Origin of the sequence: Pseudoxanthomonas sacheonensis, from assembly GCF_010093305.1 — a bacterium.
GTDB lineage: Bacteria > Pseudomonadota > Gammaproteobacteria > Xanthomonadales > Xanthomonadaceae > Pseudoxanthomonas_A > Pseudoxanthomonas_A sacheonensis.
On the sequence record NZ_PDWS01000008.1, the window covers coordinates 115,344 to 165,077 of the forward strand.

At 64.1% G+C, this 49,734-nt stretch carries 35 protein-coding genes, 3 pseudogenes and 1 riboswitch (1 of these 39 cut by a window edge); of the genes and pseudogenes, 19 read left to right on the top strand and 19 right to left on the bottom strand.

Features of this window, described 5'->3' with window-relative positions; genetic code table 11:
• Positions 1–1,789 carry the 3' portion of an efflux RND transporter permease subunit gene (locus CSC73_RS09070; protein WP_163840115.1) on the top strand. It extends 1,391 nt beyond the left edge of the window, so the window shows 1,789 of its 3,180 coding nt (coding positions 1,392–3,180); the start codon falls outside the window, past its left edge; the stop codon is at positions 1,787–1,789.
• Positions 1,790–2,100: 311 nt separating this feature from the next.
• On the opposite strand, the gene CSC73_RS09075 is transcribed toward CSC73_RS09070, so the two are convergent.
• Entirely contained in the window at positions 2,101–2,601 is a 501-nt protein-coding gene (locus CSC73_RS09075; RefSeq protein ID WP_163840116.1) for a hypothetical protein, read from the bottom strand.
• Positions 2,602–2,905: 304 nt separating this feature from the next.
• On the opposite strand from CSC73_RS09075, the gene CSC73_RS09080 reads away from it, so the two are divergent.
• From CSC73_RS09080 to CSC73_RS09090, 3 genes are all read left to right on the top strand, one after another.
• Entirely contained in the window at positions 2,906–3,136 is a 231-nt protein-coding gene (locus CSC73_RS09080) for a hypothetical protein (RefSeq protein ID WP_163840117.1), read from the top strand.
• Positions 3,137–3,441: 305 nt separating this feature from the next.
• Complete coding sequence (locus CSC73_RS09085) at positions 3,442–3,918, top strand: Hsp20/alpha crystallin family protein (RefSeq protein ID WP_093283433.1); 477 nt, start codon at positions 3,442–3,444, stop codon at positions 3,916–3,918.
• A 59-nt stretch (positions 3,919–3,977) separates the two neighbouring features.
• Positions 3,978–4,244, top strand: a complete 267-nt coding sequence (locus CSC73_RS09090; protein ID WP_093283428.1) for a hypothetical protein — start codon at positions 3,978–3,980, stop codon at positions 4,242–4,244.
• A gap of 21 nt (positions 4,245–4,265) precedes the next feature.
• On the opposite strand, the gene CSC73_RS09095 is transcribed toward CSC73_RS09090, so the two are convergent.
• Entirely contained in the window at positions 4,266–4,961 is a 696-nt protein-coding gene (locus CSC73_RS09095) for an aspartate/glutamate racemase family protein (protein WP_163840118.1), read from the bottom strand.
• 199 nt (positions 4,962–5,160) lie between these two features.
• Here CSC73_RS09095 and CSC73_RS09100 point away from each other — a divergent pair, with 199 nt between their 5' ends.
• Together CSC73_RS09100 and CSC73_RS09105 are read left to right on the top strand one after the other, a co-directional pair.
• Entirely contained in the window at positions 5,161–6,363 is a 1,203-nt protein-coding gene (locus CSC73_RS09100; RefSeq protein WP_163840119.1) for a metallophosphoesterase, read from the top strand.
• A gap of 345 nt (positions 6,364–6,708) precedes the next feature.
• Entirely contained in the window at positions 6,709–7,155 is a 447-nt protein-coding gene (locus CSC73_RS09105) for a DpnI domain-containing protein (RefSeq protein ID WP_163840120.1), read from the top strand.
• 357 nt (positions 7,156–7,512) lie between these two features.
• Here the strand turns inward: CSC73_RS09105 and glpK are convergent.
• The 10 genes and pseudogenes from glpK to ilvC all read right to left on the bottom strand — a co-directional run.
• Positions 7,513–9,000 (bottom strand): annotated as a pseudogene (glpK, locus tag CSC73_RS09110) (glycerol kinase GlpK); the annotation flags it as partial.
• Between the two features lie 343 nt (positions 9,001–9,343).
• Positions 9,344–10,393 carry a M23 family metallopeptidase gene (locus tag CSC73_RS09115; protein WP_163840122.1) on the bottom strand — a complete coding sequence of 350 codons (1,050 nt, stop codon included), beginning with the start codon at positions 10,391–10,393 and terminating at the stop codon, positions 9,344–9,346.
• Positions 10,394–10,621: 228 nt separating this feature from the next.
• The gene (leuB, locus tag CSC73_RS09120) at positions 10,622–11,710 is read right to left on the bottom strand and encodes a 3-isopropylmalate dehydrogenase (RefSeq protein WP_163840123.1); all 1,089 of its coding nucleotides are present in this window, start codon (positions 11,708–11,710) and stop codon (positions 10,622–10,624) included.
• 187 nt (positions 11,711–11,897) lie between these two features.
• A complete protein-coding gene (leuD, locus tag CSC73_RS09125; protein ID WP_163840124.1) occupies positions 11,898–12,482 on the bottom strand; it encodes a 3-isopropylmalate dehydratase small subunit in 585 nt (194 codons plus the stop codon).
• Positions 12,483–12,573: 91 nt separating this feature from the next.
• On the bottom strand, positions 12,574–13,995 hold the full coding sequence (gene leuC / locus CSC73_RS09130) for a 3-isopropylmalate dehydratase large subunit (RefSeq protein ID WP_163840125.1): 1,422 nt from the start codon (positions 13,993–13,995) through the stop codon (positions 12,574–12,576).
• Positions 13,996–14,170: 175 nt separating this feature from the next.
• A complete protein-coding gene (locus CSC73_RS09135) occupies positions 14,171–15,724 on the bottom strand; it encodes a 2-isopropylmalate synthase (RefSeq protein ID WP_163840159.1) in 1,554 nt (517 codons plus the stop codon).
• Between the two features lie 5 nt (positions 15,725–15,729).
• Positions 15,730–16,872 carry a threonine dehydratase gene (locus CSC73_RS09140; protein WP_163840126.1) on the bottom strand — a complete coding sequence of 381 codons (1,143 nt, stop codon included), beginning with the start codon at positions 16,870–16,872 and terminating at the stop codon, positions 15,730–15,732.
• A 207-nt stretch (positions 16,873–17,079) separates the two neighbouring features.
• The gene (locus tag CSC73_RS09145; RefSeq protein ID WP_163840127.1) at positions 17,080–17,340 is read right to left on the bottom strand and encodes an ACT domain-containing protein; all 261 of its coding nucleotides are present in this window, start codon (positions 17,338–17,340) and stop codon (positions 17,080–17,082) included.
• Entirely contained in the window at positions 17,324–19,075 is a 1,752-nt protein-coding gene (ilvG, locus tag CSC73_RS09150) for an acetolactate synthase 2 catalytic subunit (protein ID WP_163840128.1), read from the bottom strand. The genes CSC73_RS09145 and ilvG overlap by 17 nt, the downstream gene beginning before the upstream one ends.
• On the bottom strand, positions 19,072–20,094 hold the full coding sequence (gene ilvC, locus CSC73_RS09155; protein ID WP_163840129.1) for a ketol-acid reductoisomerase: 1,023 nt from the start codon (positions 20,092–20,094) through the stop codon (positions 19,072–19,074). Before ilvC ends, ilvG begins: the two co-directional genes overlap by 4 nt.
• A gap of 414 nt (positions 20,095–20,508) precedes the next feature.
• Between ilvC and ilvD the strand changes: the two genes are divergently transcribed.
• Positions 20,509–22,392, top strand: a complete 1,884-nt coding sequence (gene ilvD, locus CSC73_RS09160) for a dihydroxy-acid dehydratase (RefSeq protein WP_163840130.1) — start codon at positions 20,509–20,511, stop codon at positions 22,390–22,392.
• Between the two features lie 42 nt (positions 22,393–22,434).
• Here ilvD and CSC73_RS09165 read toward each other — a convergent pair whose 3' ends face one another.
• Positions 22,435–24,360: a CASTOR/POLLUX-related putative ion channel gene (locus tag CSC73_RS09165; protein WP_163840131.1), complete on the bottom strand. Its 1,926-nt coding sequence runs from the start codon at positions 24,358–24,360 to the stop codon at positions 22,435–22,437.
• Between the two features lie 154 nt (positions 24,361–24,514).
• Positions 24,515–24,620, top strand: a riboswitch (TPP riboswitch).
• Positions 24,621–24,686: 66 nt separating this feature from the next.
• Between CSC73_RS09165 and thiC the strand changes: the two genes are divergently transcribed.
• The 5 genes from thiC to CSC73_RS09185 all read left to right on the top strand — a co-directional run bounded on the left by thiC (position 24,687) and on the right by CSC73_RS09185 (position 31,214).
• The gene (gene thiC / locus CSC73_RS09170; RefSeq protein WP_163840132.1) at positions 24,687–26,564 is read left to right on the top strand and encodes a phosphomethylpyrimidine synthase ThiC; all 1,878 of its coding nucleotides are present in this window, start codon (positions 24,687–24,689) and stop codon (positions 26,562–26,564) included.
• A gap of 111 nt (positions 26,565–26,675) precedes the next feature.
• On the top strand, positions 26,676–27,272 hold the full coding sequence (locus tag CSC73_RS09175) for a DUF4136 domain-containing protein (RefSeq protein WP_246197455.1): 597 nt from the start codon (positions 26,676–26,678) through the stop codon (positions 27,270–27,272).
• Positions 27,269–27,439, top strand: a complete 171-nt coding sequence (locus CSC73_RS18360; protein WP_170299062.1) for a hypothetical protein — start codon at positions 27,269–27,271, stop codon at positions 27,437–27,439. The genes CSC73_RS09175 and CSC73_RS18360 overlap by 4 nt, the downstream gene beginning before the upstream one ends.
• Before the next feature lie 39 nt (positions 27,440–27,478).
• Positions 27,479–28,177: an ion channel gene (locus tag CSC73_RS09180; protein WP_163840133.1), complete on the top strand. Its 699-nt coding sequence runs from the start codon at positions 27,479–27,481 to the stop codon at positions 28,175–28,177.
• 232 nt (positions 28,178–28,409) lie between these two features.
• On the top strand, positions 28,410–31,214 hold the full coding sequence (locus CSC73_RS09185; protein WP_163840134.1) for a TonB-dependent receptor plug domain-containing protein: 2,805 nt from the start codon (positions 28,410–28,412) through the stop codon (positions 31,212–31,214).
• Positions 31,215–31,247: 33 nt separating this feature from the next.
• Here CSC73_RS09185 and CSC73_RS09190 read toward each other — a convergent pair whose 3' ends face one another.
• Positions 31,248–32,810, bottom strand: coding sequence for a tetratricopeptide repeat-containing sulfotransferase family protein (locus CSC73_RS09190; protein WP_163840135.1), 1,563 nt, complete (start codon positions 32,808–32,810; stop codon positions 31,248–31,250).
• 430 nt (positions 32,811–33,240) lie between these two features.
• On the opposite strand from CSC73_RS09190, the gene CSC73_RS09195 reads away from it, so the two are divergent.
• The 4 genes from CSC73_RS09195 to CSC73_RS09210 all read left to right on the top strand — a co-directional run bounded on the left by CSC73_RS09195 (position 33,241) and on the right by CSC73_RS09210 (position 41,488).
• Positions 33,241–35,508, top strand: a complete 2,268-nt coding sequence (locus CSC73_RS09195) for a winged helix-turn-helix domain-containing protein (RefSeq protein WP_163840136.1) — start codon at positions 33,241–33,243, stop codon at positions 35,506–35,508.
• A gap of 135 nt (positions 35,509–35,643) precedes the next feature.
• Positions 35,644–36,600, top strand: coding sequence for a helix-turn-helix domain-containing protein (locus CSC73_RS09200; protein WP_163840137.1), 957 nt, complete (start codon positions 35,644–35,646; stop codon positions 36,598–36,600).
• Positions 36,601–36,665: 65 nt separating this feature from the next.
• Positions 36,666–39,473, top strand: a complete 2,808-nt coding sequence (locus CSC73_RS09205; RefSeq protein WP_163840138.1) for a TonB-dependent receptor — start codon at positions 36,666–36,668, stop codon at positions 39,471–39,473.
• A 146-nt stretch (positions 39,474–39,619) separates the two neighbouring features.
• Positions 39,620–41,488 (top strand): sulfotransferase, encoded by a 1,869-nt coding sequence (locus CSC73_RS09210; RefSeq protein WP_163840139.1) that lies wholly within the window; start codon positions 39,620–39,622, stop codon positions 41,486–41,488.
• A 55-nt stretch (positions 41,489–41,543) separates the two neighbouring features.
• On the opposite strand, the gene ppa is transcribed toward CSC73_RS09210, so the two are convergent.
• From ppa to CSC73_RS09220, 3 genes and pseudogenes are all read right to left on the bottom strand, one after another.
• Positions 41,544–42,092, bottom strand: a complete 549-nt coding sequence (gene ppa, locus CSC73_RS09215) for an inorganic diphosphatase (protein WP_163840140.1) — start codon at positions 42,090–42,092, stop codon at positions 41,544–41,546.
• A gap of 153 nt (positions 42,093–42,245) precedes the next feature.
• Positions 42,246–42,647 carry an OmpA family protein gene (locus CSC73_RS18460; protein WP_246197472.1) on the bottom strand — a complete coding sequence of 134 codons (402 nt, stop codon included), beginning with the start codon at positions 42,645–42,647 and terminating at the stop codon, positions 42,246–42,248.
• Positions 42,636–44,678, bottom strand: a pseudogene (locus CSC73_RS09220) (sodium-translocating pyrophosphatase); the annotation flags it as partial. The pseudogene CSC73_RS09220 and the gene CSC73_RS18460, both read right to left, overlap by 12 nt.
• Before the next feature lie 263 nt (positions 44,679–44,941).
• Here CSC73_RS09220 and CSC73_RS09225 point away from each other — a divergent pair.
• On the top strand, positions 44,942–45,460 hold the full coding sequence (locus CSC73_RS09225) for a hypothetical protein (protein ID WP_163840142.1): 519 nt from the start codon (positions 44,942–44,944) through the stop codon (positions 45,458–45,460).
• Between the two features lie 197 nt (positions 45,461–45,657).
• On the opposite strand, the gene CSC73_RS09230 is transcribed toward CSC73_RS09225, so the two are convergent.
• A complete protein-coding gene (locus tag CSC73_RS09230) occupies positions 45,658–46,206 on the bottom strand; it encodes a DUF2846 domain-containing protein (RefSeq protein WP_163840143.1) in 549 nt (182 codons plus the stop codon).
• A 2-nt stretch (positions 46,207–46,208) separates the two neighbouring features.
• Entirely contained in the window at positions 46,209–46,937 is a 729-nt protein-coding gene (locus tag CSC73_RS09235; RefSeq protein WP_163840144.1) for a hypothetical protein, read from the bottom strand.
• Between the two features lie 465 nt (positions 46,938–47,402).
• Here CSC73_RS09235 and CSC73_RS09240 point away from each other — a divergent pair.
• Positions 47,403–47,642 (top strand): annotated as a pseudogene (locus CSC73_RS09240) (leucyl aminopeptidase family protein); the annotation flags it as partial.
• A gap of 321 nt (positions 47,643–47,963) precedes the next feature.
• Positions 47,964–49,734: DUF6531 domain-containing protein (locus CSC73_RS09245; protein ID WP_163840145.1), on the top strand; the 1,771-nt coding region annotated here is incomplete at its 3' end.

The window sequence follows — 49,734 nt, forward strand, 5'->3', positions numbered from 1 at the left end:
GCTGTTCCAGGTGGTGACCATCGCGCTGGTGGTGTCGTGGATCGCGGCGGTGCTGTTCATTCCGTACCTGGGCGACAAGATGCTGCCGGACCTGCACCAGCCCAAGCCGCCGAAGCCCGGCTCGCTGGCGGGACGCTGGCATGATTTCCGCGCGCGTCTGGCAGCCCGCTTCCCCGCGTTCTCCAGCGTGCTCGCGCCGAAGGCGCACGACGGCCACGCACATGCCCTCGAACAGCACGACCCTTACCAGACCGCGTTCTATCAGCGCTACCGCAAACTGCTCGACGCCTGCCTGCGCCATCGCTGGCTGGTGATCGGGGTGACGGTGCTGGCGTTCGTGTTGTCGATCGGGCTGTTCCGGTTCGTGCCGCAGCAATTCTTCCCGGATTCGGTGCGGCCGGAACTGATGGTGGACATGGAACTGGCCGAAGGCAGTTCGCTGCGCTCCACCCAGGCCCAGGCCGAGAAGCTGGAAAAAATGCTGGCCAAGCGCGAAGGCGTGGACAATTACGTGGCCTACGTCGGTACCGGTTCGCCGCGCTTCTACCTGCCGCTGGACCAGCAGCTGCCGCAGGCCAATTTCGCCCAGTTCGTGGTCCTGACCAAGGACATCGAAGCGCGCGAATCGATGCGTCAATGGCTGATCGAGGAAGTGGGCCCGCAATTCCCGCAGTTGCAGTTCCGGGTGACGCGCCTGGAAAACGGCCCGCCAGTGGGTTATCCCATCCAGTTCCGCATCGCCGGCGAGCACATCGACCGCGTGCAGGCGCTGGCCCAGCAGGTCGCCGCGCAGGTGCGCGCCAATCCCAACGTCACCAACGTCAATCTGGACTGGAACGAGCCCAGCAAGGTCGTGCGCCTGACCATCGACCAGGACCGCGCGCGCGCGCTGGGCGTAAGCACCGCGGACGTGTCGAACTTCCTCACCAGTTCGCTGTCGGGACTGCGCGTCAGCACCTATCGCGAAGGCAACGAACTGGTGGAGATCCTGCTGCGCGGTCCCGAGGACGAACGCGTGCGTCTGGACATGCTCGGCAGCCTGGCCGTGCCCACGCCCAACGGCAGCGTGCCGTTGTCGCAGATCGGCAATATCGAATACGCGTTCGAAGACGGCATCATCTGGCACCGCAACCGCCTGCCCACGGTCACCGTGCGCGCCGACATCCGCGACGGCATCACGCCGCCGACGGTGGTGGAACAGATATCGCCCACGTTGGACGAGATCCGCAGCGAACTGCCGCAGGGCTACCTGCTGCAGACCGGCGGCACGGTGGAGGATTCGGCGCGTGGCCAGAATTCCATCAAGGCCGGCATGCCGTTGTTCCTGCTGGCCGTGGCCACGCTGCTCATGCTGCAGCTGCGCAGCTTCTCGCGCATGGCGCTGGTCATGCTGACCGCACCGCTGGGCTTGATCGGCGTGACTTTCGCGCTGCTGGTGTTCCGGGTGCCGTTCGGCTTCGTGGCCATGCTGGGCACCATCGCGCTGTCGGGCATGATCATGCGCAACTCGGTCATCCTGGTGGATCAGATCCAGCAGGACATCGACGCCGGCCACGACCGCTGGCACGCGATCATCGACGCCACCGTGCGCCGCTTCCGTCCCATCGTGCTGACCGCGCTGGCGGCGGTACTGGCGATGATCCCATTGTCGCGCAGCGCGTTCTTCGGCCCGATGGCCGTAGCCATCATGGGTGGCCTGACCGTGGCCACGGCGCTGACCCTGTTGTTCCTGCCGGCGTTGTACGCGGCGTGGTTCAAGGTGAAGCCGGAAGAGGATTCGTCAGTCTGAGGCGGGCGCTTTGCCCCCTTCGAAAAAGGGGGCTACGGGGGATTTGCTTTTGGCGCGAAAGGCAAATCCCCCTTAATCCCCCTTTTTCAAAGGGGGAGGAAGTCATGCCGTATCAGTCCACCCGATTGCAGATTGACAGGGGAGCAATCAATGCGAAAGCAAGGTGTTGTCGGCCCCGCTCTTGCTTTGCCCTCTTTGGAAAAGGGGGCTACGGGAGATTTGCTTTTGGCGCGAAAGGCAAATCTCCCTCAATCCCCCTTTTTCAAAGGGGGGGAAGCCATACGTCTCTGCGATAAGCCTCTGCTCGACCTCTATCCTGAGTGCGCTCGGGCCATCCGCCGCGCACGCCGCGCAAACAGCGTGCACACCACCCCGAATACCATGTGCGCCACCACGCTCATCGCTATCGTGTCCAGGTGTTTGAACGAGGGCGACGCACCCACACGCGACAACGGCATCACCACGAAGTTCATCACGACGTATAGCCCCATGCCGTAGAGCAGGCCTGCGGCCACCGGCTTCTCCACCAGCAGGCGGAAACGGAAGCCGAGCGCGACGCAGATCGCGACGAAGGCGATCGCCATGCCGACATGCAATCCGGCGCCCAGCAGCGCCGTCGCTGTGCCGCCTTCGTAGCTGGCCTTGCCCAGCACGCCCATGGCGATGCTCTGGAACATCCGGGTCAGGCCTTTCGCATTCCATTCGAACCACACTGCGATGGCGAAGAGCGCATCGCCCATGGCGATCAGCAGGCCGCCGTAAACGGCCTGTTTCCAGTCGATGCGGCGTTGGTTTGCGGCGGTGGTAGTCATGGAGGGACCCGACGATAGCGGTAAGCCTTGATAGAGCCAGGCGTTTGCCGGGTCAATCGCCGGCGCATCGATACCTGCGAGTCGACACTTTCGGCAAATAGACCGGATCGCCCGAGGTGGGTTCTGTCGGACGGATCGATATTCGCTCGCGGCCGCCCGGAGGGCTTGATGTGCAGCGCACCAATCAGCAGATTGGCGGTGGGGAAAGGCGCCAGGCGCACAATTGCTTTCGGGGGCGGGGATGCAGGCGGGGAGATTGAACTGGAACGGCGCTTCTTTGTGGGTGCTGGTCGCAAGTTGTTGCATGACGATCGATGGGATGCTGGTTTTCCTGGCTACCCGCGTCTGGCCGGTATGGCTGACCGGCGCATTGGTGTTTACCTTCTTAGTGGGGACGCCGTCGCTGATCCTGCGCATATTCATCGGCCATCGCACCGCATTCCGCTTCGGGTCCACTCCGACGCAAGCGGTAGCCGCCGGCGTGGTGGCGTTCTTCTATCTGGGGCTGGTGGCGTTCTTCATCGCGGAGCTGTAGGCCCGCGGGAATGCCGCTTCGACAGTCCAGGCTGGGTTCAATCGCAAGCGAAATCCTTGCGGGTCGGGTCATCCGCTGGTCGAATCGGGGAAATCGCGACCGTCTTGTTTCCCTTGTTTTCACCTTTTTAAACCACGCCAGCATGCGGCAATGTTCTCCGCTCAGCCGCTGCGCCTTTTGGCTGAATACAAGTTCAATGCAGCCGCGGAAGCATCTTTGGACCCTTGAAAAACATGAAGCCGCTCTTAATTGCGGGAAAGGGCGGCGCATAGGGCCGTCCTCATTCGCCAATTGGAGACCTTGCCATGAACAAAATAGTTCGCTCTCCCCAATGGCCTGGCCAAGGCTTTGCGCATGACCCGATCAAGCAAGTCTTCGACCGCCTTTTCGAAGGGAGCATGTTCCAGAACGATTCGACGGACGAGTCGTCCGTGGTGACCAGCCAATGGGTGCCGCGCGTGGACATCAAGGAAGAAACCGACCGCTTCGTGCTGTATGCCGATTTGCCCGGCGTCGATCCGCAGGAGATCGAGGTGCAGATGGAAAAAGGCATGCTGACGATCAAGGGCGAGCGGCGCAGCGAAGAGAAGCTGGAGACGGAAAGCTTCTCGCGCATCGAGCGCCGCCACGGCAGCTTCCACCGCCGGTTCGCCTTGCCCGACAGCGCCGATCCCGATGGCATCACCGCCTCGGGGCACAACGGCGTTCTGCAGATCGTCATCCCCAAGCGCCCGGAAACCACGCCTCGGCGCATTCAAGTGGGCTCGGTATACAACTCGTAATGTCGGTTCCGCTGCCCGGGTTACGCCCGGGCAGCGGTCGTGCCCATGAGGAAGCGGTCATGGATCGAGAGAACGAAGAAGTCATTTGCGACCTGCAGGCGCAGGTCTACGTGTTGCGCGTCGCATTGCGCGCCCTGGCCAATGCCCATGGCGATTCCGACGCGCTGCTGGCGAGTTGGCGCGAAGCGCTGAAGGTCGCCTCTCTGGGCCCGGTGGTGCCCGCCTACGCGCGCCGTAGCGAATATCTGGCCGAGCGATGCCAGGCATTTGCCGAGGATTGGACCGCGGAGCTGGCCGAATTGGCGGTGCCAGCGCGGCGCAACTGACGCGATTGGTTGCGCCGGGGGCTAGCCGATCAGTGCGGTTTCCACCGCCGCTGCCGCATGCAGTGCGGTGGTGTCGAACAACGGCACCGTAGCATCGGAGGCGTCGACGAGCAGCGAGATTTCGGTGCAGCCCAGGATGATGGCTTGCGCGCCCTGGGCGACCAGGGCAGCCATGATCCTGCGGTATTCGGCGCGGGAGGCGGGCAGTGCGTTGCCGAGGCATAGTTCTTCGTAGATGACGCGGTGCACCAGGTCGCGTTCGGCGGGTTCGGGGACGATGACGCGCAGGCCGTGGCGGTCGCGCAGGCGGTCGCGGGAGAAGGCGTCTTCCATGGTGAAGCGGGTGCCGATCAGGCCGACCACGGTATGGCCAGCTTGCTTGATGGCGGTGGCGGTGGGGTCGGCGATATGCAGCAGGGGAATGGACACCGCTGCTTCGATATTGGCGGCGACTTTGTGCATGGTATTGGTGCACACGACCACGAAATCAGCGCCAGCTGCCTGCAGGGCGCGCGCAGCATCGGCCAACATTGCGCCAGCGGCGTCCCAGTCGCCGCTGTGCTGCAGCCGCTCGATGTCGTGGAAGTCGACGCTGTACAGGACGATGCGCGCCGAATGCAGTCCGCCCAGGCGTTGTTTGGTCAGTTCGTTGATCTGGCGGTAGTAGGGAATGGTCGATTCCCAGCTCATGCCGCCGATCAGGCCGATGGTTTTCATGCCGATATCCGTTGGTCTGGAAAGTCTCCTCATAGTCTCGCAGATCGCGAATAACGGAGAGCTGCATAGGGTGGGCCCCGGCCCACCGCCAAGCGTAAGTGGAGATTCACACCGCCGCCAGGTGACGCCCTGGGTTGACCAGCTTCGCTGTCGAAAGCCGCTACGCTCTACCCAGGCAACGTGAGGCACGGAGGTGCGAATGCGCAAGACGATCAAATGGATCGGCATTGTGGTGGGGGCAGCCATCGTGACCCTGCTCGCATTCGTGGTTTTCGGCGGATTCCGGCTAAAGGATCCGCAAGGCAACGTGGCGTTCGGCTGGGACAGCCAGCGGGACCGTTTCCAGATCCTTGAAAAGCCGGAGCTGGCATTGGACGGGCCGCACGTATTCCAGTCGGCGGCGGGTTTTGAAGTCGGCGATACGGTTGCCAGCGGCGAGGGGTGGCGGTTGCGCACCGTCCACGTGCCCGCCCAGCCTTTGCCTGTGCTGACCGTCCGGGTCGACAACGCGGCCAGGACGAGCTTCGAGGTGCAACTCCGCCTGGCGTCAGCGCCTGACGATGCCGTAGTCGCCACCAATCCATCGCGATTGCTGATGGTCTCGGATATGGAAGGCGAGTTCGACAAGTTCGTCGCATTGATGCAATCGCAAGGCGTCATTGACGGGGGGTTGCACTGGCGTTTCGGCGATGGGCACGTGGCCTTGCTGGGCGATTTCGTCGATCGCGGCGGGGACATGGTGCCGTTGCTGTGGTTGATCTATCGGCTCGAAGGCGAGGCGCAACGGGCCGGTGGGCGCGTCCACTACGTGCTGGGCAATCATGAGCAGCTCGGCATGGCCGGCAAGACGAAATACTGGTCCCGTCATCTTGTCGCGACGGCGCAGGCGCTGGGCGATGGCGGGAACGAGCGGATTTTCTCGGCAAGCAGCGTGCTGGGCGCCTGGTTGCGCAGCAAGCCGGTGATCGCCCGGGTGGGCGATCATCTGCTGGTGCATGGCGGCATCAGCCGGAAGTTTCTCGATCTGCAACTGGACATCGAGGCGGCCAACACGGCAGCGCGTCCTTATCTGGATGTGGAGCGGTCGTTGCTGCCTGTTGCCGTGCAACCTCTACTGGGTCGCAACGGAGTGACGTGGTATCACGGGATGGCGTTGCCCGGCGAAAAACGCTACGCCGAAGAAGAGGATGCCGTCGGGCATCTGCGCCAGGTGGTTGCGCGTTATGGGGTGAAGCGGGTGGCGATTGGCCACAGTCTTGTGCCGGATGTCGTATTGGAGCAGCAGGGCATGCTGCTGCGTCTTGACGTGCAGCATTCGGAACAGGTTTCGCAAGCTGCGTTGTACGAATCCGGGAGGCTTTGGCGTGTGAGTGCTGACGGTAGTCGGCAACTGCTTGAGTAGGGCGCTGGGTCGTCAGGCTTTGTAGGATGGTTGGTCTTGGCTCATCGCCTGCGCCAAAGTCGGTATGGAAAGCGGTGGGCTGAAGCCACCCTGCGGGGCCTTACGGTGCTCGCACCGGTCGGCTCGTTTTTGCCACGCCCTGCAGGTAGACGTATCACTCGGCCTGTGCCCGGTATCGAGCCGATGAGCCGTTCGAAGTTCTCCAGCGTGCCGTCGGTGGCTATCAGCTGTCGATATTGAGCGGCATATTTCCCATCTGCGAAGCATGGGGTGGGCGTGAATCCACTCTATGGGACATAAGTTATGGGCTATAACTCACCCGGGATTATGCATGTGGAGAAGCCAATGAAAACTTCAAAGCAACAACTTGGGTCGTGGGGCGAAAATCTTGTGAAGAATAAATGTTCCTGCCCAAAGTGCAAGAAGCAGAAAACTCTCAAGCGACTTCCTGACAACTTCAAATGCGCAGACTTGATTTGCGATTTCTGTGGGTATCTAGCACAAGTAAAATCGACAACTGCAACTGATGTGTCATTGCTTCCATCCACAATACTAGGTGCGGCATGGCTCCCGCAAAAGGAAAGAATGGACGCTGCGATTTACTTTCCGCTGTTCTTTGTTGTAAAGACATCGGCTGAGTATGCGATCTACTACCTGCCAACCGATTTTCAAAGTCCGGCGTTATTTATCCCAAGGAGTCCGCTTGCAGAGTCAGCAAAAAAAGCGGGTTGGCAAGGTTTCAGATATGTACTTTCTGCGCTCAAAAGCGGTTCTTTCGTGCGAATTCTATGACTCATAAAACTCGAACCCCTTAGTTACATTCTGCGTACTTCCAGGAACAAGCGCATCACATGCGCCCGTCGCTCAAGACCACATCCAGTACTTACGGATAACGGCGAGTATGGAGTCTAGGGGTCATATCGCGTAGGTGCGCTGTATGCTCAAAATAGAGGCGTGAGTCCATTCAAAAGAACCCATAAGTGCTTTCCGACGTTCTTCCTTAGCTTCCGTTTGACCTTCGCATCATTAGTGTTATGAACAGCTCCAATGCGGTCGGGGTTGACGGCGGACAGCGCATTCTTGATTGCATTTTCTTCTGCTGTCGGATAAACGATTTGACCAAAAGCTACCGCAAGTGGAAGCTGAGCTGAACGCAAGTGTAGCTTCAATTGCTCGTTTCCACCCGGCATACAACTTCTCCCTATGTTCTCCCCCCATCTCCGGCACGAACGTCCGCTCCACCTGCCGCTGCTGCGCGATCTGCTCCCGGCTTTCCCAGAAGCCCACCGCCAGCCCCGCCAGATATGCCGCCCCCAGCGCCGTCGATTCCTTCACCATCGGCCGCTCCACCGCGATATCCAGAATGTCCGCCTGGAACTGCGCCGTGAAATCGTTGGCGATTGCCCCACCGTCCACCCGAAGCGCCTTCAACGTCAAATCGGCATCGGCCTGCATCGCCGTCAGCACATCCCGCGTCTGATAGGCCAGCGACTCCAGCACCGCACGGATGAAATGCTCCTTGTTCGTCCCCCGCGTCAGCCCGAACATCGCCCCGCGCGCATCGCTGCGCCAGTACGGCGCACCCAGCCCCACGAACGCCGGCACGAAATAAACCCCCTCCGAAGATTGCGCCCGCTCCGCATAAGCCTGCGAATCGCCGGCCTTGCCCAGCATGCGCAAGCCATCGCGCAGCCACTGGATGGCCGAGCCCGCCGCGAACACGCTGCCTTCCAGCGCGTACTCCACCTTCCCATCGATGCCCCAGGCGATAGTGGTCAGCAAACCATTGTCCGACTGCACCGCCTTGCCGCCGGTATTCATCAACAGGAAGCAGCCGGTGCCGTAAGTGTTCTTGGCCATGCCCGGCTCGAAGCACGCATGCCCGAACAATGCCGCCTGCTGGTCGCCGGCCATGCCGCTGATCGGCACCCGATGCCCGAACACCGTCTGCGCCCCGGTGTGCGCGTACACCTCGCTGCTGGAACGCACCTCCGGCAGCATCGCCGCCGGGACGTCCAGCATGCGCAGCAGATCCGGGCACCACTGGCGCTTGTGGATGTCGTACATCAGCGTGCGTGAGGCGTTGCTGTAGTCGGTGGCGTGGGTGCGGTCTTCGGAAAGATGCCACAACAGCCAGCTGTCGATGGTGCCGAACAACAACTCGCCGCGCTCGGCGCGTGCGCGGGCGTCGGGCACATGGTCGAGGATCCACTTGACCTTGGTGCCGGAGAAATACGCGTCGATCAGCAGACCGGTGCGCTCGCGCACAAGATCTGCGTAACCATCGGCTTTCAACTTCTCGCAGATCTCCGCCGTCTGCCGCGACTGCCAGACGATGGCGTTGTGGATGGCCTGGCCAGTCTTGCGGTCCCACACCACCGTGGTTTCGCGCTGGTTGGTGATGCCGATGCCGGCGATTTCCGACGCGCCGACCTGCGCCCGCGTCATCGCTTCCACCACCGTGCTCTGCACGTTGCCCAGGATCTCGCGCGGATCGTGCTCCACCCAGCCCGGCTGCGGAAACAGCTGCTCGAATTCCCGCTGCGCCATGCCCACCACCGCACCGCTGCGGTCGAACAGCATCGCCCGGGAGCTGGTGGTGCCCTGGTCTATGGCGAGGAGATAGGGTTTGACCATGCTGGCTACTGTGCGGTTGTTGCTCGCGATGAGAAGATCTTAGCTGTTACCGGATACTGCGGTGCAACGTAGATTTCCACCTCTCCCCTTGTGGGAGAGGTCGACGCGCTTGAGCGGCGGGAGAGGGGTGGGCGAAGAGGCGATGTGACGGTTGCGGCCCTGCCACCACATTCAATAAAGCCGCTTGTTGCCAAATGATGATTCTTGAGGGACCGCTGCTCCGTTCGCCCCTCATCCGCCCCTTCGGGGCACCCCGTATCGAGTACGGGGCAGGCTCTTCTCCCACGAGGGGAGAAGGGGGGCTCCGGCGCTCATCTTGCGTCGGCTGCGTGAGCAAAAAAGCCTACTCGAACTGCACCACCACATTGGAAGCCGGCATTTCGCCATCGCGTCGCGAAGCCTGACCGGAGGGGAAAGGGATCCAGGGCTTGGAACCCAAGGCGCCGATGTCCGGATAACTGCCCAACACTTCGAACCGCTCGAACACGAACGACACGCCTTCGGCGCCCAGCGGCGAATTGGCGTCGGCGACATGGAAATGCAGATGGGGACCGGTGGAGTCGCCGGTAAAGCCGAGCGCGGCGATGCTCTCTCCGCGCTTCACGCGCTGACCCGGTTTAACCCTCAGGCTGCCGGGCTTGAGGTGTTCGTAGAAAGCGTAGCGGCCATCGCCCAGGTCCAGAGAGACGTAATTGCCGGTGGCATCGCCGATCGCATGCTTCGGGTGGGCGGCGACCGACATGCTTTCCGGCACGTCGTCGCGCGTCGCGGCAACCACAGCGTCGGCGACCGCCAATACTTCGGCGCCGTAGCCGTACGCATTGCGGACTACATCGGCATCGCCTTTCGCCGTATGGCCACTTTCATCCAGCTTGACCCAGTCGATGGCGAAACGGCCGGGAATACGCGCCTTGCCGTCGACCGCGTACAACACCCGCCGGTGTCCGCGTGGCCAGTCTGGCGAATGGATCGCTGCCCAGGGGCCGCCACGTAACGGCGCGCCCAGCACTGGTGGCGCGGCCTTGCCGACCGGGACGTTTCCTCCATCGACCACAAAGAGGCTGCTATCCGCAGCGCGGTATTGGATGCGGTGCGAGAGCGACAACGCTTGTGCGTCCGTGGGGAGCGGGAATTCCAGATAGATCACGATACGCATGCCCGGTGCGATCGCGTTGTTTGCGACTCCGCTCGGTTGGCCAAGACGGGAAGCGAGCGCCGCGCCGTTGAAGCTGGCTAGCACGCGATCCTTCTCGTCGAATACCTCGACGCTCACCGGCGACAGCGGTTCGTGCGCGAAGTTGGTGAGGTGGAGCTCGTAGACGAGTCGCCGGGTGCCGTCGACCACGACCGGTGCGGGTGGGGCGAAGACCTGGAGGTCGAAGGATTCGCGCAAGGGGGTGGCTGCATGCGCAGGAATCACAAACGCGAAAACGAGCGCCAGGTGCAACAGGTGCCTTCCCATTGGATTCCTTGGAGACGAGCGGATTCGCGAGTCCCTATCTTACGACCATGCCTGTGCAGGGGCGACGTAAGTCGCGAAGCCCTCCACAAATTAGCGTGGCACCAGGCCGAAGAAAGATGTCGTTTCGCGACTTACGTCGCTCCTACGCCGACTGCGGGGTCAATCCCGCAGTTCGGCCACGTAGCAATTGGCTTGCATCTGCTCTATCACCGCCTGCGCGGCGGCTTCGGTGGAGATGCTGCGGCCGTTGGAAGACAGGTCGGCGGTGAAGGCGTGCGAATTCAACGCGCCGTCGACCGAGCGTTCGATGCAGTCGGCTTCGTCGTGCAGGCCCAGCGAATGGCGCAACAGCATGGCCGCGCTGAGGATGGTCGCGTACGGGTTGGCGATGCCCTTGCCGGCGATGTCCGGGGCCGAGCCGTGGATCGGCTCGTACACGCCGGCCTTGCCGTCGCCCAGCGAGGCCGAAGGCAGCAGGCCCAGCGAGCCGGCCAGCATCGAGGCTTCGTCGGTGAGGATGTCGCCGAACATGTTCTCGGTGACGATCACGTCGTACTCGCGGGGATGCGCCAGCAGGTGCATGGCCATCGCATCCACCAGCACGTGTTCCAGTTTCACCTCGGGGAACTCGTCGCGGCCGATGCGCGCCGCGACGTCGCGCCACAGGCGCGAAGTTTCCAGCACGTTGGCCTTGTCCACCGACACCACGTAGCTGCGGCGCTGGCGGGCCAGCTTGAACGCGCTGCGCATCACGCGCTCGATCTCGGCCACCGAATACGTGCACAGGTCGCTGGCGCTATCGGCGGTGCGGGTCTTCTCGCCGAAATAGATGCCGCCGGTGAGTTCGCGCACCACCATGATGTCCACGCCGGTGAGCAGGTGCGGCTTGATCGGCGAGGCGTTCAACGCGGCCGGATGCGGGCGCACCGGGCGCAGGTTGGCGTACAGGCCCATACCTTTGCGCAGCGCCAGCAGGCCCTGTTCGGGACGGACTTTGGAATTGGGGTCCGACCACTTCGGTCCGCCCACCGCGCCCAGCAGCACCGCATCGGCGTTCTTGCAGGCGGCTAGCGTGGAAGCGGGCAGCGGTTCGCCATGCTTGTCGATGGCGATGCCGCCGATGTCGTGCTCGCTGAAGGTGAACTGGTGGCCGTAGCGGCGGGCTACCGTTTTCAGTACCGACAAGGCGGCGGTGGTGACTTCCGGACCGATGCCGTCGCCGGGCAGGACTACGATGTCAGCTTGCATGGGGAATTCCTAACAATGGAATGGAAAAAAATAGATTCGTTCGTGGTGAGCCTGTCGAACCACGCCTTTCGCGATGAAAATGAATCGCGGGGACTCGGGCTGTATCGCCAAGAGCGTGGTTCGACAGGCTCACCACGAACGGGATATTCGACAGGCTCACCACGAACGGGGTAAGGGGAGTTCATCGCTATCCGATTGATGCGTTTGCCGATTCGTACCGGGCGATCTGGTCCGTGCGCAGCAACAGATAGCCCAGCTCGTCCACGCCTTCCATCAGGCAGGTGCGGGCGAAGGCGTCGAGCGGAAAGGGATGCACGTCGCCGGCGGGCGTGCGCAGTTCGCGCGCGGCGATGTCGACGGTGAGTTCGTCGTCGGGGCGCTGCATGAGCGACTGCACGACGGCTTCGTCCAGCACGATGGGCAGCAAGCCGTTCTTCAGCGAGTTGTTGCGGAAGATGTCGGCGATCTCGCTGCTGACGATGGCGCGCAGGCCCAGATCGGTCAGCGCCCAGGGCGCGTGCTCGCGCGAGGAGCCGCAGCCGAAGTTGGCGCCGGCCAGCAGGATGGCGCGGCCGGCGTTTTCCGGCCGATTGAAGGCGAAGTCCGGATTGGGCGAGCCATCGGCCTGCCAGCGCCAGTCGTTGAAAGCATGTTTGCCCAGGCCGGCGCGTTCGGTGGTGGACAGAAAACGCGCGGGGATGATCTGGTCGGTGTCGATGTTGCTTTGCGGCAGCACGACACTGCGGGAGGCGAGGGCGGCGAAGGCGGTCATCAGCAAATTTCCGAATGTTGTAGGGCGGGCATTGCCCGCCGTGGGCGGCACGTGGAGAGCGCGGCGGGCAGTGCCCGCCCTACGGCGATCTTCATGCGACTTCCTTCTGCGCGAACAGCTCGCGCGGGTCGGAAACCTTCCCATTCACCGCCGCCCACGCCGCGGTCATCGGCGAGGCCAGCAGCGTGCGCGAACCCGGGCCCTGACGGCCTTCGAAGTTGCGGTTGCTGGTGCTGACCGCCAATTGTCCCGGCGCGACCAGGTCGCCATTCATGGCGATGCACATCGAGCAGCCCGGCTCTCGCCATTCGGCGCCGGCGGCGCGCACGATCTCGTCGATGCCTTCGGCTTCGGCCTGGCGCTTGACCAGTTCAGAGCCCGGCACCACCAGCATGCGCACGCGCGGATCGACGCGGCGGTCGCGCAGCACGGTGGCCACTTCGCGCATGTCGCTGAGGCGGCCGTTGGTGCAGGAACCCACGAACACCACGTCAACGGCGGTGCCTTCCAGCGGTTTGCCGGAATCGAAAGCCATGTAGTCCAGCGATTTCTGCGCGGCGTTGTCCTTGGCGGCGGGAATGGGACGATCCACCGCGATGGCCGTGCCCGGATGCGTGCCCCAGGTCAGGGTGGGGCGGATGTCGCGCGCGTCGATGTTCACTTCCTGGTCGAAGCGCGCGCCTTCGTCGCTGCTGAACTGCGACCAGCGCGCCTTGGCTTGCTCGAAGGCCGCGCCCTTCGGTGCGCGCGGCGTATTGGCCATCCAGGCGTAGGTGACTTCGTCCGGCGCGATCATGCCGGCGCGCGCGCCGGCTTCGATGGACATGTTGCACAGGGTCATGCGCTGTTCCATGTCCATCGCGCGGATGGTCGAACCGCGATACTCGATGACGTGCCCCGTGCCGCCGTTGACGCCGATCACGCCGATGATATGCAGGATCACATCCTTGGCGCCGACGCCCGGCGCCAGTGGGCCGTCGACGGTGATGGCCATGGTCTTGGCCTTGCGCTGCAGCAGGCATTGCGTGGCCAACACGTGGCCGACCTCGCTGGTGCCGATGCCGAAGGCCAGCGAACCGAACGCGCCGTGGGTGGAGGTGTGGCTGTCGCCGCAAACAATCGTCATGCCGGGCTGGGTCAGGCCCAGTTCCGGCGCGATCACGTGGACGATGCCGCGTCCGGCCGAACGCATGTCGAAGAGTTCGATGCCGTATTCGGCGCAGTTGCTGGCCAGCGTGTCGACCTGGGTTTCCGAGGCCTGGGTGAAGTAGTGGAATTTTCCGTCGGCATCGGCCGGCGTGGTCGGCGTCGAGTGGTCCATGGTCGCCTTGGTCCGGTCCGGCTGGCGAGGCGCGATGCCGCGCGCGCGCAGTTCGGTGAAGGCCTGCGGCGAGGTGACCTCGTGGATCAGGTGCAGGTCGATATACAGCACCGCGGGGGCGGCGTCGGTTTCGGGGACTACGACGTGCGCGTCCCAGAGTTTGTCGAATAGGGTGCGGGGGGTAGAGCTCATGCAATGGGTCCGGTCGAACAGAGGTTTGTGGATGCAGACCTCCCCCTTTGAAAAAGGGGGATCGAGGGGGATTTGCTCTTGCTCTCGGCAAATATCGCGCGAAGAGCAAATCCCCCCTGCCCCCCTTTTTCAAAGGGGGGAACGGCAACAGCGACAGCGAAAAAAGTACTTCCCATCACGCCTCCGCCATTTCCGATTTCGCCTTGGTTCCGTTGCGTTGGCGCAGCAGCCGGTTGGCCACGTCCAGCCAGGCCAGTGCGCTGGCTTCGATGATGTCCTTGCTGGTGCCGGTGCCGTCGTACTCGGCGCCTTCGTAGCGCACGCTCAGGTTGGCTTCGCCGCGCGCATCGCGGCCCAGGCCCACGCTGTGCACCTGGTAGCTTTCCAGCACCAGGTCCACGCCGGTGGCCATGGCCAGCGCCGCGAACAGCGCATCGACCGGGCCGTCGCCTTCTGCGGTTTCGAACACGCGGTCGCCGTCGGGGTCCGACAGCTCGACGGTGGCGCGCGCGCGGTGGCCGGCATCGCTGACGGTCATCGACGAAAGCCGGTAGCCCTCGCTGTCGGCGCCGTCCTGCATCAGCGTCTGCAAATCGTTGTCGTGGACCACGCGCTGTTTCTCGCACAGGGCCTTGAAGGAGGCGAAGACCAGATCCAGTTCCGATTCCTCCAGCAGATAGCCCAGCGCGCGCAGACGCTGTTCCACCGCGGCGCGGCCGCTGTGGCGGCCCAGCACCATTTGCGAGGACGGCCAGCCCACGTCTTCCGGGCGCATGATCTCGTAGGTGCCGCGGTGGCGCAGCATGCCGTGCTGGTGGATGCCGGCTTCGTGCGCGAACGCATTGGCGCCGACCACCGCCTTGTTGCGCTGGACCGGCATGCCCACCAGGCGCTGCAACAGCTGCGAAGTGGGCACGATGCGGTTGGTGTCGATACGGGTATCAGCGCCGAAGTACGCGCCGCGCACCTTCAGGCTCATCACCACTTCTTCCAGCGCCGCGTTGCCGGCGCGCTCGCCGATGCCGTTGACGCTGCATTCCACCTGCCGCGCGCCGCCTTCGATGGCAGCCAGCGAATTGGCTACGGCCAGGCCCAGGTCGTTATGGCAGTGGGTGCTGAAGATCACACCGCGCGCGCCCGGCACGTTGGCGATCATGCGTTCGAACAGGCCGCGGATCTCGGTGGGGGTGGTGTAGCCGACGGTATCGGGCAGGTTGATGGTGCCCGCACCCGAAGCGATCGCCGTGGCGATCACCTCGGCCAGGAAATCCTCTTCCGTGCGCAGGGCGTCCTCGGCGGAGAACTCCACGTCGTCGACGAAGCCGCGCGCGGCGGCCACGCTGCGGGCCACCGCTTCCAGCACCTGCTCGCGGCTCATGCGCAGCTTGTGTTCGCGGTGCAGTGGGCTGGTGGACAGGAACAGGTGGATGCGCGGACGCGCGGTGCCGTCAAGCGCGCGCGCCGAGGCCTCGATGTCGCCCGGCAGGCAGCGCGAGAGCACGCACAGGGTGGTATCGCGCAGTTCGCGCGAGATCAGCGCGGCCGCTTCACGGTCGGATTGCGAACTGGCGGGGAAGCCGGTCTCGATGACATCGACGCCAAGCTCGGCCAGCGCACGGGCCATGACCAGTTTTTGCGAAGGCGACATGCTGCAGCCGGGGGACTGTTCGCCATCGCGCAGGGTGGTGTCGAAAATCCGGACCTGGGCCGGGGTTGCGGTTACTGGAATGTCGCTCACCAGGTGTACTCCTCTTCGGTGACGGCGCGACGCGCAACGGGCGCATCGACGGTAATGGGGTTGGACAGTGAAACGGGAGGAACGAACCCGGCGTCGGCGCGCACGGGCTCGACCGGATGCAGTTCCTGCGTGCGCCGGCGCGGTTTGCGCGGCGCGCGCGGGCGCACGTCGGAAAGCAGGCCTGCCAGCACCGTGGCATCGATGTTGCCGCCGGAAACCACCGCGCATTTTCGCTTGCCGGAGACGCGACGGCCAGCGGCCAGGGCCAGCGCGCCTGCGCCCTCGGCGATTATGTTCTCTTCCAGGGCCAGCCGGACCAGGGTTTCGCGCAGTTCGGCTTCGCGCACGATCACCACGTCGTCCAGCAGGCTGGCGCACAGGCGGCGGGTCAGGAAGCCGGGGACTTTCACCCGCACGCCGTCGGCCAGGCTGGCCACCGGATCGATCAGCCGGCTGTCGCCCTTCAGGGCGCGCGCCATCGAATCCACGCCTTCCACCTGCGCCCCGACCACGCGCACGCCCTGCGATTTCAACGCCAGCGCCACCCCGGAAGCCAGGCCGCCGCCGCCGATGGGCACGATGACCACGTCCGGCGCGTGCGGCGCGATCTCGATGCCGACCGTGCCCTGGCCGGCGATCACGTCCGGGTCGTCGAACGCGGACAGGAAACGGTAGTCGTTCTGCGCCGCCAGTTCGCGCGCGAATGCGTAGGCCTCGTCGTAGCTGTTGCCGTGCTGGCGCACGGTCGCGCCCCAATGGGCGACGCCGGCGATCTTGTTCTCCGGTGCGCCATGCGGCATCACCGTGATCGCCTGCACGCCCAGGCGGTACGCGGCCCAGGCCAGTCCCTGCGCATGGTTGCCGGCGGAGGCGGCGATCACCGGACGCATGTCGCCGCGTTCGCGCGCGGCCAGCAAGGCGTTCAATGCGCCGCGCACCTTGTAGGAACCGGTGCGCTGCAGGTTCTCCAGCTTCAGCATCACCCCGAAGCGTTCGGCATGGTGCATCGGCGTCGGCGGCAGGTAACGCCGCAGACGCGCCTGCGCCGCCAGCACGTCGGCCACGGTGACGACTACGTCGCTTACCTCAGGCTCGGTTACGGCGGGTTCGTTGCTGGCGCTGGCGCGTGAATCAGGCATGGAGATGCGCAAGGCGTGCGGACGACGCTGGAAGAAGACGCCTCCGTGAAGCTTTGGTCATGCAATCCAAGGCGGGAGCCGAAGAGCAAATCCCCCTCGATCCCCCTTTTTCAAAGGGGGAGGCGGAATGCGGGATCCGATTTTTCCCAGAAACCCGGAACACTCCCCCTTTGAAAAAGGGGGGCAGGGGGGATTTGCTCTTGACGTTCAAGACACCACCTCCGCCGGCGCGACTTCCACCGGCGTGATCTCCACCGACACGCAGTCGTACACCTTCAGCATCTGCAGACGCAGGGTTTCGGCCGGGCGCTGTCCGTCGACCACCAGTTGCAGGCGCCAGCGGCCGTCTTCGCCGGCCGGTTGGCCATTGATGGACTGCGGAGTGAAGCCGCGGCGCTCGGCCATGCCGATCACGCGCGTCAACGCGCCTTCGGCGGGCTTCAGCACCAGGTCAAGCCGGTAGCGCATGCGGGGACTCCGTTCGCGGCGGTGTTGCGTTGGATTCGGCGGCGGCCTGATCGGCCGGATTGCTGTCCAGCATGGTGCTGTTGGCGGTGTTGGGCGGCACCAGCGGCCACACGTTGGCCTTGACGTCGATGGCCACGTGCAGCAGCGCCGGACCGGGCTGGGCCAGCAGGTCGGCCAGCGCATCCTCCACCTGGTCGCGGCGGTCGATGCGCTTGGCGGGAATGCCGAACACTTCGGCCAGCGCCGCGAAGTCCGGGTTGTCGGACAGGTCGATCTCGCTGTAGCGCTTGGCGAAGAACAGTTCCTGCCACTGCCGCACCATGCCCAGCGAGCTGTTGTCCAGCAGCACGATCTTCACCGGCAATCGGCAGCGGGCGATGGTCACCAGCTCCTGCACGTTCATCATGAAACTGCCGTCGCCGCTGACCAGCAGCACGGTGCGGTCGGGGCAGGCGAATTGCGCGCCCATCGCCGCCGGCAGGCCGAAACCCATAGTGCCCAGCGCGCCGCTGGTCAGATGGTTGCGCGGATGGTTGAACTTGCAGTGCTGCGCCACCCACATCTGGTGCTGGCCGACATCGCAGGCGACGATGGCGTCGTCCGGCGCCAGTTCGGTCATGCGCTTGAGCAGCGCCGGCGCGTAGATGTCGGTGCCGGGCGCGTCGTAGCGGAAGCCGTGCTTCTCGCCCAGCATGCGGCAGCGTTTGCGCCAGTCGTCGCAGGTGCTGCGCGCGCCGATCAGCGCGCGCAGGCCTGCGGCGACGTCGCCGGGCAGGGCGATGTTGGCGGTGCGTAGTTTGGAGATTTCGTAGGCATCGGCATCCAGGTGGATGACGCGTGCGAACGGCGCGAACTCCACCAGCTTGCCGGTGGCGCGGTCGTCGAAGCGCGCGCCGACCACGATCAGCAGATCCGATTCCTGCACGGCCATGTTCGCCGCGCGGGTGCCGTGCATGCCCAGCATGCCCAGGTAGTTCGGGTGGCCGCCGGGCAATGCGCCCAGTCCGCGCAGGGTCAGCACGGTGGGGATCTGGGTGGCTTCGACGAACTCGCGGAACACCTCCACCGCGCCGGCCAGGCCGATGCCGCCGCCGCCGTAGATCACCGGCTTCTCGGCGCCGGCGATCGCGGCCAACGCTTCGGCCAAGGCTGCGTCCGCAGGCGCGGGCGGCGCTTCGACTTCGGCCGGTACGTGATCGGGCAGATGCGAGGCATCGGCGACCTGCACGTCCTTGGGCAGATCGATCAGCACCGGACCGGGCCGTCCTTCGCGCGCGATGCGGAAGGCGTCGCGCACGATTTCCGGCAGGTCTTCCACGCGCCGCGCGATGAAGCTGTGCTTGACGATGGGCAGGGTCAGGCCGAACACGTCCAGTTCCTGGAACGCATCGGTGCCCATCAGATGGGTGGCGACCTGTCCGGTCAGGCACACCATCGGCACCGAATCCAGCATCGCGTCGGCGATGCCGGTGACCAGGTTCGATGCGCCGGGACCGGAGGTCGCGACGCAGACGCCGACGCGGCCGCTGGCGCGCGCGTAACCGTTCGCCGCCAGCGCCGCGCCTTGTTCGTGGCGCACCAGGATGTGTTTCAGCTTGGAATCCACCAGCGCGTCGTAGAACGGCATGATGGTGCCGCCGGGGTAGCCGAACAGCGTTTCCACGCCTTCGGCCTCCAGCGCCTGGGTCAGCCAGCGGGCGCCATTGCGTGGGGCAGCGGCGGCGGTTGCGTTCATGCGGCGGCGGCCTTCTCTGTCGAAGTGGCGTCGTCGGCGTCGGGCTGCGAAGCATTGGCCGACAGCCACACCATCTTGGCGCGCAGCTGCTTGCCCACCACTTCGATCGGATGCTCCATGTCGGCCTTCTTGAACTTGTTGTAGTTCGGCAGGCCAGCTTCGTATTCGGCGATCCAGTTCCTGGTGAAGGTGCCGTCCTGGATGTCGGTCAGGATGTCCTTCATGCGCTTCTTGGTGTCGGCGTCGATCACGCGTGGGCCGCTGACGTAGTCGCCGTATTGCGCGGTTTCGGAGATGAATTCCAACATGCGGGTGATGCCGCCTTCGTAGAACAGGTCCACGATCAGCTTCAGTTCGTGCAGCACTTCGTAGTAGGCGATTTCCGGCTGGTAGCCGGCTTCCACCAGGGTCTCGAAGCCGGCTTGCACCAGCGAGGACGCGCCGCCGCACAGCACGGCCTGCTCGCCGAACAGGTCGGTCTCGGTCTCTTCCTTGAAGGTGGTCTTGATGATGTTGGCGCGGGCGCCGCCCAGGCCGGCGGCATAGGCCAGTGCCAGCGCTTCGGCGTTGCCGCTCTTGTCCTGGTACACGGCGTAGATGCAGGGCACGCCGCGGCCGATCTCGTATTCGCGGCGCACCAGCGCGCCCGGGCCCTTGGGCGCGACCAGCACCACGTCGATGTCCTCGCGCGGCTTGATCAGGTCGAAGTGCACGTTCAGGCCATGCGCGAACAGCAGGCAGGCGCCGGGCTTGAGGTTGTCCTTCAGCACTTCGTCGTACAGCTTGCGCTGGACCATGTCCGGAGTCAGCACCGCGACCAGGTCGGCATCCTTCACCGCTTCGGCGGGCGTCTTCACCACGAAGCCGTCGGCCTTGGCCTTGGCTTCGGTCGGACCGCCCGGACGCAGGCCGACGGTGACGTCGAAACCGGATTCGCGCAGGTTCAGCGCGTGCGCGCGGCCCTGGCTGCCGTAACCGACGATGGCGATCTTGGTGTTGGGGAGGTTGCTGGTGGTCATTGCGCTGGGTTCCATGGAAGTTGAAGGGAAGGTCTGGGGATTTCTACTGGTCTGGAAACAAAAAACCCCGCACTTCTCAGTGCGGGGTTTTGCGAATCTGGCGTTGCTGTTGCTTACACGCCTGTTCGTCCCGCACCGGTTGGCGAGGTAATAAGTACGAGGACGAGAAGGCCGGCCGCGGGGGCGGCGTGGCCATCTTGTTCAGGCGTGATCTGCGTGGGCGTGTGGCGTTGCAACATAGGGCTAGGGGAACATGCGCTTATAGGGCTTGTCAAGCACACCAACGCCCATGGCGACCAATTGCGGACAAGGCCGGAAATGGTTGCAACTGAAACACCGATAGTTGCAACTGAAACGTTGAAAACGACGCAGAATCGACACCCCCACAAGCAAGCGCTGTCCGCGTGTCGCCCCATGCCTGAGTACCGCTCCAGAACCTCCACCTACGGCCGCAACATGGCCGGCGCGCGCGCGCTGTGGCGCGCCACCGGCATGAAGGACGGGGACTTCCAGAAGCCCATCGTCGCCATCGCCAATTCCTTCACCCAGTTCGTGCCGGGCCATGTGCACCTGAAAGACCTGGGGCAGCTGGTCGCGCGCGAGATCGAACGCGTCGGCGGCGTGGCCAAGGAATTCAACACCATCGCGGTCGACGACGGCATCGCCATGGGCCACGACGGCATGCTGTATTCGCTGCCCAGCCGCGAGATCATCGCCGACTCGGTGGAATACATGGTCAACGCGCATTGCGCCGATGCGCTGGTGTGCATCTCCAACTGCGACAAGATCACTCCGGGCATGCTGATGGCCGCGTTGCGGCTCAACATCCCCACGGTGTTCGTTTCCGGCGGGCCGATGGAAGCGGGCAAGACCAAGCTGTCCGAACACGGCCTGGACCTGGTCGATGCCATGGTCGTGGCCGCTGACGAGAGTGCGTCGGACGCCAAGGTCGCCGAGTACGAGCGCAGTGCGTGCCCGACCTGCGGTTCGTGCTCGGGCATGTTCACCGCCAACTCGATGAACTGCCTGACCGAAGCGCTGGGCCTGGCCCTGCCGGGCAACGGTTCCACGCTCGCCACGCACGCGGACCGCGAACAGTTGTTCCTGCGCGCCGGCCGCGTCGCGGTGGAGCTGTGCCACCGCTGGTACGGCGGCGAAGACGCTTCGGTGCTGCCGCGCTCCATCGCCAGTTTCGAAGCCTTCGAGAACGCGATGACTCTGGACATCGCCATGGGCGGTTCCACCAACACCATCCTGCATCTGCTGGCCGCCGCGCAGGAAGCCGAGGTGGATTTCGACCTGCGCGACATCGACCGGCTTTCGCGCAAGGTGCCGCAACTGTGCAAGGTCGCGCCCAACATCCAGAAGTACCACATGGAAGACGTGCACCGCGCTGGCGGCATCATCTCCATCCTCGGCGAACTGGCGCGCGGCGGACTGCTGCACACGCAGCTGCCTACCGTGCACAGCCGCAGCCTGGGCGAAGCCATCGCGCAATGGGACGTGACCCAGACCCAGGACGAAGCGGTGCACACTTTCTACAAGGCCGGACCCGGCGGCGTGCCCACGCAGGTGGCTTTCAGCCAGTCCGCGCGTTGGAAGACGCTCGACCTCGACCGCAGCGGCGGCTGCATCCGCGACGTCGGCCACGCGTATTCGCAGGAGGGCGGCCTGGCCGTGCTGTACGGCAACCTTGCCGTGGACGGTTGCGTGGTGAAGACCGCGGGCGTGGACGAATCCATCCATGTCTTCGAAGGCAGCGCCAAGGTGTTCGAGAGCCAGGACGATGCGGTGAAAGGCATCCTGGCCAATGAAGTGGCCGCCGGCGATATCGTCGTGATCCGCTACGAAGGCCCCAAGGGCGGGCCCGGCATGCAGGAGATGCTGTACCCGACCAGCTATCTGAAATCCAAAGGCCTGGGCAAGCAGTGCGCGCTGCTGACCGACGGACGTTTCTCCGGTGGCACCTCCGGCCTGTCCATCGGCCATGCCTCGCCGGAAGCGGCCGCGGGCGGCGCCATCGGCCTGGTGCGCGAAGGCGACCGCATCCGCATCGACATTCCGCAGCGGTCGATCGACCTGCTGGTGACCGAGGCGGAACTGGCCCAGCGCCGCACCGAACAGGACGCCAAGGGATGGAAGCCGGCGGCGCCGCGCCCGCGCAAAGTCACCACTGCGCTGAAGGCTTATGCCTTGCTGGCTACCAGCGCCGACAAGGGCGCCGTACGCGACAAGGCGATGCTGGACGGCGAGCCGGCACGCCCCGGCTCCGACACCCCGCTGTGGGGTGTGTTCTAGGAATGTGTTCCAGCTGATCCGGTCGGGACCGGCGCCGCCGCTTCAATCCTCGGCCAATACGATGATCTTGTCGTGTTCGGAGAAACCGACCCGCTGCGATTTGGTCGGGTTCACGGTGACGCCGAAGCCGCGGCTGGGATCGTCGCTGTGGGCGACAAGACGATAGCCGATGGCGGTTTCGCCGCGCCGTGCGGCGGCCTCGATCACGGTGTAGAAGTCCACGGGTCTGCCGGGCAGCACGTACTCGCTGGCGGGACGGATGTAGACCTCGGAGCCCTCGGCGCTGAACAGCTGGCGGAAGACGCGGTCCAGGTGCTTGTTCTCCGAAAGCTGCGACAGCATCAGGCTGACCAGGGAATCGCTGACGATGAAATCGTCGGCGCGCGCGACCTGCGCCAGCGCGCGATTGCGCAGGTCCATCATCTCGCTGACGATGTTGAGCGGTTTGCCGCTGGCCTCGGCGATGTTGCGCAGATGCAGCAGGCTGATCAGGGTCTGGGCATCGGCTTCCTGGATCGGCAGCTGGCTGTAGCTCATGACGATGATGTGGTGGTATTGGGTGACCTGCACGGCGTCCAGCATGGCGCGGCTGGCGATGTCGCCTTCGATCACCTGCAGGCGCTGGCGCTGCAGTTCCACCGCCAGCGCCTTCCAATCGGCGTCGCCGGTGCTGTTGCCGATATCCGCGCGGCGCACGACGGTGATTTCGGAACCGGGCGCCACGTAGTTGTCCAGTTCGCGTATCACCGCGGTGGTCTTGTCGTTCCAGCCCAGGATCAGGGTGCGTTCCGGGGACGCTTCCGATTTCTCCTTGTCGGCGATTGCGCTCGCATCCGGTTTGGGTGGGGGGGACGAGGACTGGACCAGGGTGTCGTCGTCTTCGCTGATGGCGATGATCTTGTCGTTGCGGGCCAGGATGGTGTTCATCGGCGGATTGATCAGCACCTTGCCATGGGTGCGCATCACGCCGATCACGGCCGAGTCCTCGTAGCTCGACAGCGCTTCGCGGTAGGTCCTGCCGCCCAGTCCGGCCGCCTCGGTGAAATAGATCTCGGCGCCGTCGAAATCCAGCAGTTCGGTGTACACCACGCTGAGGCCGGACTGCCGGCAGGTCTGCGCGGTGACGCGGGCGATCAGGTCCGAGCCCTGCACGAACACGGCTTCGTCGCCGCCCACCAGGTGGGCGGCTTCCAGGTTATGCGGTTCGCGGATTTCGGCGACGATGTGGTAGCTGCTTTCGCGCCGGTGCGGATTGTTGGTGATGGCCAGCACCGACTTGATCACATGGATGTCGGGATTGTCGGTGGCCGGCGCCAGCACGATGATGGAGCGCGCCGCATGCGGATCGACGACGGCCAGGTCGTCCATGTCCAGCGGGTCGCCGCTGCGGCAGATGACGCGGGTGTTCTTGGTGTTGGGGAACTTGGCGCGGATGTCGTCCTCCATCTCGACCTTGTCGCGGTCGGCCAGGATCACGATGCGCGGGTTCTTCTGGTTCTCGTTGGCGATGATCAGTTCGCCGATGATCGAGAACACCTTGCTGGACCAGCCCAGGATCAGCGTGTGGTCGGTTTCGACCACCCGCGAGCGGCCCTTGCGCAGTTCGCCCAGCCGCGACTCCAGACCGGAGGTGATGGTGCCGATCAGCATGCTGACGATGAAGATGCCGCCCAGCGTCACCATCAGCATCATGATGCGCAGGGTCCAGCCCTCGTCGCCGGACATCGTGCCCGGATCCAGGGTGCGCATCAGGCTCTGCCAGCCGCCTTCGATCAGGCCCAGCCGGCTGCCGGGATCGCCCGGATCCGCACCCACGCCCAGCAACGCCAGGACGACGGCGGCCAACAGCACGATGCTCAACGAAATCAGCGCCAGCCAGCCGATGATGGCGATGGTTCCCCGGGAGAGCGTGTTTTCGAAGCGGTAACGCAGGCGGTCGCGCCAGGTGATGCGTGTGGGTGCGGACATAGCGGAAGTCGATTGCCCCGGGAGAAGTAGAGCCGATTGTCGCCGCAGGGCGAGGGCATTGCCTAGGCATGGGGTGGGCTCAAGCCCACCGCATGGAACCGGGCGATCCGATTCAACGCCGCAAGGCGACCCCCGCCGGTTTGTGGTCTAATTCGCCCCGAAGCGGGGGTATCGCCGGCCCGATGGGTGCGGCGGTTGAGACAGACCCTTCGAACCTGATCCGGTTAAGACCGGCGTAGGGAAGCTTCGCAGGACGCCCATGATCCCCGCGATCGCCTGCCGTCCATGCGCCGCCGCTTCGTCCCGCATTCCTTTGGACGAACGCCATGAACGCAGTGCCTTCCTCGCTGTTGCAGCAGACCGACCAGCTTTCCGAATCCGTGACCCGGCCCATCCCCGGCTCGCGCAAGATCTTCGTGCAGGGTTCGCGCCCGGATATGCAGGTGGCGATGCGCGAGATCGCGCAGACGCAGACGCCCACCCTGTTCGGCGGCGAAGAGAATCCGCCGATCACCGTCTACGATCCTTCCGGTCCGTATACCGACCCGAACGCGCGCATCGACCTGGCGGTCGGCCTGCCGGCCCTGCGCGCGAAGTGGATCGAGGAACGCGGCGATACCGAGCGCCTGTCGCAATTGAGTTCCGAATTCGGCCGTGGCCGCGAAACCAACGCGCGCCTGGACGCGGTGCGTTTCCCCGGCCGCACCCTGCCGCGCGTGGCCAAGACAGGCGCCAACGTCAGCCAGATGCACTACGCACGCAAGGGCATCATTACCCCGGAGATGGAATACGTCGCCATCCGCGAGAACCAGCGCCTGGACGCGGTGCGCGATGCGCTGCTGCTGAAGCAGCACCCCGGCGAATCCTTCGGCGCCAGCATCCAGAAATTCATCACTCCGGAATTCGTGCGCGACGAGATCGCCCGCGGCCGCGCCATCCTGCCCAACAACATCAACCACCCGGAAAGCGAGCCGATGATCATCGGCCGCAACTTCCTGACCAAGATCAACGCCAACATCGGCAACAGCGCGGTGTCCTCGGGCATCGCCGAGGAAGTGGAGAAGCTGGTGTGGTCGATCCGCTGGGGCGGCGACACGGTCATGGACCTGTCCACCGGCAAGCACATCCACGAAACCCGCGAATGGATCATCCGCAATTCGCCGGTGCCCATCGGTACCGTGCCGATCTACCAGGCGCTGGAAAAAGTCGACGGCCGCGCCGAGGAACTGACCTGGGAAATGTTCCGCGACACCCTGATCGAACAGGCCGAGCAGGGCGTGGACTACTTCACCATCCATGCCGGCGTGCTGCTGCGCCATGTGCCGCTGACCGCCAAGCGCGTGACCGGTATCGTCTCGCGCGGCGGTTCGATCATGGCCAAGTGGTGCCTGGCGCACCACAAGGAGAACTTCCTCTACACGCACTTCGAGGACATCTGCGAAATCATGAAGGCCTACGACGTGGCCTTCTCGCTGGGCGACGGTCTGCGTCCGGGCTGCATCGCCGACGCCAACGACGCGGCCCAGTTCGGCGAACTGGAAGCGCTGGGCGAACTGACCAAGATCGCCTGGAAGCACGACGTGCAGACCATGATCGAAGGCCCCGGCCATGTGCCGATGCAGATGATCAAGGAGAACATGGACAAGCAGCTGGCCGAATGCGGCGAAGCGCCGTTCTACACGCTGGGGCCGTTGACCACCGACATCGCGCCGGGCTACGACCACATCACTTCCGCCATCGGCGCGGCGATGATCGGCTGGTTCGGCACCGCGATGCTCTGCTACGTGACGCCGAAGGAACATCTGGGTCTGCCCAACCGCGAGGACGTGCGCGACGGCATCATGGCCTACAAGATCGCCGCGCATGCGGCCGACCTGGCCAAGGGCCATCCCGGTGCGCAGGTGCGCGACAATGCGCTGAGCAAGGCGCGCTTCGAGTTCCGCTGGGAAGACCAGTTCCACCTGGGCCTGGACCCGGAGAAGGCCAAGGACTTCCACGACGAGACCCTGCCCAAGGACGCGCACAAGCTGGCCCATTTCTGTTCCATGTGCGGCCCGCATTTCTGTTCGATGAAGATTACCCAGGACGTGCGCGACTACGCGGCCGAACACGGGGTGGAGGAAGCAGCGGCATTGGAAGAGGGCATGGCGGAGAAGTCGGCCGAGTTCCGCGCCGCCGGCGCGCAGGTCTACCACCAGGGCTGAACGGATCGGGGGAAGACCTGCGACCTTCCCCCGGCCTGCCGCGTACCTTCACCGAGGACGAATGAACCGGTGCTAGGTTCTGTCCACCACGGAAGCCCAGGAGATAAAGCCATGCAGGTTCAAAGACGTTTCGCTCTCGCAATGCTGGGTGCGCTGGCCTTGTTGCTGGCCGCTTGCGCCACCGGCCCGCGCATCACCAGCGAAGCCGATCCGGAAGCGGATTTCGGCAGCTACCGCACCTTCGGTTTCTACACGCCGCTGGCCCTGGAGAAGGAAGGCTACGCCACGCCCACCACCGACCGCATCAAGGCCGCAACGCGCGCGCAATTGGAATCGCGCGGCTATACCTACACCACCCAGCAGCCCGACCTGTGGGTGAACCTCAACGCCTACCTGCAGGAACGCACCGACGTCACTTCCTACCCGACCGTCGACTACAGCTACTACTACAGTTACCGGGCCCGGGCTTACTTCGCCGTGCCTTATTGGCGCGATCAGACCCAGGTGCGTCAGTACACCGAAGGCACGCTCAACGTGGACCTGGTGGATAGGCAGAAGAACCGGCTGGTGTGGGAAGGCATCGCGGTGGGCCGCGTCGCCAAGCTCAAGCCCGCCGAGCGCGCCGCACGGATCGATTCGACCCTGGCCGAAATCTTCGCCCGCTATCCGTACCGGGCCGGCAGCGCCGTGCCCGTGGTGCAGCCATGAGCACGGGCGGGGGCGCCACGGTCGCCAAGGCCGGCATCGGCTTCGGCACGGCGCTGGCGATCGCCATTTCATGGAGCGCCAACAAGTCGCTGCTGTGGGCGGTGATCCACGGCCTGCTGTCGTGGGTCTACGTGGTGTACTACGCGCTGGTGTACCACTTCAAATGAAGCGCCACTTCAAACGACACTTCAGATGAAGCGCCGCGCATGACTCTGCCGTCGGCCTGGCTGCGCTGGCTGGTCACCGCGCGCAGACATCCGTCCGCCTTTCTGCTGCTGGTGCAGCTCAGCGGCGTGCTGCTGTACCCGGCGATGGAGGACACCCAGGCCGGTCGCGCCGTGTTCGGCGCCTTCGGCATTCTGGTGCTGGCACTGGCGCTGTGGGTCGTCAACCGCAGCGCTTCGATCAACTGGATCGCCTGGTGCATCGCGGTGCCGGCGGTGGCGTTGTCGCTGCTTTCCGCATGGGCGCAGATGCCCGGGCTGCTGGTCTACGCGCATCTGCTGGAAGGCGCGCTCTACTTCTACACCGCCGCAAGCCTCACCGCCTACATGCTGCAGGACCACCGGGTCACCCGCGACGAACTGTATGCGGCGGGCGCTACCTTCACGCTGCTGGCCTGGGCGTTCGCTTTCGCTTATTCGGTATGCCAGCAGTGGTATCCGGGCAGCTTCATCGCCGCGGTCAATCCGCAGGAGCCGCGCACCTGGATGGAGCTGCTGTTCCTGAGTTTCAGCGTGCTGTCCAGCGTGGGCCTGAGCGACATCGTTCCGGTGCGGCCCGAGGCGCGCGCGCTGGTGATGTTCGAATCCTTCGCCGGAGTGATGTACATCGCCCTGGTGGTCTCGCGATTGATCGGGCTCACCACGCTGAGGACGGCCGCGCGCAACGACGATCCGCACTAGCGAAGGTCTGAACCACCCTGTTCCATCCGAAATAGTAGGGCGGGCATTGCCCCGCCTGATGGACGCAATGGCGGGCAATGCCCGCCCTACGCCGCAGGTGTTAAATCTTCGGCAATCGCGACAATCTGCGTCAACCACTGCAGCAATCCGGATCAACTGGGTCTCCCCGCCTGCATGCCATCGTACGAATACGCACACCGTGCGACTCGTTTCGAACAGGTAAGGGGACACCATGAACCGCAAACTCCTGGCCACCGCCATCTGCGCCGCATTGGCGTGGCCGTTGGCCGCCACCACCGTACACGCGCAGGAAGCCGCCAGCCAGGCGGATTCCGGCCAAGACGAAGACGCAACCGAACTAGACCGCATCCTGGTCACCGGTTCGCGTATTCCGCGGGCGCAACTGGAAACCGCTTCGCCGGTGATCACCATCACCGCCGAAGACATCCAGCGCCAGGGCTTCCGTAACGTCTCCGACGTGCTGCGCGCGCAGCCGCTGGCGACCGGCGCCGTGCAGGACAACCAGTACGCCGGCAGCTTCACTTCCAACGCCACCACCATCAGCCTGCTGGGCCTGTCGCCCAGTTTCACCCTGATCCTGATGGACGGCCGGCCGCTGGCCGACTATCCGCTGCTCTACAACGGACAGAGCAACTTCACCGACCTGACCAGCATTCCCACCGCGATGGTGGAGCGCATCGAGATCCTGCCCGGCAATCAGTCTTCGATCTACGGTTCGGCGGCGATCGCCGGCGTGGTCAACATCATCCTGAAGAAACGCCTGGACGGGATGCAGCTGGACGCGCGCGTCGGCGGCTACTCCGATGGCGGCGGCGACAACGAGCGCCTGCAGCTGACCGGCGGCAAGGCCTGGGACAATCTGGACATCACCTATGGCCTGCAGTACAGCCATCAGGATCCGATCTACATGCGGCAGCGGGATTTCACCGACACCACCGACGACAATCCCAACCCCAACCTGCGCTACGGCAGCCGCACCTTCATCATCCTCAACGGCTTCACCGGCCAATACGACGATCCGGGCGTGGGTTGCGACAACGTGGCCGCCAATTTCGACGGCACCACCATGCGCGATTTCCGTCCCGGCCGCGGTTTCTTCTGCGGCAGCCGGGCCCAGCCTGGTTACGCCACGCTGTTGAACGAAGAGCAGGGCGTGTCGGCCTACTTCAATTCCAACTTGCGGATGGGCGATAACGCCAATTTCTACACCAGCATCCTGTATGGAAAGAACGAGGCCAAGAACGATTCCGGCTCGCGCTTCTGGATCCCCAACTACAACGACGGCACCGACGGTTACATCTGGAACCAGACCGAACAGACCCTGGAAACCTACCAGCACATCTTCTCGCCGGAGGAGCAGGGCATCACCAACTTCACCACCGATTCGCGCTCCTACAACATCGCCCTCGGCGTCAACGGCACCATCGGCGATTCGAACTGGGATTACGACGTCTACTACAGCCGCTCGGGCTACGAAGTGAAATCCGACCAGCTATGGCCGCTGGTGGACGAGATGGACGCCTTCTTCCAGGAGCAGTTCCTGGGTCCGCAACTGGGGACCTACTACGGCTACCCGGTGTACGAACCCAACAAGCCGGCGTTCTACCAGTCGATCACGCCGGAACAGTTCCGCGCGTTTTCCGGCAACCTGCGCAACACCTCGTCCACCTGGACCCACAACTTCAACGTGCAGGTCACCAATCCCGATCTGTTCCAACTGCCCGCCGGTTCGGTGGGCGTGGCGGGCGTGTTCCAGCTGGGGTACCAGCATTGGGACAACCCGGTGGATCCGGGCGTCAGCGGCGACGATTATTTCGGCCTCAGCGGCACCAGCGGCAGCGGCAACCGTGCCAACCGCGCGGTCGGCGTGGAGTTCAGCATCCCGTTGTTGAAGTCGCTGACCGCCAGCGTTTCCGGCCGCTACGATTCATACAAGAACATCCGCGCCGGCTCCGACGCCAAGGCCACCTACAAGCTGGGCCTGGAATTCCGTCCGGTCGACAGCCTGCTGCTGCGCGCCAACTACGCCACCGCGTTCCGCGCGCCGGACATGGGCTACGTGTTCACCGGCGGCAACGGCTTCTTCTCCTCGCAGACCGATTACTACAAGTGCGAAACCTACGGGCCGAATCCCGATTGCCCGTTCGAGGGGCTGTCGCTGGAAGGCGTGCAGGTGGCGAACCCGGACTTGAAGTCGATCACCGCCAAGTCCTACGGCTTCGGTTTCGTGTGGTCGCCCAGCGACCGCTACGAACTGCGCGCCGACTACTACAACGTGCGCATCGAGGACGAAGTGCTGCCGCAGTCCTTCTCGCGCACGCTGTTCGACGAGAACGAGTGCCGGCAGGGGCGGCTGGACATCAACTCCCCCACCTGCATCGATGCGCTGTCGCGTGTCCAGCGCGGGCCGCTCAACGCCAATCCGCTGCTTAGCGAGTCGGTGCAGTTGGTGACGATCAAGGCGATCAACATCGCCGAAGAGCAGATCAGCGGCATCACCGCCGGCGGCAGCGCGCGCTTCGATTGGGGCCGCTGGGGCGAGTTCGGATTCGGCCTGGACTACAACCTGACGCTCGACCACACCACGGTGACCTTCCCCGGCGATCCGGAAACCGACCTGCTGTCGCCGCAGCAGGCGCTGAGTGCGGAATTCAAGAGCGTGCTGACCGGCGACATCAGCTGGAAGAAGAACGACTGGTCGGCCAACGTGCATGGCATCCGCTACGGTTCCACGCCCAACTACGCCGCCCAGTTCGGCGTCGACACCACGCCCGGCACCAGTCAGGGCAGGGTCGGCCCGCACATGCTCTACAACCTGAGCGTGAGCTACGACTTGACCGAAAAGAGCGCGCTCAGCCTGACCGTCAACAACGTGCTCAACACCAAGCCGCCGTTCGACCCCACCTACGACGGCTCGCAGGGTTTCGCACCGCCGTTCTACAACATCTTCGCCTACAACGGTTACGGACGGGCGTTCTGGGTCCAGTACCGGATCGATTTCGGAACCAACAATTGAAGCCAGCCGGAAGGCCGCCCGTGCGGCCTTCCTTCAGTCAGCTGCGGCAAGAGCGCGCTGCAGCGGCTGCAGTGGTTCGGCATAGCGACGCCACTCGCCCGACGCGCGTTGATGGATCGGTGCGCGGACTTGGGCGCTGCTGAGGGTCGCTACCGGCGCGCGGTTGCCGGCGGTATCCAGGCATTGGGCTTGGAACGGAAGCCCGCAGAAATCGAGCACGCGGCGCGCCGTCGAATCGGTGTCCCGCACCAGCGCATCGTAGGCGACATCCAGCACGAAACCGGGCGCGACCCGGTGCCAGTGCGCCATCAGCCTGCGGTACTGGCGGTAGTGGTGGGCCAGCGATTCAAGATCGTAACTGTAGGCGTAGGCATCGCCGAACAGCGCGCGGTAATTGGAGAAGCAGACCTCCATCGGCTCGCGGACCATGTGCAGGATCTTCGCTTGCGGCAGCGCTTGGCGGATGAAGCCCACCAGCATGAAGTTGGGCGGCAGCTTGTCCACGTAGTAACGGCGATCGCCGGCGCGCCATTGGGTCTGCTGCAGGTAACGTCTGCCCAGCAGGGCCATATCCAGCGTTCGCGTGGCTTCCAGCAGGGGCAGGTCCAATAGCGGGTGGCCGTGGCGATCCGCGGTCCAGCGCAATTGCTTCGGCAGGTCGGCCAGCTCGCCGACCGGCGCGACTTGCGAGTGGTTGCCGACGATCCGTTCGAGCAGCGTCGTGCCCGAGCGCGGCATGCCGACGATGAAGATCGGTTGCGGGCCGCCGGCCGGTGCGGCTTCGGCCGCTTGCAATGGCTGCGGGAAACGCTCGATCAACGCATCGAACACCGCTTCCTCGGCGGCCGCGTCGTAACCCAGGCGCCGGTGCATGATGTCGTTGCCGCGTTGCAGCGCTTCCCATGCCTGGTCGTGGCGGCCAATGTCGTCGAGCTCCTTGTGCAGCGCGAATTCGACGGCGGCGTGATCCTCGCTGCCCTGCGGCACCAGCGCCAGACGTGCGCGCAACGTGTCCAGGTGGTTGCTGTCCGCGGTCTGGCGGCGGATACGGGCCAGGGTCAGCGAAGCGCGGCCGAAACTGGGGCCTTTGGCCAGGCAGGCTTCCAATTCGGCCTCGGCCTCGGCGATGCGCCCGTTGAATTGCAGTTGCAGTGCGTGGAAATAGAGGAAGTCGGCATCGTTCAGCCCCGCCGCGCGCGCGCGTTCCATCAGTGCCAATGCTTGTTCATGCTGGCCCAGGCCCTGGCGCACGTGGGCCAAGGCCAGCAAGGCCGGGCCCGAGCGGTTGCGCGCGATTTCCGGATGCTCCAGGCATTGGAGCGTAGCGGCCGTTTCACCGAGTTTGGCGAGCGACTGGGCCACGCGGCAGATCAAATGCATATCAGCGGGCAGCGACGGCAGCGTGGCGATCAGTTGCTCGGCGGCGGCGCGCACGCCGCCTTGGGCCAGGATCACCCCGGCCAGAAGCAGACGCACCGGCGCCGCGTCGGCATGCGTGCGCAGCAGGGCTTGCAGTTGCGCAGCGGCCTGGTCCCAGCGGCGTGCGGCCACGTGCTGCTGGGCTTGCGCCCAGGTAGCGCTGTCGGCAGGATTCATGGGCGCCTCTCCACTACCGGAACACCTGCCCTATTGCAGTTGCGCAGAGTCATGGATGCCATGGAACATTGAACCACGCCACACTTGCAAGCCGCGTCCGATACCAACGGCACATGCAGTCGGACAAGGGTGGCAAGATGCTGCGATGCAAGCGTCATGTAGTCCGTGCGAACGGGCCGAAGCCGCCGGATAAAAAAATTGCGCCGACCGGCGCAATTGGGAAGAACCACCGCAGACGAGAGAGAGGGCGCCTGCGGCTCGGTACACGGGATCTTGTAGTCATAAATTTAATAGCCTGTCTGGCAACGTGCTGTGCGGCGTGCCGACGCCTGCTTTGCAAAGCTTGTCGCGAAGCTTGTCCGGCATGTTGCTCCAGCGCGTTTCGTCCTGATCGTTGTGCACACTATCCATACGGAATCCAGAACCACACATGCTCAATCCCCGCTCCCAGCCGATTTACCAGGAATCCGACCGTCTGCGGGTCGGCGAATTCGTGGTCGATGTGCCGCGCCGGGAAGTGGCGGCGGCCAACGGACACGAACCGACCCGGCTCACCATCAAATCCTTGCACGTGCTGCTGGCGCTGGCCGGGCAACAGGGCAAGGTGGTCAGCCGCGAAGCGTTGCTGGAATGGGTCTGGCCCGACACCCTGCCCACCGACGATGTGCTGACGCAGGCGATAGGCCAGCTGCGCAAGGCCTTCGGCGACGATCGCGACGCGCCGCGTTACCTGGAAACCATTTCCAAGGGCGGATACCGCCTGCTGGCGCCGGTGGAATGGCTGGACAACGCTCCGCCGTCCCCTGCAGAGGCGGTCTTGGTGGAAAGCGAGGCCCCTGTGGTCGCCCGCATTGCTGCGCCGCCCTCGGCGCCTCGCCGCAGCAGACGCGCCTGGATGGTTGCGGCGATCGCGCTAGTGAGCGTTGCCGGCGCCGCCGCGGTCTGGCATTTCGCCCAGCGCGCGCCCGTCGCGGCACAAACGGCATCGGCGGCCGATCCCGCGGTGGTGGAACCCCCGCTGCCTTTCGTGACCATCACTTCCAGGCCGGGGCGCGAGGTCGACGCCAATCTGTCGCCCGACGGCGCCATGGTTGCCTATGTGCAGATCGACGAAAAAGGTCACGGCACCATCGTGTTGCAGACTACGGTGCACGTGCCGCCGCGTCCGCTGACTTCCACGCCCGCCGGCTACAGCGACACCATGCCGGTGTGGTCGCCGGACGGGCGCACCATCGCCTTCGCCCGTTTCGATGCCAGCAGCCGCTGCCAGATCATGCTCATCGCCGCCAGCGGCGGCAACGAACGCAAGATCGCCGATTGCTTCGCCGGCAGCGCCGCCAGCTACGACTGGACACCGGACGGCAGTGGCCTGCTGATGGGCCTGGACACCAAGTTGCCCGGCGAACGCAGCAGTCCTTTGCGCTTGCTGGATATCGCCAGCGGACAATGGAAGGCGCTGGACTATGCGATTTCCGAAGGCGACATCGACATCGATCCGCGCTATTCGCCGGATGGGAAATGGATCGTGTTCCGCCGGGCCATTTCGCTGTCGGACCTGTGGAAGATGCCGGCCACGGGCGGCACGCCGCAGCGGCTGACCCACGTGAAGAGCGACATCCGCGGCTGGGACTGGCTGCCCGACGGCAGCGGCCTGCTCTTCAGTTACATCGGCAACGATATCGGCATGTTCCGCTACGACATGGCCAGTGGCGCAGTCACTCACCTGAAGATGGACGGCTTCGCGGTCTTCCCCGATGTGGCCCGCAATTCGCCCGCGCTGGCGTTCACCGTCGATCAGTCCACTTCGGGCGTCTTCCGCCTGACACTGCCTTCCACTCCCGATGGGAAAGTGGCCAAGGAACGCGTGTTTCCATCCAGCCGTTCCGACATGCTGCCGGCGATCTCGCCCGATGGCCGCAGCCTGGCGTTCATTTCCGACCGTGGCTCGCGCCTTGAACTGTGGCTGGGCGAACTGGCCAAACCCGATAGCGCGCGGCCGGTGCAGGGCATCATGCCGATTCCGCGCCATGTGCCGGTCTGGTCCGAGGACGGCAGCCGGATGCTGGTGGTCGGCAAGCAGGACGGCCAGCAATCGCTTTACGAAGTGGAAGTGGAAAGCGGGCGCATCCATCTGTTGCCCGTGCCTGCGCCCAGCCCGATCTATGCGGCCTACACGTCGGATCCGAATCTGCTGCTGGTGGGTTCGGATAGCGGCGAAGGCCGGTTGCGCGCGGTCCTGTACGACCGCTCCAAGACGCCCTGGCGCGAAATATCCAGCCTGCAGGACGTGGCGCTGGTGCGTTTCGATGTACCCAGGAACCGTATCTACTTCACCCGGGTGACCAAGCCGGGCATCTGGAGCGCAAGCCCGATGCTGGACGATCTGCAGGTGCTGGACGCGCATCGGCCGCGCATGGCCAAGGACTACAAGCGCTGGGCGATCGGACCGGACGGCGTGTACTACATGGACTGGAGCGAACGCTGCGCCACCGGCTGGATCAGGATGGGCTCGCCCGAGTCGCAGCCGGCGTACTGCCTGGACCGCGACGTCGAAGCCTGGCCGTTGCCGCCCACCATGGACCGCTCGGGCAAGCATATTTTTCTCACCCTGGATGTCTCCAACAACGCAGATATCGGCTTCGCCGACATTTCGGCCATGACTTCCGGCACGGCGGTTGCGAAACGCTCAGACGATTGATCGCCTGCGCAAATGGTTGAAGCAAAAGGGAGTTACGGAATTTTGGAAAGATATCGGAAAAATTTCGTGGCGATTTCCTGAGATTCGGAGCTGTCTGCATCAAACCAAGGGCCAATCCCCCATAAGGAAACGGCCATGAAGATGCAAACCGCGTGGATAGACCGCAACCAGCTGCTCGAAGCCGGAGCCGATTTCAACAATCCTGAACTGGTCGGGGTGGTGGCGGTGAGCCGCACCGGCAGCATCGTGCTGCAGTCGCCGCTGGTTTCGTTCTGGGTGGTGGTGCGTGGCAGCGCCGACCTCGAAGCGCGTGAAGGCCGTTTTCACCTGCGGGCGGGCGAGTGGGTGGTGCTGGAGCCGGATTCGCGCCCTTCGGTCTATGCCGAACGCGGCAGCCTGGTTCTGGGCGTGACCCTGTCGCAGGCCATGCGGCCGCGCATCAAGCAGTTCACCCATCTGGATCTGCACACCGGGCGGGGCGAACTGGACAGAAGCGAGCTCCGCCAATGCCTGCGGCTGTGGCGCCAGAGCGGATTGTTCGGCAAAAGCGGACGCGTCTACGCCAGCGACGAAATCAATCCGCTGGTGCCGTTGCTTCGCCATATCTGCAACGTGCAGTACGACTTCAGGCGCCTGATCGACCACTGCCCGGGGCGCTCCATGCGGCGCAAGAGCCAAGTGTTCGACCGCATGCAGCGCGCGCGCCTGTTCCTGGAAGGCAACGTGGACCGCAACGTGCGGCTGGCCGAGCTGGCCGAACTCAGCAATGTCTCCACCTGGTATTTCACCAAGATCTTCCACGCGCTCTACGGGGAAGGCCCGCAGGCCATGGCCGCGCGCCTGCGCCTGGGACGGGCCGCGCGCCTGCTGGCCGAGACCATGCTGTCGGTCAGCGAGATCGGCGCGGTCTGCGGGTTCGAGAACAACTGCAGCTTCTCGCGGGCATTCCGCGAACGTTACGGCACGCCGCCTTCGCTCTACCGGCTGGAAGCCAAGGGCGGCGGCGTTCCAGAGACCACATCGGGCGTCACGCCAGACTCCGCACAGTCACGCGGCAGCGAAGGCAAAGCAGTCCTCGCGTTCGGTACGTAACTTCGTCGGGCGTTAACAGACTCCTAACGAATCACGTACTCATCACGAAACACGGAGATCCACCCATGATCTACAAGACACTACGGCGCGCGTCGCTGCCGGCTGGCATCGCTTTGATCCTGGCGTCGCCGCTGGCGTTCGCACAGGAAACCGAAACCGAGCAGGACGCCACCACCCTGGACCGCATCGAGGTCACCGGTTCCAACATCCCGCGCACGCAATTGGAAACCTCTTCGCCCGTGCAGGTGATCTCGCGCGAGCAGATCGACCGCACCGGCAAGGCGACCATCGCCGAATTCCTGCAGACCCTGACCGCCGATGGCGCCGGCTCGATTCCAAAATCCTTCGGCACCGGTTTCGCGGGTGGCGGCGCGGGCATTTCTCTGCGCGGCCTGGGTGCGTCTTCGACCTTGGTGCTGCTGAACGGCCGGCGCATCGCGCCCTACGGCTTGGCCGACGACGGCCAGAAAGTCTTCACCGACCTCAGCGTCATCCCGATGGATGCGGTGGAACGCGTCGAAGTGCTGAAGGACGGCGCCTCGGCCATCTACGGCTCCGACGCCATCGCCGGCGTGGTCAACATCATCCTGCGCCGCGATTTCACCGGCGTCACCGGCAAGGCCTCCTACGGCATCTCCGGCGATAGCGACGGCAATGCGCGCAAGGCTTCCTTCACCGCCGGTATCGGCAACCTGGCCGAAGACGACTTCAACGCTTTCGTCAGCATCGACGTCAGCAAGACCGACGGCATCGCCATCAGCGATCGCCGCAACCGCAAGTGGATCGGCAACGGCGACCTGAGCCCGTACGGATACCTGCCTTTCGGCGGTAGCCAGTTCTTCAACCTGGTGGGCAACATCATTCCCGGCGTGATCGATCCCGACACCGGCGAATTGCTGGCCGGTAACGCTACCAACTCGCCCGTCGGCAACATCCGCGGTCCCGATGGGCAGTATGTTTCGCTGCCGGGCTGCGAGGAGTTCCCGGATGTAGGCGTGACCGATCCGAATGGAGGCTGCCTGTGGGAGACGCAGCAGTTCCGCAGCCTGACGCCCAGCGAAGAGTTCGGCAATTTCTTCGCACGCGCCACCTTCAAGCTGTCGGATAGTTTCGATCTCTATTCCGAAGTCGGCTACTCCAAGAAGAAGAATGTGTTCTACAACACGCCTTCCGGCGTTTCCGGTTCATGGGGTTACCCGGGCGGTCCGGTCAACGCCAGCAGCGGGCCGGGCGCGACCGTGCTGGGTGCCTTGCATCCGGACAATCCGCTGGGCGTCGACGCGCGCCTGCGCTACGCCGCGTTCGACGTCGGCCCGCGCGTCACCCGCAACACCAACGAGTTCAGGCGCTTCCTGGTCGGCGCCAAGGGCAATTGGGGCGAGTGGGATATCGATACGGCCTACCTGCATTCGTCCACCGCGCTGGTGAACGAGCGCGATGGTTTCCTGCGTTACAGCGCGGTGCGCACCGCATTGACCGATCCCAACAGCCCGGTCGGCTGGTGGCGCATCGGCGACGACGCCGATCTCAACACCCAGGAACTGTACGACTTCATTTCGCCCACCATCCACGCCAACGCCTCGACCACCTTGAACATGATCGACTTCAAGGCCTCGCGCGCGCTGATGGATCTCAAGGGCGGCCCGTTGGGACTGGCGGTCGGTGCCGAGTACCGGCGGCAAAGCGCCAAGCTCTCTCCGCAGAGCTTTACCGACCAGGGCGACATCATCGGCCTGGGCTATTCGGCTTACGGCGGCGTGCAGAAAGTGGCCGTGGCCTATGCGGAAATCGCCGCGCCGGTGACCGAGACACTGGAGCTGTCGGGAGCGTTCCGCGTCGACAAGTACCAGGGCGGCGACACCGCCACCACGCCGAAGCTGGGCGTCAAATGGAACCCGGCCGACTGGATCGCCTTGCGCGCCAGTTACGCCGAAGGTTTCCGTGCGCCCAACCCGGCCGAGAACGGCGACGGCGGCCTGGCCGGTTTCAGTACGGTCCGCGACCCGGTACGTTGTCCCGGCGGTGTGCCGGCGCCTGGCGCCACGGCGGCCGATTGCGGCGTGAACCTGGCCATCATCACCACGCCCAATCCGGACCTGGAGCCCGAGGAGTCCAAGAGCTACAACATCGGCATCGTGCTGGAGCCCACCTCTTCGACGACCATGACCTTCGACGCCTGGCGTATCAAGCGCACCAACGAGATCAACCAGGGCGATACGGAAGAAGCCCTGGCCGCCGGCCGCGGCGTGCGCGGCGACAACGACCTGCCGGGCATCCCCAACAGCGGCACCCTGCTGGCGGTGAGCGTGGACTACATCAACTCGTCCTACACGCAGGTCGAAGGTTTCGATTTCGACATCAACCAGCGCTTCGACATGGGCCGCTTCGGCAAATTGGGGTTGGATCTGCAATGGTCGCGCCTGCGTTCTTTCGAACGCGATGACGGCACCGGCGTGGTCGAGTACGCGGGAACGCACGGCAATTGCGACGTGACCAACTGCATCGGCACGCCGAAGGACCGTGCGAACTTCGGCGCCACCTGGGATGTCGGCCGGTTCAGCCTGAGCAGCGTGGTCAACTACATCGGCAGCTTCAAGAACGTTGCGTTCGAGGGCGACACCTGCGCCAACAGCTTCGCCGACGGCACCGACGCCCCGCGCGGCTGCCGCATCCCGTCGTTCTACACCATCGACCTGTCCGGCCGCTGGAAGGCCACCGATTCGTTCGAGGTGTTCGCTTCGGTGCTGAACGTGACCGACAAGATCGCCCCGCTGGATCCGCTGACCTACGGCGCGGTCAACTACAACCCGCTGCATTTCAGCGGCGCGGTCGGCCGTTACTACACGGTGGGGGCGAAGTTCAGCTTCAACTGACAGCCTCAGTGCGACAGGGCCCCGGCATGCCGGGGCCTTTTTTTTACTGCCGAATCCGGGACAGGACGTGATTGCCCCGAATCGTGCTTTGACAGTTAACCGGACCGACACCACACTTGCGGCATTGGAATCGCCCCGGAAACACAATGAAATTGCAGGTCCCGTTCATCCAGCTGCCCATCTCGTTCGACGCGGCGGCCCTGGCCGAGGAAGTGTCGAAGATAAGCGAGGACGCATGGCGAGCCCATCCCGACGGAATCCCCGGCAACAGCGCGCTGACCCTCATCACCACCGGCGGGAATCCGGACAGCGATGAACTGACCGGCGCCATGCGGCCCACGCCCTGGCTGGAGCAATGCCCCTACCTTGTGCAGGTGCTGGATGCGCTCGGCGGAACCTGGGGGAGAAGCAGGCTGATGCGGTTGTCGGGCCAGTCCGAGGTCACACCGCACGTAGACGTCAACTATTACTGGCGCGAACGCATGCGCGTGCATGTGCCCATCGTCACTACGCCCTCGGTACGCTTTCAATGCGGGGAAGGCGAAGTGAACATGGCACAGGGCGAGTGCTGGATCTTCGATACATGGCGCCGCCACCGCGTACTCAACGAAAGCAACGACGAACGCATTCACCTGGTGGCCGACACCGTGGGCGGCGAACGCTTCTGGGATCTGTTGGCCAATGGCCGCGCCTCCGGCCAGGACCGCGCTGGCTGGACGCCTCGATTAGTGGGGCCGCGTCCAGGCTTCGTTCCCCAACTAGATTTCGAAAACGTCAACGCGCCGACAGTAATGACTCCTTGGGAGTTGCGCGACCACATGGTGTTCCTGTTGGCCGATGCGGTACCGACACCGCAGCTGGCTTTGGTGCAGCAGGCCATGTTGCTATTCGCGCGGCGCTGGCAGGCATTGTGGTCCTGCTACGGCGAAAGTCGCGAAGGATGGCCGCGCTATCGCCGGCTACTCGACCTGTCGTGGCAGGAATTGCGCGCGAAGGGCGTTGATGGCATCGGCCTGAAGAACGAGTTGGGGCTGGCGCGCGCGCTGTCCTCGTACATTTTCGACATGGCGTTGTCGGACCGGGACACGCGCAGCGATGCCGCCAAGCTGGACAGGCATGGCGAAGCGCCTGAGCGCGGCAAGCCGGCTACACCGGCGGCCATCGCCGCGCGGGGCAAGGACGGGTCCTTCGACCGCCCCGTCTTCATCGTCAGTTCGCCGCGTTCGGGATCGACGCTGTTATTCGAAACGCTTTCCGCCGCACCTGGCGTTTATACCATCGGCGACGAGAGTCATCAGTTGATCGAAGGCATCCCGGGATTGGGACCGGGGCAAGGAGGGCGCGATTCCAACCGGTTGCTGGCCGCCGATGCCACTTCGCAGGTCGCGGCACGACTGCGCGAACGCTTTCTAGAAAGTCTGCACGACCGGGATGGGCGTGCACCAGGTACGGCTTCCGTGCGCATGCTGGAAAAGACGCCTAAGAACGCGCTGCGCATTCCTTTCCTGGCTACGGTATTTCCGCAGGCGCGTTTCATTTTCCTGCACCGCGACCCGCGACAGGTCCTGGGCAGCATGATCGATGGTTGGCAATCAGGGCGTTTCGTCACGTATCCCAACTTGCCGGATTGGCGGGGGTTGCCCTGGTCGTTCCTGCTCACGCCAAACTGGCGCGAACTTTCGGGCTTGCCATTGGGGGAAGTGGTGGCCCGACAATGGGAATGCACGCAGCGCATCCTGCTCGAGGATTTGGAAGCCTTGCCTGCCGAGCGCCGCATCGCGATCGATTACGGCCAGTTCCTGGCAGATCCGCAGGGACAGGTATCGCGCTTATGCGACTGGGCCGGTTATGGCTGGGACAAGGTACTGGGCAGCCAGCTGCCTTACTCTCGCTCCACCACATCGGCGCCGGATCCGGAGAAATGGCGCCGCCATGCAGATCAGATCGAACCGAACCTGCCCGACTTGCAACCCATGATCGACCGGGCCGGGCGTATGTTCGGTACCCGAGGGTGAAAAAAAGCCCCGGAGAAAACCCCGGGGCCCCATGCTTTGCGGTCGAGCGTGGCGATCAGAACTTGGGCTTTTCCACACTGGATTCATAACGGGTCATCGACTCGCGCAGGATCTGCTTGGCTTCTTCCGCGCCGCCCCAGCCGTCCAGCTTGACCCACTTGCCCTTCTCCAGGTCCTTGTAGTGCTCGAAGAAGTGGCCGATGCGCTCCAGCCAGTGCGGCGAGACCTGGCCGATATCCTCGATGTGGGCGTAGCCGTTGAAGACCTTGGTGGCGGGCACGGCCAGGATCTTCTCGTCGCCGCCGGCTTCGTCGGTCATACGCAGCACGCCGACCGGGCGGCAGCGGATCACCGAGCCGGGGATCAGCGACAGCGGCAGCACCACCAGCACGTCGGCCGGGTCGCCGTCGCCGCACAGGGTGTGCGGCACATAGCCGTAGTTGCAGGGGTAGCGCATGGGGGTGGAGAGGATGCGGTCGACGAAGATCGCGCCGCTTTCCTTGTCCACTTCGTACTTCACCGGCTCCGAATCCTTCGGAATCTCGATGATGACGTTGATTTCGTCCGGCGGGTTCTTGCCGGTGGCGACGTGGTCCAGGCCCATGCCTTGCTCCAACTTGCGAATACGGGGGCGGGCATTCTAACCGCTTGCGTGTTGCGCCGCAGCAGGAAGAGCCTCCTCCCTTGCGCAGCAGGGGAGGAGGCAGGAAAAAGGCGGCTTTAGCCGCCTTTTTCGGTCCTGGATCTGGAATCGGGCCTATTCGACCAGGATTTCGACCCGCCGCGCTTCCTCCGGGCTGCCGTCGCCGGTAGTCAGCACCGGCTTGTCCAGCACGATCCGCTCCTGCGCGATGCCGTTGGCAAGCAGCAGTTCCTGCACGGTCTGGGCGCGGACCTTGGCGATTTCCTCGTTGGCCGCCGCGCCGCCGGTGGCGTCGTGATAGCCGGAGACCCTGGCTTTGCTGCCGGGATTCGCCTGCAGCGTGGCGATCACGCTTCCGATAGCACCCGCATTGGACGGGGCGGTGGCGCCGACTTCGAAGTAAAGCCTGGCCAGATGCGCATCGTCCGCAGTGGCGCTGATCGCAGCAGGCGCATGCGCGCCGCCGGTATCGCTACCGCCGCTGCCCAGCCAGCCGTTGACCGGTAGCACCGGCACCAGCAGCAGGGCTACGATGTTGATGATCTTGATCAGCGGATTGATCGCCGGGCCGGCGGTGTCCTTGTACGGATCGCCGACGGTGTCGCCGGTAACCGCGGCCTTGTGCGCCTCGGAACCCTTGCCGCCATGGTGACCGTCCTCGATGTACTTCTTGGCGTTGTCCCAGGCGCCGCCGCCGGTGGTCATCGAAATGGCCACGAACAAACCGGTGACGATCGTGCCGATCAGCAAGCCGCCCAGCGCCTGCGGACCCAGCAACATGCCCACGATCACCGGCACTGCGACCGGCAGCAGCGAGGGCACGATCATTTCCTTGATCGCCGACTTGGTCAGCAGGTCCACCGCCTTGCTGTAGTCGGGCTTGCCGGTGCCTTCCATGATCCCGGCGATTTCGCGGAACTGGCGCCGCACTTCCTCCACCACCGAACCGGCCGCGCGGCCGACGGCTTCCATCGCCATCGCGCCGAACAGGTAGGGGATCAGGCCGCCGATCAGCAGGCCGATGATCACCATGTGGTTGGACAGATCGAAGGTGAACACGTTGCCCGGATGCGCGGTCTGCAGGTTGTGCGTGTAGTCGGCGAACAGCACCAGCGCCGCCAGCGCCGCCGAACCGATCGCGTAACCCTTGGTCACCGCCTTGGTGGTGTTGCCCACCGCGTCCAGCGGGTCGGTGATGTTGCGGATTTCCGGCGGCAGTTCCGCCATTTCGGCGATACCGCCGGCGTTGTCGGTGATCGGGCCGTAGGCGTCCAGCGCCACGATCATCCCGGCCATCGACAGCATCGCGGTGGCCGCGATGGCGATGCCGTACAGGCCGCCCAAGGCGTAAGCGCCCCAGATCGCGATGCACACCGCGATCACCGGCAGCGCGGTGGATTTCATCGAAATGCCCAGGCCGGCGATGATGTTGGTGCCATGGCCGGTGGTGGACGCGGCGGCCACGTGCTGCACCGGCTTGTACTGCGTGCCGGTGTAGTACTCGGTGATCCACACGATCACCCCGGTCAGCGCCAGTCCGATCAGCGCGCACCAGAACAGGTTCAACGCGCCGTAGCTGGAATCGCCCATCAGCTGCGTGGTGATGGGGTAGAAGGCGATCGCCGCCAGCACGCCCGACACGATCACGCCCTTGTACAGCGCGCCCATGATCGAGCCGCCTTCCTTCACCTTGACGAAGAACGCGCCGATGATCGAGGCGATGATGGAAACGCCGCCCAGCACCAGCGGATACAGCACCGCATTCTTGCCCGCCTGGTCCATCATCAGGCCGCCCAGCAGCATGGTGGCGATGACGGTGACCGCATAGGTTTCGAACAGGTCCGCGGCCATGCCGGCGCAGTCGCCCACGTTGTCGCCCACGTTGTCGGCGATCACCGCCGGGTTGCGCGGGTCGTCCTCGGGAATGCCGGCTTCCACCTTGCCCACCAGGTCGGCGCCCACGTCGGCGCCCTTGGTGAAGATGCCGCCGCCCAGTCGCGCGAAGATCGAGATCAGCGAGGAACCGAAGGCCAGGCCGACCAGCGCATGCAGCGCAGGTTCGCCGGTGATGCCCATGCGGCCCAGCACCAGCCAGTAGCCGGCCACGCCCAGCAGGCCCAGGCCCACCACCAGCATGCCGGTGATGGCGCCGCCGCGGAAGGCCACGTCCATGGCCGCGCCGATGCCTTTGCGCGCGGCTTCGGCGGTGCGCACGTTGGCGCGCACCGATACGTTCATGCCGATGTAGCCGGCCGCGCCCGACAGCACCGCGCCGATCAGGAAACCGATCGCGGTGGGCCAGCTGAGGAAGAATCCGACCAGCACGAACAGCACCGCGCCGGCGATGGCGATGGTGGTGTATTGCCGGTTGAGATAGGCGCTGGCGCCTTCCTGGATCGCCGCGGCGATCTCCTGCATGCGGGCGTTGCCGGCAGGTTGTTTCAGGATCCAGCGTGCGGAAATGATGCCGTAGAGAATCGCAATCGCGGCGCAGACCAGCGCCAACGTCAAACCCCAAGCTTCCAGAAAACCATGTTGTTCCAGCATGACCCCTCCCAGGTTGATGGATGCAATCCAGCGAACCGCTATGAGGAACGTCAACGCGACAACCGGGCAAGTCACTCGAACTAGGCAGCGGACTTGGCGACCGCAGGAACGATTCAGTGTTCCGGCAGCCCGTGTCGCGGTGTGTTCAGCAATCCCTGGAGCCCGCCGAGTATGACCGGATGGACCCGCAGCCGCCAGACGCCGGGCCGGGGTTCAGCCGCGGCGTGGCAGCCTGCGGCCTTTGCAACAGCATGGAGAACCGCATGCGACTGATTCCGACCCTGCTGGCCGCTGGCGTTGCCGTGGCTTCTTCGCCCGTTTTCGCGGCCGATCCGGCGCCCGAGATCCAGCGGCCGACCGGCACCGCGCAGGCGGTGGGCGCGGCCCACACCTTGCGCACCATTCCCGAGGCCTGCGCGCGCCTGGAAGGCATGTTCGTCGCCGATGCGGCGCAGCCGTACAAATACGCGGTGGTGCGCACCAGCCCGCAATGCCAGCCGCGCGCCCGTTTCGTGGATTTCGCCAAGGCCAAACCTTCGCTGGCGGGCGGTTGGAAATTGAACGATGTGATCCGCGTGCCCAACGCCGCCTGCGCCTCGCAACAGGCCGTGGTGCGCGTCTGGCGCCTGCCGGCCGACAACACGCCCAAGCTGGACGGGCAGGGCAGCGCGCGCGTGTATCTGCAAGAAGCGAAGGAGAACGCCGCCGCCGGCAAGAAGCTGCCGCCGGTGACGATGTATGCGGCGGAGATGAAGGTCGAAGGGAAGGGCTGCGGCGGCTGACGCATAAAAGGACGCGGCGATATTACATAGGGTGGGCCTTGGCCCACCGCGCCTCGAACCTGTCATCCCGAGCGCAGCGAGGGATCTGCTTATATGCATTCTGGAAGTCAAGGGCGCCAAGCAGATCCTTCGCTGCGCTCGGGATGACAAAAGAAAAAGGCCGCTTGTGCGGCCTTTTTCTCTCAAAACAGCTCCGCTTATTTTTTCTTGATCGGCTTGGCGGGCTTCAGCTTGCCGGCCAGTGCATCGAAAGCGGCCTGGTCGGAAGGCGAGAGGTTGGGGCGGCCCGCGAAAACGCCCATGGTGATGCCACCGGTCACGTAGTAGGTTTCGCCCGCTTCCACTTCCAGGTTGAGGATGTCCTTGGCCTCGGAATGCACGGTGTACTCGTGCGCGCCCGGTTCGACCACGGAGACGAAGTAAGTGCCGTTGCTCAGCTTGCCCAGCTCGTTCTCGCCTTCGCGCACTTTGTAGCTGACCGCGCCGCCGACGAACTTCTTCTCGCGGAAGAACACGATCTGGCCCTTGCCGGCAGGAGGGGCGCCGATGGAACCGCTGGCGGCGGGCGCTGCGGTGGCGTCGCCGGCTTCTTCGGCAACGGCTTCGGTCGCCTCGGCAGCCGGTTCGGCCGTTTCCGCAGCAGCGGCTTCCGCGGCGGCGGGTTCTGCGGCTTCGGTTTGTGCATGGGCGTAAGCGGGGCAGAGCAGCGCCAGTACCAGCAGCGAACGGTGCAACTTCGAATACATGGTTATTCCTTCGGTTCTTGGGTGGATTCGGTGGTCGTGGATCGGGTTGTCGTGCCTTCCGGGACGGGTTCGGCAGGCAGTAACGGGGTCGGCGGTACGGCGGTGGGGTTCTGGTCGGCAGTGGCCGCGCTTTCCGAAGCGATTGCGACCGGTTCGGAAACTTGTGCGTCCGGCTGCACGGGAAGCTGCAGTTCCTGCGCGATTTTCGCTTGCGCCAAGGTGCCGGGGGGGATCACGATTTCGCGGCCGTGCACGAAAAGGGCCAGTGGTCCGAGGGCGAAGGAGGTGGCCATGGCCGCGTTGGTGTTGTCCTTGCCTCTGCCGCCCAGCTTGAGTGCGCGCAGCGGAACCTGCGTTCCCGCGGTTTCCAGGTAGCGTGCGGCGATCAGCAGTTCGCCTGCCTTGCCGCCGCTGCGCGATTTTTCGGCATGCACGATTTCGCCCACGCCTTCCACGCCCGGGGCGAGCACGGGCTTGCCTTCGGCCAGAACGGGCTCGGCAAGACGCAATCGGAATTTATCGCCGCGCTTGACCAGCGCAGAGTTCAAGGGTTCGAGGATCTCGATGGTCACCGCGGTGCCGTCGGCGATGCGGCAGCAAGTGCTTGCGTCGTTCGTTTGCGCCGGCGGCGCCGTCTCCGGTGCGTCGCTGCGCACGGACGGCGCGGCCTGCTGCGCCAGGCAGCACGGCGCAGCCGCCAGTGCCAGCAGCACGTATCCCCACTTGAGCATAGTCCCCCGACCTGCTGTTTCCCCTGCGGGGGAGGCTAACCTAATCGGGCGGGGGTTCCAATAGGGGTGCCGCAATCAGTGGATGAGAGGGGAAGCGCTTTGTGCCTGGTTTTGGACGTGCGCGTGCGGAACGACAGGGCAGGCGGGGGCAATGACATTGCGGGCTGCGTTTGAGATGTTGAAGGCACGCTATCCCGCATGACTCCAGGGTAATCCCTACCGCGAGTCGCCTAATCTTTGTAGAGCCGAGCTTGCTCGGCAGCTTTTGATTCCCCACGAGAGCAGCCGAGCAAGCTCGGCTCTACAAAGCGTGGCGGAAGATCTCGCTTTCGCTTCGTGCCCCGGCTGTTCGCGATCAGCAACTATACCGAGCGCCGTTGCTGAGTAGAGTAAATATTGATTGGGAACGGATATTTACTCTGACCCCTTGGAGTCTGAGATCGACAACACCGATGCCGAGGGCCGCGTGATCCTTTGCGACACCTCAACAGCGGCATCGCCGATATGGCCAATGCTGGCTCGCGCATGGCCGGTGCGGTGACCGCTGCGCTGTATCTGGAACGCTTCGTGCCTGCGCAGCAGAAGTGGGCGCATCTGGATGTGTATGCGTGGAACGACAGCGACCGTGCGGGGCACCCTGCGGGCGGTGAGGCGATGACATTGCGGGCTGCGTTTGAGATGTTGAAGGGGCGTTACTTACAGTAGCTGCGCTCGCGAAAGCGGACGCTTGTTTCACTTCTTGCGCACCTCGGTTCCTTATTTTTCAGTTTGCGCCATTGAGTATCAACAGTGCGCGGCCCCAGCTCGCTTCCTTTGCGGGATCATCTCCGCAAATGTGAAGTCAGTAGCATTTCTATCAACTGAGAATCGCTTGGTTGCAAAGCTTGCATCCTGCCGCGTATACAGGGCTATCGCTAGAGGCACGCCGCCGGAAAATGTGGTCGGCGGAACAGTGGGGTCAGAGAACATATTCGTTTCAATCGCATATGTTCTCTGACCCCTTTATTTATTAGGGGATATGTACGTATGCGACAGCATCACTCGTTCTCGACAGCGGGACAGATATCGCACGTCGCAATTTTACGACTGTTGCTCACTGTGCTCCTTGTTTTGGCGGCGACCTCGTTATTTATTAAGAGTGCTTACGGAACTGAAACCTACGCTCCGATCAGAAAGTGGGCTGTTGACAACTGGTATCAGGACAAACCGCAATGGCATAGGCGTGGCTTTGCTGATGCTGAAGCTTCGTTCAAGACTGACTGGGCCGACTTCGAAACTCCTTGCGCTCCTGGTCAATCCTCTTCATGGAACTACGACTCCTGGTTTTATCAACAAAACACCGGATATCAGCCCGAGTCGATAGCGGGAGCGACTTATATATTCAAGTACTGCGCGAATTCGCAACTGTATGGCCCATACAATTATTCCTCGGTTTCGTTGAGGCACTGGATCTGCGCTGATGGTGCTTGGCACGAGCCTTTGCAAGCGGGAAATCCAGAGATATGCACCCTTGAAGAAGATAAAGCGGAGCCAGACAAGAACAAAGGCGCGCCACCTTGTCCCGATCAGTGTTTCGGAGATCCAATTAATGCCGGCACGGGAAACAAGTTCGAAACGAGAGCCGAGTATCGGGGCCCGGGCGAATTTCCACTGGAATTCAGTTGGACCTACAACAGCATGGGGTCCTCGCCGGCAAGCGATCCTTATGGCGATATGGTCGGATTCTCGAGGTCGACGACGTTCTCCAGAAGAGTCAGTGTGTCCGCGTCAGAAGGCATTACTACCGCCTATGTCAGCCGTCCGAACGGCTCCTCCCTGAGGTTTGACAAACAAGGATCCGCATGGATTTCAAGTGCCGGGACTCCTGAAACGCTAACCTCGGTCGGAGCGCCAATTCAATCCTGGATACTTGAGGATGCGTCAGGAAGTCGCGACCACTTCAATGCCGACGGAAGATTGCTGGCGATGGCGAATGCTGGTGGCAAGCGCATAACTATCGCCTACGATTCGTTGGGCCGCATTGAATCTGCGACCGATGAGAGCAATAGGAAGCTGATTTTCAGCTATGGCCCGGGAAGCCTGCTGGAAAGCTTGACTTTGCCCGAGGGATCATCGCTTCTGTTCGACTACAACGCCGCCGGCTATCTGGAGAAAGTTACCTACCCAGGAGGGGCATTTTTGTCCTATCTCTATGATGAAAGTGGATATGTCCAGCTCAGCGCCAAAGGCGCCCTCACCGGCGTGATGGACGAGAGCGGAATTCGCTACTCAAGCACCTACTATGACGCAACTGGGAAGGCCACTGCCACGGAGTTGGGCGGAGTGGATCTTCAATCCGCCACATATGTCGAGGCAGCTGCTGGGGGATATGCGTCAAGCACGAGCGTAACCATGTCTTCAGGCGCCTTGCGTGAGATTGAATTCCAAGTCGAGAAGGGGCGCGTAGTTCCTAGTTCGGTAAGCACCACATGTTCCGGATGCGTAGGTCAAAGCGTCGCTTATGCCTTTGATGGAAATGGTTATGTGGATACCGTTACTCAAAATGGCGTGGTTTCTGACCTGGATTACGATGTTCGCGGCCTGCTGACCCAGAAGATCGAAGCGGCCAACGACACCACCGGCAAGAAGCGCACCACGCAGACCGATTGGCACGCTGACTTCCGAGTTCCAACCGAACGCCGGGTGTACAACGCCGCCAACACGCTTGTCGCCAAGTCTACGTACACCTACAACACCCGCGGCCAGGCGCTGACCGCTTCGCAGATCGATCCGGCCACCAGCGTTGCCCGCACCACCA

Coding starts and splice junctions, on each gene's coding strand:
- CSC73_RS09075 (WP_163840116.1), bottom strand. CDS start 2,601: ATGACTACCACCGCCGCAAACCAACGCCGCATCGACTGGAAACAGGCC.
- CSC73_RS09080 (WP_163840117.1), top strand. CDS start 2,906: ATGACGATCGATGGGATGCTGGTTTTCCTGGCTACCCGCGTCTGGCCG.
- CSC73_RS09085 (WP_093283433.1), top strand. CDS start 3,442: ATGAACAAAATAGTTCGCTCTCCCCAATGGCCTGGCCAAGGCTTTGCG.
- CSC73_RS09090 (WP_093283428.1), top strand. CDS start 3,978: ATGGATCGAGAGAACGAAGAAGTCATTTGCGACCTGCAGGCGCAGGTC.
- CSC73_RS09095 (WP_163840118.1), bottom strand. CDS start 4,961: ATGAAAACCATCGGCCTGATCGGCGGCATGAGCTGGGAATCGACCATT.
- CSC73_RS09100 (WP_163840119.1), top strand. CDS start 5,161: ATGCGCAAGACGATCAAATGGATCGGCATTGTGGTGGGGGCAGCCATC.
- CSC73_RS09105 (WP_163840120.1), top strand. CDS start 6,709: ATGAAAACTTCAAAGCAACAACTTGGGTCGTGGGGCGAAAATCTTGTG.
- leuB (WP_163840123.1), bottom strand. CDS start 11,710: ATGCAAGCTGACATCGTAGTCCTGCCCGGCGACGGCATCGGTCCGGAA.
- leuD (WP_163840124.1), bottom strand. CDS start 12,482: ATGACCGCCTTCGCCGCCCTCGCCTCCCGCAGTGTCGTGCTGCCGCAA.
- leuC (WP_163840125.1), bottom strand. CDS start 13,995: ATGAGCTCTACCCCCCGCACCCTATTCGACAAACTCTGGGACGCGCAC.
- CSC73_RS09140 (WP_163840126.1), bottom strand. CDS start 16,872: ATGCCTGATTCACGCGCCAGCGCCAGCAACGAACCCGCCGTAACCGAG.
- CSC73_RS09145 (WP_163840127.1), bottom strand. CDS start 17,340: ATGCGCTACCGGCTTGACCTGGTGCTGAAGCCCGCCGAAGGCGCGTTG.
- ilvG (WP_163840128.1), bottom strand. CDS start 19,075: ATGAACGCAACCGCCGCCGCTGCCCCACGCAATGGCGCCCGCTGGCTG.
- ilvC (WP_163840129.1), bottom strand. CDS start 20,094: ATGACCACCAGCAACCTCCCCAACACCAAGATCGCCATCGTCGGTTAC.
- ilvD (WP_163840130.1), top strand. CDS start 20,509: ATGCCTGAGTACCGCTCCAGAACCTCCACCTACGGCCGCAACATGGCC.
- CSC73_RS09165 (WP_163840131.1), bottom strand. CDS start 24,360: ATGTCCGCACCCACACGCATCACCTGGCGCGACCGCCTGCGTTACCGC.
- thiC (WP_163840132.1), top strand. CDS start 24,687: ATGAACGCAGTGCCTTCCTCGCTGTTGCAGCAGACCGACCAGCTTTCC.
- CSC73_RS09175 (WP_246197455.1), top strand. CDS start 26,676: ATGCAGGTTCAAAGACGTTTCGCTCTCGCAATGCTGGGTGCGCTGGCC.
- CSC73_RS18360 (WP_170299062.1), top strand. CDS start 27,269: ATGAGCACGGGCGGGGGCGCCACGGTCGCCAAGGCCGGCATCGGCTTC.
- CSC73_RS09180 (WP_163840133.1), top strand. CDS start 27,479: ATGACTCTGCCGTCGGCCTGGCTGCGCTGGCTGGTCACCGCGCGCAGA.
- CSC73_RS09185 (WP_163840134.1), top strand. CDS start 28,410: ATGAACCGCAAACTCCTGGCCACCGCCATCTGCGCCGCATTGGCGTGG.
- CSC73_RS09190 (WP_163840135.1), bottom strand. CDS start 32,810: ATGAATCCTGCCGACAGCGCTACCTGGGCGCAAGCCCAGCAGCACGTG.
- CSC73_RS09195 (WP_163840136.1), top strand. CDS start 33,241: ATGCTCAATCCCCGCTCCCAGCCGATTTACCAGGAATCCGACCGTCTG.
- CSC73_RS09200 (WP_163840137.1), top strand. CDS start 35,644: ATGAAGATGCAAACCGCGTGGATAGACCGCAACCAGCTGCTCGAAGCC.
- CSC73_RS09205 (WP_163840138.1), top strand. CDS start 36,666: ATGATCTACAAGACACTACGGCGCGCGTCGCTGCCGGCTGGCATCGCT.
- CSC73_RS09210 (WP_163840139.1), top strand. CDS start 39,620: ATGAAATTGCAGGTCCCGTTCATCCAGCTGCCCATCTCGTTCGACGCG.
- ppa (WP_163840140.1), bottom strand. CDS start 42,092: ATGGGCCTGGACCACGTCGCCACCGGCAAGAACCCGCCGGACGAAATC.
- CSC73_RS09225 (WP_163840142.1), top strand. CDS start 44,942: ATGCGACTGATTCCGACCCTGCTGGCCGCTGGCGTTGCCGTGGCTTCT.
- CSC73_RS09230 (WP_163840143.1), bottom strand. CDS start 46,206: ATGTATTCGAAGTTGCACCGTTCGCTGCTGGTACTGGCGCTGCTCTGC.
- CSC73_RS09235 (WP_163840144.1), bottom strand. CDS start 46,937: ATGCTCAAGTGGGGATACGTGCTGCTGGCACTGGCGGCTGCGCCGTGC.